This is a genomic window from Corallibacter vietnamensis (genome assembly GCF_039537875.1).
GTDB lineage: Bacteria > Bacteroidota > Bacteroidia > Flavobacteriales > Flavobacteriaceae > Corallibacter > Corallibacter vietnamensis.
On the sequence record NZ_BAABBI010000003.1, the window covers coordinates 1 to 57,671 of the forward strand.

Below are 57,671 nucleotides of genomic sequence, written 5' to 3' on the forward strand. Positions count from 1 at the left end.
TGTAATAAGTTACTAAAACAGGCTTTTGCAATAGCAAAATCAGGATTGATATATGATGATGCTTATAAAAGTACTTTAGCGAAAAATTAATAGATTTTTACTTGTTTTTTACCACAGTACTTTGTTACCACCAGTTTTTATTCTTTTCAGAACCAAATTTGTCGGAATAGAAATGGAAAAAGCCCAATTACAATTCCAATAATAAAATTCAGTTTTTCCGCTTTTAAATTCCATTCAGATTGGTTTATTCGATTCAGATATTCAGTCAGTTTATAAGTTCCGAATCCAATTATTAACCTAACTGATAATTCCGCTAATAATTCCCAATTAAAGATGTAATCCGAAATTCTTAACGACAAGGCGAATACTAAATTCGTAATTATTCCAATCGCTAATATTTTTATTAAAGTCAACCATTTTTTGTTATTTAAAAAAATCAGAATTCCAGAAAACGAAGTTAGAATTCCAAATATAAATTCCGCTATAATGCTTGAATTCGAACGCATTACGATAAACAGAACTGTCGTAAAATTATATTTAAAGAAATCCGTTAAACTGTGATAAATTAGTCCGATTCCAAATATTAGGAATATCAGTCCAAAAATCCTGTTAGTATTTTTCCTTTGTAGTTCAGTTTTCAAATTGGTGGTAACAATTGTATAAACACACTAGTGTGTTTATTTTTATTATATATACACCTACAAATCTAACAGATTTTTTATAAAACAAAGCCACTTTTTGTCATATAAACATAAATTTACACCTCCGTACCTCACACAAAAACAAACAATTGAAAATAACATAGTAAAGTAGGAGCGTGCAATCAATCTCTCACTACTCACTACTCACTACTCAATACTCATATACAGTTATCAACCATGTTCTTTCAGTTATTAACCATGTTCTTTCAGTTATTGACCATGTTCTTTTAGTTATTGACCATGTTCTTTCAGTTATTGACTATGTTCTTTCAGTTATTGACCATGTTCTTTTAGTTATTGACCATGTTCTTTTAGTTATTGACCATGTTCTTTCAGTTATTGACCATGTTCTTTTAGTTATTGACCATGTTCTTTTAGTGATTAAATATCACCAATCGCCAACTGGTAAGTTTCATTCCTACACAGCCATTTCGGCATATTATATACCAAACCAAAAGCACAAAAACACTATTGCGGCATCTTATTCCTAAAAATCTCTTGTAGTAAACCAATCTCTTTTTTGTATTGAGACTTTGCTTGCACGGCAAAATATAAGATGTTTTCAGTATTTGCATTACCATCCCATACATGCAACACGTGTTGCTTGGCAATATCTGTTTGGCATAAAAAATCAGGAACCACAGCAAGCCCTTCATCATCAGCCAAACACCTTATAATAGAAGTAATGCTAGGCAAAATATAATTAGGTTTAAACGAAGGCTTTTTTTGAAAGTTTTCAAACCAAAAACGCCTAAAATGCTCCATCTCATTTGATGCGCTATACCAGTGGTTATCTAGTAGTACCGCTTCCAGTTCCTTTAGGTCGTTTTTAGCAATATACTCCTGTATCTTGCTCACATTGGTTTTTTTGCCCGCAATAAGAATAATTTTCTCTTTTGAAAACGGTATATACCTAACACTTTGCTTTTTATCATGTTGCTTATTTGGAGTAATAACAAGGTCTAATATACCATTATCCAAATCTTTAATTAAATCTGTATGTGCTCCAAATCTGGCTTCCAAATCAAAATTTAGCCTTGGTATTTCAGGTTCTATAATCAACTGAAACATTTCAGAACACATCCCAATGTTTATAGAAGCTTTTTTTTCTTGTGTGGTTTTTTTAAAATGCTGTTCAGCTTTCTCTAGCTTTATCAATCCATCAATAATATAAGCATACAACAACTTACCATCTTCAGTAGGTATCATTCTTCTTGAGGTACGCTCAAACAAGGTTTTACCCACATAAGCCTCTAGGGCGTTTAAGTGCAAACTTACACCTGGTTGCGAGGCGTACAACGCTACAGATGCCTTGGTTAGCGTGCCGTTTTCATATATTGCTTTAAAAGTTCTATACCATTCTAAATTTACCATACCTATCAATATTATGATACAAAGGTATGATTTGTATTATTTTTACAATACATATTACTAGGGTATTTTTGCAGCAATAATTTAAACCCGATGTAAAATGAAAAACATATTTATAATAAACGGTAGCCATCCATTTGCCCATTCTGGTGGCGCATTCAATAAAACACTTTTCAACAGTACAATAGCTTACTTTAACACACTAAAAGATTTTCAAGTAAAAGCAACCTATGTTGGCGAACATTATGATGTAAAAGAAGAAGTAGAAAAGTTTAAATGGGCAGATATCATTATATATCATACACCTATATGGTGGTTTCAAATACCTTTCGGATTCAAAAAATATATAGACGAAGTCTTTACTGAAGGCCATCAAAACGGTATTTATAAAAGTGATGGTAGAAGTAGATTAAACCCTGAAATAAACTACGGTACAGGTGGTTTAATGCACGATAAAAAGTATATTTTAACAACCAGCTGGAACGCTCCAAAAACAGCCTTTACACTAAAGGATGAATTTTTTGATCAAAAAAGTGTAGATGATGGCGTGATGTTTGGCTTTCATAAAATGAATGCCTTTACAGGAATGACATTATTAGCATCTCACCATTTTCATGATATGGAAAAAAATGCCGATGTGCCTTATGAACTTAAGCAATACCAAGCCTTTTTAGATAGAGTAGTAGCTAGCATGTAAGTTGTATACCTACTAAAAACACGATAATAAAAAAAACCTCAAACATACAGTTTGAGGTTTTTTTTTATTTATAAAAATAGATGCAGCCCCTTAATCTTCAGGATGCATAAAACGTTGCTTACCTAAAAGCTCTTCGTCGGTTTCTACATGATCATCATCAGGAACACAACAATCTACAGGGCATACAGCCGCACATTGTGGTTCTTCATGAAATCCTTTACACTCGGTACATTTATCTGGTACAATATAGTATATCTCGTCACTTAAAGGCTCTTGAGCTTCATCTGCATCCACAGCATTTCCGTTAGGAAGCACAATACTACCGTTTAGGCTCGTGCCATCATTGTATCTCCAGTCGTCTGCACCTTCATAAATAGCAGTGTTTGGGCATTCAGGCTCACAAGCACCACAGTTTATACATTCATCTGTTATTATAATTGCCATAGCATTTTTTCTATTTCAGAGTTTTATTTTTCTAACTTTGTACAAAAATAAAGCCAAAACCATTCATAACCAAATTAGAATGAACTTACCGCAAAGAATTGATGCTTTTGTAAAATTAGGAACCTTTTTAAGTCAGTTTTCAGTCACACCTTTTGAAAAAAAGCAAGACATACTTCATAACGATTTGTTTTTTGATGGGTTTAAGCACCAAATAAAATTAGCCGAAGAACACAATGGTTGGTTCACACAAGAGAATATAGTGTATGCTTTAAGTGGTTGGTCTAATTTATTGACAGATAGTAATATTAACCAATGGTTAGATAATTATAACTTTAAGGATGTTTCTCAAAAAAATGTTGCCATTATTATGGCAGGAAACATTCCGCTAGTTGGGTTTCACGACTTTATTTCGGTATTACTTTCAGGGCATAATGTTGTGGTTAAACAATCATCAAACGACAAGCAATTATTACCGTTTTTAGCCAAATATCTAGAATACGTTGCGCCAGAATTTAAAGGACGTATCACATTTACCGAAGAAAAACTATCAAACTTTGATGCGGTAATAGCAACCGGAAGCGATAATACCGCCCGCTATTTTGAATATTATTTCAAAGGAAAACCAGCTGTTATCAGAAAAAACAGAAACTCCGTAGCCATACTTACAGGCAATGAAACAGAAGACGACCTAAAAAACCTTTCAGAAGATATTTTTAGATATTATGGTTTAGGCTGTAGAAATGTTTCTAAACTTTTTGTACCTGAAAACTATAACTTTGATAGCTTTTTTAAAGCTATGTACCACTGGCATCCTATAATAGACAAGGCAAAATATGCCAATAACTATGATTATAACAAAGCCGTTTATTTAATGAGCGAGTTTAATATGCTAGAAAACGGTTTTTTAATGCTAAAAGAAGACGAAAGTTATGCATCTCCTATAGCTACTATTTTTTATGAGCAATACAGTAGTCTAGAAACCCTAAACAAAAAACTTAAAACAGACACTAATAAAATACAGTGTGTTGTTTCAAAAGGTCTTAATGCAAACGATATCGCTTTTGGTCAAACACAAAACCCACAACTTTGGGACTATGCTGATTCGGTAGATATCATTGCCTTTTTGTTAAAAATATAGTTGATAAATTATCAATAATTTAACGGGTTTTTTATTAGAAATTAGGACCTTTGTTACTGTTAAATTGAATTCGCCATAACCATTTTGGTGATAATCTCTGATAAATATTTATATAATAAAATGAAACGACATAACTTTAGTGCAGGACCTTGCATTTTACCTCAAGAAGTGCTTCAAAAAGCATCAGAAGCCATATTAGATTTTGACAACGGCTTATCACTTATAGAGATTTCCCATAGAAGCAAACCATTTGTTGATGTTATGGAAAAAGCACGTGCTTTAGCTCTAGAGCTTTTAGGACTTGAAGGCAAAGGTTATAAAGCCTTATTTTTACAAGGTGGTGCTAGCACACAGTTTTTAATGGTTGCTTTAAACCTATTAGAAAAAAGAGCAGGATACCTAAACACAGGTACTTGGGCAGCAAAAGCAATTAAAGAAGCTCAAATTTATGATGATATTTACGAAGTAGCTTCTTCAAAAGATGCTAACTACAATTACATTCCTAAAGGATACGATATCCCAGAAGATTACGATTATTTTCACTGTACATCAAACAATACCATATTTGGTACGCAAATGAAAGAATTTCCAAACTCGCCAATCCCTATGGTTTGCGATATGAGTAGCGATATTTTTTCACGCCAGTTAGATTTTTCAAAGTTTGATTTAATCTATGCTGGAGCTCAAAAGAATATGGGACCTGCCGGAACAACACTAGTTGTTGTAAAAGAAGATATTTTAGGAAAAGTATCTCGTAAAATCCCTTCTATGATGGATTATAAAGTGCATATTGATAAAAGTAGCATGTTTAATACACCACCAGTTTTTGCTGTTTACACAAGTATGTTAACACTTGAATGGCTTAAAAACCTTGGCGGGATAGAAGCTATTGAAAAAGAAAATGACAAAAAAGCACAACTAATCTATTCTGAAATAGACTTAAACCCACTTTTTAAAGGCTTTGCTACAAAAAGTGACCGTTCTCACATGAATGCTACCTTCAATATTGTCAATGAAAACTTAAAAGAAACATTTGATACTATGGTAAAAGAAGCAGGAATAAATGGCCTTAACGGTCATAGAAGTGTAGGAGGTTATAGAGCGTCTATGTACAACGCAATGTCACTAGATAGCGTAGGTGTTTTAGTTGATGTAATGAGTGAATTAGAAAGAAAAGCCTAAAAGATAACGTTTAATAAAAAATAGCTGTTAAAGCAGTAAACAATTATGAAAGTATTAGCAAACGACGGAATTTCAAATAGCGGAATTGAAGCTTTAGAGCAAGGAGGTTTTGAAGTAAGTACAACAACAGTTGCTCAAGAACAACTCATAAACTATATAAATGATAACGCTATTGATGTATTATTAGTAAGAAGTGCTACAAAAGTACGCAAAGACCTTATTGATGCATGTCCAGACCTTAAAGTTATAGGTCGTGGTGGCGTTGGTATGGATAATATAGATGTAGAATATGCACGTGGAAAAGGTATTCATGTAATAAATACACCTGCGGCATCATCACATTCCGTTGCAGAATTAGTATTTGCTCACCTGTTTGGTGGCGTACGTTTTCTTCATGACTCAAACCGTAACATGCCATTAGATGGTGATACACAATTTAAATCCTTAAAAAAGAACTATGCAAACGGTATGGAGCTTAAAGGAAAAACATTAGGAATTATAGGGTTTGGTCGTATAGGTCGTGAAGTAGCAAAAATAGCATTAGGAGTAGGAATGCGCGTTGTAGCTAGTGATAAATTTGTAGGTAAAGCTGATATTAAAGTTGAGTTTTACAATGGTCAGTTTATAAATGTAGAAATTGAAACAGAACCTATGAAAGATGTTTTAAGACATGCTGATTTTATCTCGCTACATGTACCAGCACAAGACGGTTATATCATTTCTGATAAAGAATTTGAAATAATGAAAGATGGTGTTGGTATTATTAATGCTGCGCGAGGTGGCGTTATAGATGAAGTAGCCTTAATAAAAGCTATAGAATCAGGCAAAGTAGCATTTGCAGGGTTAGATACATTTGAAGAAGAACCTACACCAGCTATTCAGGTATTAATGAACGGTAAAATTTCATTAACACCACACATTGGTGCTGCTACAAACGAAGCACAAGATAGAATAGGTCTAGAATTAGCATCGCAGATAATCAGTCTTTTAAAGACTCAAGAAGCTTAATTAAGCTAACAAAAAAATAACCTAAAAGCTTGTAAATATTTAATATTTATAAGCTTTTTTTTGTAAATTAACATTCAATTTAAAAACAAGAGTAATGTCAGGAATTTTAGACTTATTAAACAGTGACCTTGGAAAAACCATTATTAATGGTGTTTCAGGTCAAACCAACCAACCAGAAGATAAAACAGCAAGCGTATTAACAATGGCAATGCCAGTTCTTATGCAAGCTATGAAGCGTAACGCTTCTACACCACAAGGAGCAGAAGGCTTAATGAGTGCTTTAAACTCAAAACACGACGGAAGTATTTTAGATAACCTAGGAGGTTTATTTAGCGGTGGTGTTGATGATAGTGTTATAAGTGACGGAAGCAAAATTCTTGGTCATGTATTAGGAAATAAGCAACAAAATGTAGAGCAAGCACTAGGAGCCAAGTCTGGTATGGATGCTGGTTCTGTAGCTCAAATACTAAAAGTGGCTGCACCAATTTTAATGGGGATTTTAGGAAAACAAAAACAACAAAGTAATGTAAGCTCTTCATCAGGTCTTGAAGGACTTTTGGGTGGTTTAATACAAGGAAATTCTCCACAACAAGAACAAAGCTTTTTAGAATCTATTCTTGATGCTGATGGAGATGGAAGTGTTGTTGATGATGTTGCTGGAATGGTACTAGGAGGTAGTAAAAAGAAAGGCGGTCTTGGTGGATTGCTAGGTGGTTTATTTGGTAAATAATTGTCTTAAAAGCCTTTAATAATATGTAGCCAAGCAGTTTATGTTTGGCTTTTTTTGTAAGTAAATAAAATGAATTTTGTATATTATAATAAAAGTGTTTCTATGAAAAACCTTATATACATAATGGCTGTTTGTTTTTTGGTATACAACTGTAAGTCTAGTCATAGTACAAAAACAACTCATGAAGATGTTGTTCAAAATCAGGTAGATAATGACACTGTTAGAATAGCAAATGATGATGTTGCATATGAAATAATTATAATAGAACCAGGGTTTAATACATGGCTACAAAGTGTTGCAAAACCTGAAGGATTTTACTCTAAAGCGTTTTTAGAAAGTAGAAACATTCAATATGTCACAGCATGGAATAATAGAGTAATGCAGCCAAGTAGATATAATCCTAACCTTTATGAAATGCAAATAAACTATAATCAAAATATTGATTATGGCTATGAAGTTAATTATAAGTTATATAACTACTTTATTTACTTTCAGCTTACCTACAAACAACAATTAACAGGGTTTGTTCCAAGAATTTAGAATATATTTGCAATAGCATTTATAGTCTATGAAAAAATTTAAACAAACTTGGGAAATACAGCACAATTGGCAGTTGATTTTTCCGTTTTTAGGAGTTTTTGGTTTAGGATACAGTGCTTTTAGGCTATCTTATGCTTTTTTCAAAGATTTATCATTACCTTTTATAATAGCTATCTCTGCGGTTATTTTCTATGTGCTTTTAAAAATTACATTGTTTTGCTTTAAAAAATTAGAAAATAGATGGATTGTTACCTACAAATGGGAAATGATTCGCATTTTTATTGTCTTTGCCTTGACTGGTACATCATCTATGTATGTGAGTAGGCCCATTATAAAACTATTAGGAATTACTAAAGAGAATTTAAACCTTGTTGTTTATTGGGTTTTATACATTATTATTGGTCTTATTTTTTATCAAATATTATTAGTGTCTTTTGGCTGGCTTTTTGGTCAGTTTAAATTCTTTTGGGAATTTGAAAAAAAAATGCTTCGTAATATGGGATTTAAAAGGTTTCTAAAAAAATAGAGCCAAACCCTAAAGTTTGACTCTAATAGTTAGAAATAAAAGACTAATTCCTTATTCTACAATTTTGATATCTATTGATGTTCTGCTTTGCCAACCAGTTTTGTCGGTTACAGAATATGCGCAGTGATAATCTCCTGTGTCAATATCGTTTGGTATTGTAATAGGAATATTAATTTCATAAGTAGTCAAGCCACTATCTACAGTAAAATTCTCCATATAAATCATAGGGTTTACCGCCTGTTTTATAGGGTCTAGATTACAAATAGCTTGTTGGTCATCATGCGTATGATGATCAAAATTATGGTGAATGTTTAAGCTGTACGAAGCCAATTCTACATTGTCTGTAACAAGGGCTCTAAATGTGTAAGTTTCACCTTTTACTAATTCTGCACATGCTTGAGGAAAACCTTCGTCATAATTAACAGTTATGGTTGGTTTTATTTCATCTCTTCCTACGCCATCATCATCACTAGAACACGCAATGATTGTTGTAAGAATGATACCAAAAAGAATGTGTTTTAAAATGTTCTTCATTATAGTTTATTATTCAGTTACATCTATATGAGTTTCGTACTCAAATGTATTACCTTCTTCGTCTTCAATTGTAAATAAGGCATGATACTCACCAGCAGGAGCAGTAGCAGGCACATCAATATGATTGTGGAACTCTACTTCTGTAAGTCCGTGATATCCATCAGTGTATACGTTTTCAAAATCCCACTCAATTTCTCCTGCGCCAACAGTTAAGCCATGTGCGTGAATGTCAACAGTAATGTTATGAATTCCATGTATGGCATTAACCATAAACTCTGCGTGTATTTCAGACCCTCTTTGTACAGTTGCGTCTATTGAAATATCAGTTAGGCTAATAGGTTCTAAAATATCAATATGACCTTCTATTTCAGTACTGTTACCTAATGCATCTACAACAGTTAATGTGATATGATATTCTCCCGCAGGAATATTGTTAGGAATATCAATATGCTCATGAAAATCAGCATTGATTACTTGGTAGTTTGCATCATTAAAAGTTTGCTCAAAGTCCCATTCAGTTTCTCCTGGGCCAGCTTCTAAATCATGTGCATGAATATCAACAGAAATACTACTTATTACGTTTTCTGCATAGATTTCAGCTTCTAAATGAATGTCAGATCCCTTGTAAGCTATTGGGTCTGTTGAATGTGCGCTACCTTCACCATATTCAAAATTTGAAATTTCTGGTGCAGAACTGTTTGGTAAAAATATTGCATTATCATCATCACTGCTACAAGAGAATAAAGCGATTCCTAGAAATGCAAAAATGGCTAAATGTTTAAAGTTTGTTTTCATTTTTTGTTTGTTTAAAGATTAAAAATTTATTGAATTGTTTATTGTTAAAATGGAATTGTTAATGATATGGAGACGTTTCTTCCAGCCTCTGGTACATCAATAAGTCTATAAAAGCTAGTATGATTAAAGTATTTTGTGTTAAAAACATTATTTACTTTAAAGCGTAGCTGTGCAGCTTTTGCAGACGAGAATAAATTAATATTACTTGTCATTGATAGGTTTAATACTTGATAACCATCTGTTTTTTCTTCGGGAGGAACAATGTCATCTTGCTCGGCTGTTATGCGGTAATCTGCAAAAAACTGTAACTCTTTAAAGAATAAAAGCTGTTTTTTAAATCGGTAATTGGCTGATAGTAGGCCAGACAACGGAGGAGAAAAGGGTATGGTAAAATCTTTTTTTGGTCCGCTAGTTTGTCTAGAGTACACATATTCTACCGATGTGTCTAATCTTAAGTTATCTAAAAACGCATATCCTAACCTAAACTCACCACCAAACCTAAATACTTTGCTTTGTGTGTATTCATAAATTTGAAGTGTTTCATAGTAATTTGATGTAGGGTTTAGGTAAATAAAGTTTTCAAAAAAGTTGACAAAAGGACTAAATCCGAAGCTCAATTTTTTTGATGAATAATCCATTTCTAAATCTAATTGATAAGATTCTTCAGGATCTAAATCTAAATTTCCGCGTTCAAACCTATACATATGATAGTTTACACCATCTGATGCAAGCTCATTAGCTAGCGGCATTCTAAAGCTTTTACCAATATTAAACTTATAAGTGGTTTTTTCTCCTATATAACTTAACCCTAATGAGCCGCTAACATTATTAAAATCAAGGGTTTTGTTTTGAGATCTTTGTAAATATATTCTTGAGGTACTTCCGTTTGAGTTATTTATGGTAGATGGAAACCAATCATAATAAGCATTGGTCTTTATGGAACCAAAATCATAACGTAAACCTCCTTGAAAATGTAGCTTATCTGAAAGGTCTATATGACTGAATCCAAAAAAGCCAAGAGTAAATCTGTCATATTCAGGTATTAAAAATCCCCAGCCACCAATGTTGTTGTTTTGATATTCGGTATTAACACCAATAACAATATCATAATTTTCATTAGGCTTAAAAACGTCTCTAGCATTTAAAGAATATGTATTTTTATAAAACACACGCTCTTTGCTATTGTTGGGTTTAGGCATATAACCGTGTGGTACTGGTTCAGAGTGTTCTTCTCTATGGTTGTTTTGAAACCCTAATTCAAGATGTATGGTATGCTTATTTTTGTAAAATGTTGTGTTATTAACTACTTTAAAATGGTTTACCTTATGATATGGTAAGTCTACATCTCTATTATCCCTATCATAATCTATTGAAGATGTTCTTACTTCTAAACCATGTGCGTTAGCAAAAAATCCATTTTTAGCATTTACATTACTAAAAAAGGTTTCTGTTTTAAAACTATCTCCTACATAACCAAAGCTAAAAGCGGCATTAGCCTCGTTTCCAGCTGTGTTTCTTAAGTAGTTATCATGAAGGTCAAACACGTAGCTTTCGTATCTAATTTTATCTGTTGGTACTTTATAGTCTCCGTAATCTCTATAAGTTAATCGCGAACGATAGTACCATTTTTCTTTTCTACCTTGAAGTCCAGCTGAAATACCTAATAAATCATTATTGCTTTCTGCTAATAAATTTACTTCACCACCCAATGAATTTTCAGCAGGCACTTTTGCAGGTTGAATATCAACAACACCAGCAATAGCATCAGATCCATAGAGTAGGGACGCAGCACCTTTTATTATACTTATTTCTTCTATTCCGTTTTGGTCTATTTCTAAACCATGGTCATTTCCCCATTGTTGTGCTTCATGTTTTACACCGTTTTGTACGACACTTACACGATTAAAACCTAACCCTCTAATTACAGGTTTAGATTGTCCAGAACCAATATTTATAGTGCTTACGCCTGGTATTTTACTTAACGTCTGCATTAAACTATTTTCACGGTTAGTAGTTAGAAATTCTTTTGATACTAACTCTGAAACCATTGGAGTTTCATCTGCTAAACGTTGTTTAGTTTTTCCTGTGACGGTAATTTCATCAAGGTTTGTTGTGAGTTCATTTAAAACAATAGCAATGGTTATTGTTTTAGAATTCACGTTTATAACCATAGTTTTGGTTGTATAAGCAACATGAGAAATTGTTAATGTATAATCACCACTAGGTACATTATTTATTACAAATGAACCATCAGAAGATGAAATAGCATATAAATTATCTTTACCAATAATCGTTACGCCTTCAATAGGTTGTAGTGTTTTAGCATCAGTAACTGTTCCTTTAATTTGAAACGTTTCTTGAGCTAATAAAATAGTGTTTAGACTGAAAAACAGCAATAAACACAATGCTTTATTAAACATAGTGTATTAATAATAAGTATGTTAATTGATTTTTTTGATGGAATTGTATTGCCTATAGACAAGAGTATCTATAAGTTAATTCCAGTAAATAAGATGTACGTGTGCTTATATATTGCTTTTAAGAACAATATATAGGTACTCTAAAGAAAATAATAAGCACAGTAACTTATAAAATGTAAGGTGGTGGTCTGGAAAATAGCTGATTAACCTCAAAAGTATTGCTTGTAACCAAACAATAATTAGTTGAGATAGTATTTTCAAAAGGAAACTCTGTAAACTCAATTATAAAATCCTGCGCTTGCGGAGTTGTTGAAGGCTGGATATTTTGAGTTGTTACTACATGACAAATAGCACAATCTTGGTCTGCTGCATCATCACAATCATGAGTTAAGGCATGTAAACCTAAAACTCTTAATGATAAAAACAGAACCATTAAAAAGAGTACTAATCTCTTGTTATGTTTTGTAACTGTAATCACAAAGTTATACGCTAATGTTAATTAAATAAAAACAACGAAATGCTTTTATGAGAACTGCAAATATATATTTATATAGTTTCTGTTACAAAATTTACGAAACCTTTAACAAATTTATTAGTAAAGTTTACTCAATTAGTACGTCTATAATAGTTAATTTTGTATAACAATATTTTAACATTCTGTTTTTTTAATTCTAAAAATTAGAAAGCAAATCTTGTAAAAGTAAATCATAAGCCAAAAAGCAGACTATTCAATAGATTGCTATTTACAATGTTTCTATGGTTATGAAGTGAATATACTTTTCAAAATTTATGAATATAACTTCTTTTAATATAAAATTACTTTATTCACGGTTACCTGTGTATTTCTGCATGCCTATTCTGGTCTTGCTTACATTACCATCAGCCGTTAAGTTATTTCATGCTTTTGAGCATCAATCTCACGATGTAGTTCAGTGTTTAGATAATAAACCTGATGCGCATTTACATGAGTATCATTTTGATTGTGATTTTTATAAGTTTCAATTAAGTAATTTGTTTACGATATCAAGCCCAACGTTTGATTTTATAACAACTACCAATAGAAAAAAAATAGCGAACACTCAATATAATTTTTTGAGTGACTATCAAAGACTACATTTTTCACTTCGTGGTCCGCCGTGTTATAGTTAATTCTCGTTTTTATTTAGCTGAAATCTAATCAGCACAGATTAACTATTAAATTAAAATTTACATGAAATTTATTTTAAGCGTATTGCTGTTTCTTGCAATACCAACAATTTATGCACAAAACACATTAAAAGGTCAATTAACAGATAGCCAAACAAGTGAACCAATAGGTTATGTCAATGTTTACTTACCTCAATTAGAAAAAGGAACATATACAGATGAGAATGGTTTTTTTGAATTAAAAAACATGCCATCTGGAAACTACAAGATTGTGTACTCTATTATTGGTTATGAAACACAGTCTCAAACAGTTTCTATACCGGTTGAAACTGTATTATCAATAAAATTAATGCCCACAGCAATAGAGATGGAAGCTGTTATTATCTCAACACCTTTTCATAAATTACAAAGTGAAAATGTAATGAAAGTAGAGCATGAAACCGTTGCTGATTTACAGCGTAATGGTGCAACAACATTAGCTCAAGGTATAACAAGTATTCCAGGAGTAGAGAGTATTACCACTGGCGCAAGTATTGGTAAACCAGTAATTAGAGGATTAAGCTCTAACAGAGTGCTTGTATATACACAAGGTGTAAGATTAGAAAACCAGCAGTTTGGAAGCGAACACGGATTAGGAATAAGCGATACAGGTATTGAGAGTGTTGAAGTTATAAAAGGACCTGCGTCTTTATTATATGGTAGTGATGCGCTTGGTGGTGTTTTATATTTAAATCCTGAAAAATTTGCTCAACAAAATACAGCAACAGGAGATGTTAATGGAACTTATTTTAGTAACACGCAAGGTTATAAAGCAGGTGCTGGCTATAAATCTTCTGGCGAAAAGTTTAAAATGTTGTTTAGAGGAAGTTTAACTGAACATGCTGATTATAATACCGAAAATTATAGAGTTACAAATACACGCTTTCGTGAACAAGATTTTAAAGCTGGTTTAGGATATCAGTCAACTCAATTTAAAACAGAATTTAGGTATAATGTAAATAATTCAAAACTAGGTATTCCTGAAGAAATAGGTGTCCAAAACACAGAGAAAGCACCTTTACTACCTTATCAAGAAATCACAAATCATGTGTTTAGTTCAAAATCAACAGTGTTTTTTGATAATTCTAGTTTAGAAATAAATTTAGGATATATCTATAATGATAGACGAGAATTTGAAGATGAGCATCATCACCATGAAGATGAAGAACATGAACACGAGCATGAGCATGAGCACGATGATCATGCGGATGAAGACCATGATGAAGAAGAATCTCATGATGAGCATAATGAAGAGGATTTACATCCAGCGTTGCAAATGAAATTAAAAACATTTAACTACGATGTAAAGTATCATTTACCAACTTTAGGGAAGTTTGAAACCATAGTAGGTGTGCAAGGCATGCATCAAACAAATACAAATTATGGAGAAGAACTGTTAATACCAAATGCAACAGTTAATGATTTTGGTGTTTTAGCAACATCTCATATTCACTTTGATAAAGTAGATGTACAATTAGGTGCAAGGTATGATAACCGTAAAATTTCTGTAGAAAATGGCATTGATAGAGATTTTAATAGTTTTAATGGTGCGATTGGCTTTAAAACAGATATAACAAAAAATATCACCGCAAGACTTAATTTAGCTACAGGATTTAGAGCTCCTAATTTAGCAGAATTAACTTCAGATGGTGTGCATCATGGATCTAACAGATATGAAATTGGTAATTCAGAATTAGATAATGAGCAAAATTTCCAAACAGATTTAGCTTTAGAATATAAGAGTGAGCATTTAGAATTGTTTGTAAATGGATTCTATAACGTAGTTAATGATTACATTTATCTATCTCCTAATGGAACAGTGATTGATGGAGCTGCAGCATATGATTATGTTCAAAATGATGCAAAGCTTTATGGTGGAGAAATTGGTTTTCACTTGCATCCACATCCATTAGATTGGCTTCATTTTGAGAGTAGTTTTGAAACTGTTACCGGTAAACAAAACAATGGTTTGTATTTACCATTAATTCCTGCAAATTCTATCAATAACACCATTCGTGTTGAGTATGATACAAATTGGTTTCAAAACGGATATGCATTTGTGAAGTTACAATCTACATTCAAGCAAAGTAATGTTGGTTATTTTGAAACACCAACTGATGGTTATAACTTATTAAGTGCAGGTTTAGGCGGAACAATTCAAGTGTTTAAAAACGACTTGACAATTTCAGTTTCTGGAAATAACTTAACGGATAAAAGTTATATAAATCACCTGTCGAGATTAAAAAATGATGGAATTTTCAATATTGGCAGAAATTTCATTATTGGGTTAAATTATAGCATTTAATTATAAAGAAAAGCGACTCTATAGTGAGTCGCTTTTTTTATTTTTCAATATTAATAATTACATTTTCTTTTCTACTACTTATTACGTATGTGTAGAACCACATAATTGTAAATGTAGGAATAACATCTAGCATTGGTAAAGCCTCTTCTATAAAAGTAATGGCTGCTGCTATTTTTCCTTGTCGTCCTTTATAGAGTTTTGTCATGAGCCATGCTGATGCGGGTGCCCAAACAAAATCAAAAGAAGGAAAGATAAAAGATACATAACCTAAAGCATCAAACAAAATGCTTAAAGCTAGTTTTTTTGTTTTATTACTGTTTTCTAAATTCATTTAAATAATTGTTAATTAATTATTTAAATGCAAATAGTGTTCCAAAAAATAATTAGGATAATTTTTCACTAATAAGTTTCAAAAACTCATTGCGTGTTTCTATTTTTTCAAATTGTCCTCTAAATCCAGAGGTTGTTGTTACAGAGTTTTGTTTTTGAACACCACGCATCATCATGCACATATGAGATGCTTCAATAACAACAGCTACACCTTGTGGTTTTAGCGTGTCATTAATACAATCAAGTATTTGCTTGGTTAACCGTTCTTGTACTTGTAAACGTCTAGCAAAAATGTCAACAATTCTAGGGATTTTACTTAACCCAACAATTTGGCCATTAGGAATATAAGCAATATGCGCTTTGCCAAAAAAAGGTAATATATGGTGTTCGCAAAGCGAGTAAAGCTCAATGTCTTTAACAATAACCATTTCGTTATAAGTTTCCTTAAACATGGCGCTTTTAAGAACTTTGGCAGCATCTTGTTTGTAGCCTTGTGTTAAAAACTGCATGGCTTTTGCAGCTCGTTCTGGTGTTTTTAATAAACCGTCTCTAGAAGTGTCTTCACCTAAATCTTCAATAATACTTTCAAACTTGGCTTTTACATCTTCAGTGACTTGTATATTATATTCTTCAAAATTTTTACTCGACATATTTTATGTATTATGCTTTAAAGGTATTGAAAATGTTATTGTTTTTTCTTTTTGGTAATTCTAAAGTTTAAAAACTCTACAAATAAAGAAAAAGCAATAGCAAAATACAGATAACCCTTTGGAATGGCACCAACAGTTTTTCCAAATAATTCGGTTTCAGATAGGTGAGCGGCTTCGGTAATAAGCATAAAACCGATGAGAATTAAAAACGCCAAACCTAATAATTGTATACTAGGATGCGTGTTTATGAATTTACGTATGGGATTTGCAAACCCAATCATTATAGCTATTGAAATAAACACAGCTATTATCATTAACACCAAGTTTTCATTATGATTTGGAGATAAACCATTTGTCATACCTACAGCGGTAAGTATAGAATCTATTGAGAAAATAAAGTCAATAAGTAAAATTTGTACTATAGCTTGAGAAAGACTGTTTATTTTTTTTCCTTTTACTTCGTTACTGTCATGTTCAGGAGTTTCTACTTTTTCTCTAATTTCAGAAGTACTCTTGTATATAAGAAATAACCCGCCTGAAAAAAGAATAATAGCTTGCCAGCTAATGTGTAATTGAAGCCAACTAGTTGAAATACTATAAAAAGGTTCTTTTAAACTAATTAGTGCAGAAACAAAAAACAATAACACAATACGTTGAACCATAGCAAGAGTAAGCCCAATGTTGGTTGCTTTTCCTCGTTGATGTTCAGGAAGCTTATTGGCAGCTATAGATATAAATACAATATTATCTATACCTAAAATTATCTCAAGAAAAGTGAGAGTAAGTAGCGCCATAATGGCATCGCTAGTAAGTAAAAAATCAAGCATATCACTCTATTTTTTTAGCAATCCCTTTTTGTTTTAATTCTTCGCCAACATACGAATATTCAAAAGTATAAGTTGAGTCTGTTGTCGTGAGTATTTTTAAATGAATGTCTTTGCGTTCGGCTCTACTTTTAGGGTTTATAGTTTTAAAAACAACTTCGCAATCATTAATCCAACGAACAGAAGAAGAATCTACCTTGTTGTTGTAAGTTTCTATTTGCAAACTATCAGTTCTTGTAAAGTGTGATTTGTATAGTTTGTTGTTTATTGTAATTTCACTAGTAAAAGTACCAGTCTTGTAATCTGTACAATTACGCTGTATGTTATCAAAACAACTAGTTAGTATTAGGCAAAGAATAAAAAGGTATAGATATTTCATTTGTGACATTTTAAACAAAATTACTAAAGAATTCCCTTTTTTAGTTACTAGCGTGAGAATTTAATATTTGAAAATTTTCGTAGTCTACTCTGATTTATTAAAATTTTCAAAAGTACCATCACTATAAAAAATAATAATTCGATCGATCTCTTTTTTATTTGAAGAAGTTTTACTGATTGGTTTTTGAATTTTTTGTTCAGGTTGCGATGGAATATTATCAATGGCAATTTTTGTTTGTTTTTCCTCAATACGATTTTCTTGCTGATTAGGAAATTGACCTTTGCCATTTAGTAACCAATATAATTCTACATCCGGAAAGGAGGAAAGTACTTTTAATACAAAATCTAAACTTGGCTTATTTCTACCTGAAAGTATATGAGAAATACTAGAACGTTGAACACCTATTTTTTCTGAAAAAGAAGAGGCTGATTCACCGTAGTATTCTATGACTTTTTGGAGTCTTTTTGAGAATTCTTGATTGTTTATCATTGTAAACAAGGATTGTTGTATTTTACTTGTTACAAATGTAAACATTAAATAGTTTTTAATCTAATTTTTAACATTATAGATCAATATATATGTAAAATATCACTTTAACTAAAGCATTTTAATCGATTGAATTAGAGGTGTTTAGTTGTTTAAAAACAATAGGTGTTAAATATCACATAAAATAAGACTATAGTTGTTTATAAATGTCTCATTATTTTGTTTACAATTCTATATAAATATCAAAATTACTTTGTTTACAAATGTAAAACATCATTTGTTTACCTTTGTAACATCATAACAAACCCTCATGAATAATCAACTACTAAATACGTTATATAACGCACATAAAGAGACGCAACTTTTCCATAGATATATCCATCTAGAGCACATAAAACCTTTGTTAGATAAACTACCTAAAATGTATACCGTAACTTCAATAGGAGAATCGGTTTTAGGTAAACCTATTTATGCAGTTACTTTTGGTTCGGGAGAAAAGCGCGTTTTACTTTGGTCTCAAATGCATGGTAATGAATCTACGACAACCAAAGCGCTTTTTGATATGTTTAATACACTTGCAGAGTCCAATGTGCTAACTTTAATGCTTTCTGCTTGTACGATAACTGTTATACCTATTTTAAACCCTGATGGCGCTGAAGCTTATACAAGACTAAACGCTAATCAAATTGACCTAAACAGAGATTCTAAAGCGCTTACACAGCCTGAAAGTAAAGTGTTGCGAGACTGTTTTAATAGTTTTAAACCGCATTATTGTTTTAACCTTCATGGGCAGCGCACCATATTTAGTGCAGGAAAAACTAATAATATAGCAACGGTATCTTTTTTGTCTCCAGCACAAGATGAGTCTCGTTCTGTAACGCCTAGCAGACAGATAGGTATGGAGATTATTGCTAAACTAAATGAAAATTTACAAAGTCAAATACCTAATCAGGTTGGTATTTATGATGACTCTTTTAATATTAATTGCGTAGGAGATATGTTTCAAAGTTTAAATGTTCCTACAATTTTGTTTGAAGCTGGTCATTATGCTAATGATTATGAGCGTGAAATAACACGGTTTTACATATATCAATCATTGTTAATAGGATTAAACTACATAGCAACAACAAATGTAACAGGAGCTGGCTATAAGGCTTATTTTAATATTCCTGAAAACGATAAGCTTTTTTACGATATAATAATAAGGAATGTTAACATGGGTTCTGAACAAACACCAAATATAAAAGACATTGGTGTTATGTATAAAGAAATATTAATCAATAAAAAAGTAGAATTTTCACCAATTATTCAAAAAATTTCTGATTTATCTAATTTTTTTGGACATAAAGAATATAACGCCAATAAACATAAGGTTTTAGATGCTAATAATGTGTTAATTCAAGAAGGGAACTCAAACGATTTCGTAATTATAGGTAATGTAAAATATTCATTAAAATTAACATAATATTAATTTTTGGTGCATTATGTTCAATAAAAATGTTTTATTTTTGATTTTTATTTAAAAAAAACAGCAAATGGCAAAATTTAAATTAGACGAAATTGATCATCAAATATTAGATATGTTGATTGATAATACAAGAGTTCCCTTTACTGATATCGCAAAAAAGCTAGTGATCTCAGCTGGAACTGTTCATGTAAGGGTGAAAAAAATGGAAGATGCAGGTATTATAAAAGGATCTTCATTAACATTAGATTATAAGCAATTAGGGTATTCTTTTATAGCTTATGTTGGTGTGTTCTTACAAAAAACGTCTCAAACTAAATTTGTTTTAGAGCGTATAAATGAAATCCCTTACGTGACTGTTGCTCACATAACAACAGGAAAATTTAATGTGTTTTGTAAAATACGTGCTAAAAATACTGAACATGCTAAAGATGTTATTTTTATGATTGATGATATAGAAGGCGTTTATAGAACAGAAACGATGATTTCTTTAGAAGAAAGCTTAAATGATAAAAAACGATTAATGCATTCTATATTTAACGAAATGTAATTTGTTTTCTAACTAATTAATAATAAAAAAAGCTCTTTATTTTAAAGAGCTTTTTTTATTTTTAAAACTAAAATTATACAAAATGAAATCTAGTCAGTTATCAACTAATGAGTATGCTGATTTTTATAGCAATTATATAAAATATACGCAGAATTTAAGCTTAATTGAAGGTTTGTTAGATGGGCAAGCATATGTTAGTCAGTATTTTAGAGCCATTCCAGAAAACAAGCTAACTTATAGCTATGCAGAAGGTAAATGGACGCCAAAAGATATTTTGCAACATCTTATTGATGTAGAACGCGTGTTTTCATACAGAGCTTTGCACTTTGCTAGGTTGGACGCTAATATGTTAGCGGGTTTTGATGAAAATTATTATGCTGAAATTGCATTAGGTAACAATAGAACTTTAGATAGTCTTTTGTCTGAGTACGAGCTTTTAAGAGCCTCTACAATGGCAATGTTTCAGAGTTTTGATGAAGATGTTTTGAGGCGAATTGGTAATGCAAATGGTTCTAAAATGTCTGTTAGAGCGGCTGGTTTTGTGCTAATAGGTCACGAAAAGCATCATTGTAATGTAATTACGGAACGATATCTTTAGTGCAAAAAAAAAGCCTTTTATGTAAAAAGGCCTTTTTTGTTGTGTTTATAAGGGGTTACGAATTGTAATAATGAAAAGCTTCAATAATATGCTTGTTGTCTACTGTGCGGTTAACTATAGGAGTTCCTATTTCTTCAAGTAGTACAAAGTTTATGTTTCCATGTTCGTTTTTCTTATCGTATTTAAGAAGTTCTATAATAGGAGCAAAGTCGCTTTCAGAAAAGGAGATTTTATCATAAATATTAAGAATAGTCTCTTTTATATTATCACAATCACTCATTGAGAATCCACTCTCTTTTGTAGATATGTAGGTTTCCATTATCATACCTATCGCAATAGCTTCACCGTGTAACAAATCGTTTTTTTGAGGGTTACTTAAGCAATACGACTCTATGGCATGGCCTAAAGTATGTCCGTAGTTAAGAGTCTTTCTCATACCATTTTCGTTAGGGTCACTTACAACAATATCTTTTTTTATAATGATAGATTCTAAGATTAATGTATCAAAATCTATGTTGTTAAAATCAGATAGGTTGGTAAACTTATTCCAATATGCTTTACTTTTTATTAAACCGTGTTTTAGCATTTCTGCTAAGCCAGAACGTATCTCGTTGTGAGGAAGTGTTTTTAAAAATTCAGTGTCAACTAAAACCATTTCGCCTGAATTTATAACACCAATCTGATTTTTTAAATGTCCTAAATCCACACCTGTTTTACCTCCTATAGATGCATCAACCATAGCTAAAAGCGTTGTTGGTACATTTATGTAGGATATGCCTCGTTTAAAAGTTGAGGCAATAAAGCCTCCAATATCAGTAACAACACCACCGCCAAGATTAATCATTAAGCTTTTTCTGTCACCACCTAATTCAGAGAGAGCATCCCATACGCCAACGCAAGTGTCAATTGTTTTATTGGTTTCGCCTGGTTCAATCTCAATAATTTCAATAACAACGTCGGTTTCTACATTTGATAGAAACATAGGAAGGCAGTAATTATGAGAGTTTGAGTCTACTAAAATAAATATTTTAGAATAATCACTGTTTTTTAAATGTGCATTTAGTTCCTTGTAACCGTTTGATTTAAAATGTATTGAGTAGTCTTCTGTTTGAATAGATGTCATAAAATTTGATGCAAAAATAGAATGCGAAAATTAGGAGTTTTTTTTATAAAAAAGTAGAAGAATGATAATTATATTTGCCTGTTGTAACTATTTTTTCAAATGCGAGAGGATAAAATTTTTAATAATACTGAAATTGCTTTTGAGTTAAAGAGCGATTCTCAATTAGAACGAGCACATTTTTTGTTTAAAATGATATCTATAGAGCCGTTGGTTCGAATAGGAACTGCCGTTACCAATTTTGCTTTAAAAGCTCATTTGCCCGTTGAGGGTTTAATACGATCTACAGTTTTTGATCACTTTTGTGGTGGCGTAAACGAAGATGATTGTTTAGACATCATAGATAAGATGTATACCAAAGGTGTATCATCGGTTTTAGATTTTTCTGTTGAAGGAAAAGAAACTGAAACCTCATTTGATGATGCTATGGAGAAAATATTAAAAATCATTAATTTTTCTGCTGAAAAAGACGCTATGCCAATAGTGGTTTTTAAGCCAACAGGTTTTGGTAGGTTTTATTTATATCAAAAAAAGGGAGAAGGAAAACCTTTTACTAATGCAGAATCTGAAGAATGGAATAGAGTAGTAGCACGTTTTGACGCTGTTTGTAAGCTAGCTAAAGAGCGTGATGTTGAAGTGTTAATTGATGCTGAAGAAAGCTGGATGCAAGATGCTGCTGATGAACTAGTCACACAAATGATGCAGAAATACAATACTGAAAAACCTATTGTTTATAACACTTTGCAAATGTATCGTCATGATAGATTAGATTTTCTAAAGTCGCAACATGCATTAGCAAAACAATCAGGGTTTTATTTAGGCTATAAGGTTGTTCGTGGTGCTTATATGGAAAAAGAACATGATCGAGCTAGAGAAAAAGGTTATGATACACCTATATGTGAAAGTAAAAAAGCTACAGATGATAATTTTAACGCTGCTATTCGCTATATGTTAGATCATCTCGATGATATGTCTCTTTTTGCTGGAACTCACAATGAGGAAAGCACATATTTGGTCATGGACTTGATGAAACAAAAAGAAGTTGCTATCAAAGATAATCGCGTTTGGTTTGGTCAGCTTTTTGGTATGAGTGATAATATTAGTTTTAATTTAGCTCACTTGGGTTACAATGTAGCAAAGTATGTGCCTTTTGGTCCTGTAAAAGACGTGATGCCTTACTTGATTCGTCGTGCAGAAGAAAATACCTCGGTTGCAGGACAAACAGGGCGAGAACTAATGCTTATTAAAAAAGAAAAAGAAAGAAGAAAACAGGTGGCATCTTCTTAAGATAATTTTTTCCACCATTTCTTCTTATTAGGATTATTACCGTAGCCATAGCCGTAGCCAGTACCTTTTTTGTAGTCTACACAATTAAGTAAAATAGCCATATTAGGTAAGCGTTTTTCGCTATACATGCGTTGTGCTAGTTGTAATTGGTGCTTTTCTATGTAATTAGCTCTAACAACATATACAAACATATCAGCGTGTTTACTAATAAGTAAAGTGTCCGTTACAAGACCTACAGCGGCTGTGTCTACAATAATGTAATCATAAGATTTTCTTACCTCTTCAAAAAGCATATCAACACGATTACTCATCAATAATTCTGCAGGGTTTGGTGGTATTATGCCAGAAGGAATTACATCCAAGTTGTCGTTGTTTTTTAAATGCTGAACAATGTCATTTACATGCAGCTTTGGGTTTCCTATGTAGTTAGTGACACCAACGTTATTTTCTATATTTAAATAATTTGTGGCTTTTGGTACACGAATATCAGTTTCTATAAGCAATACTTTTTTACCTGAATACGAAAGAGATAAAGCAAGATTTATTGATGAGTGAGATTTTCCTTCTTTACTGGTTGTAGATGTAGTAAATATTGTTTTTGCACGTCCTTCAATACTTTGAAGCATAAACTCTATATTGGTTCTTACCATTCTAAAGGCTTCGGCTTTAGGTGTGTAATCTACTTTTTCTATAAGTTGCTTGCGTTTTGATGATTTAGGAATATCACCAAGAAAAGGAATGCTAGTGTGTTTCTTTATGTCAGATATAGAGTGGACTTTCGAGTCTAATAAATTTCTTAAATAAATAAATCCAATCGGGAAGCTTAAACCAAGAACAAGCGCGGCTAATATAATTATTGGTTTTTTAGGAGATACAGGTTTTCCTGAAGCATACGCATGATCTACAATTTTTGCATTTGGAGATGATACTCCAAGAGAGACAGCAGATTCTTCTCTTTTTTGTAATAAATATAAGTAAAGTGACTCTTTTATGTCTTGTTGCCTTTTTATGTCTTTAAATTGTTTTTGCTTTTTTGGAACCGAATATATTTGGGAATTAATACGATTGTTTTCTTCAAGTAAGCTATTGTAAGTTATTTCATTTGAGGATTTTACGCTGTTTAAACTTTGGTTTAAATTGTCTTTCAATTCTTTGATTTGATTTGAAAGATTGACAACAGTTGGGTTTTTCTCGCTAGAATGTTTTAGTATTCTATTGCGCTCTGCAACTAGCTGATTGTGTCGTTGAGTTACTTGAGAAATACCATTATCTGCAATACCAATATTGGTAGGTAAAAAATCATTACTTTCTTTGTTTTCTTGAAGATGACTTTGCATGTAATCAACAAGTTGAATTTGGTTTGCTGCGGCAACAATTCTAGCTTCGTTTTCTTTCTCACTTTGTAGATATAAACTAGATTGAGTTTCAAGATCAGTAAGTTTATTTTGTTGCTGAATGGTTTCTGCTGTAAGGTCTACCTTTCCTAATTCTTCAGATACTAATTGAAGTCTATTGTTTATAAAGTCAGAAGTTGCTTTTACAACCATTTGCTTGTCATTAACAACATCATTATTGTACTTCTCTATTAGTTTATCTAAAAATAATTGTGCTTTTCTGCGTACTTCATCTGTAATGGTAAGTTTTATTATACTAGAAGTTTCTTTGGTTGATATTTGTAGTTTTGATTTGTAAAAACTTGCAATTTTATTTATTGGCGATATTTTAATTCGAATGTTTGAGCCAATTTTAGTAGCATATTGTCCAATAACAGGTGTTATAATAATGTCTCCAAAACCAGTTTCTACGCTTTCGCCAAAATCATATAGAATGCCTTCGTCTTCAACTTTTTTATTGCTTTTTATTGAAAATTTACTTTCTTCGGTTATGCCTTTAAAATAAAAGTCTTTAGCGGAATTTATTTGTATGTTAAATGTGGTGTCTATACTGTGAAGTATAGAGTCTGTTGTGCTGAAATTAATGTTTAAAGGTGGGTTTTCATAAACCTCATGTGCTTGAATTCTTCCTTCAACAAAAAATTGAATATTAAACTTTAATTCCTTTACAACCTCGGTTATTAAAGCTCTAGATTTTATAACTTCAACTTCATCAAGTACGTTGTTTTGATCTGTTTTGAATAGGCCATAATTTTGTAAGTTTGAAATTTCAGGGAGCTTTGTGGTTGCTTTGTTGTCCTTGATTTTTATGGTTGCATTTGCAGCATATTGATAATTGGTATATCTCAAATACAAAAAAGCTAAAATAAGCGCAGAAATGGCGCAAAATACAATGAGTTTCCATTGTCTAAAATATGGTTCTATAAGATCTTTAAATTGATCGTTTTGTTTCATGTTTACCGTTATTTGGCTATAAAAATGGCAATAATTGTAGCTAGTGTTCCTACGGCTGATATAATAACGCCGTTGTTTTGGTTGTATGACGCAGAGCGTACTCTTGATTTGTTAGGCTCTACATAAATAACATCATCTTGTTGTAAGTAGTAATTAGGAGAGTTTACAACGTTGATAGAGGTTAAGTCAAATTTTGTAAAGCGCTTTTTTCCGTCTTGTTCTCTAATTAAAAAAACATTATTGCGTTTACCATAAATTGTTAAATCGCCAGCCATTCCTAGTGCTTGTGTAAGTGATATTTTTTCGTCTTCAACAGTAAATGTGCCTGGATTTTCTACTTCGCCAAGTACGGTTATGGTAAAGTTTATAAGGCGTATGTTTACAATAGGGTCTTTTATATAATCTTTAAGCTTGTTTTTTAAGTAGTCTGTGGCTTGAGTTCTTGTTAGTCCAGCTATTTTTAATGTACCTAAAACAGGGTATTCAATGTTTCCATTGGCATCAATTAGGTATGTTGGCATTTTTAAATCACCATTTACAGCAACTGATGAAGTGCTATAAGAAATAGCGGGTAAATTAAAAGGGGCAACCGCATCTTTATCACCGCCAACACTTATAAAAATTAAATCATTTGGTTTGTATATAAGTTCAGAATTTACTGTGATTTCATTATTTTCTGAAATAGGTTCATCTTGAAAATAAACAATTTCTTTGCTAGTAGCACAAGACGTTAAAATGACTGCAATTACAATTACAGAAGCTTTTATAAGTCGTTTAGGTGAAAATATGTTCATTGTATTATTGTTAGTTATGATTTAATACTTCGTAGGTTGAATTGTTTGGGCTGTATTCCTTTACGATGTCTTTAATTTTAGATACAATTGCGATGTTTTGAGTATTTGAGTTAAGTAAACATAGTTCTTTTATTTTACTTTGTACCTCTGAAGTGTTATCTATTAGCTTGCATTTTGCAATCATAATTTTATCATTATAAGTTGGTTTGGTGTTTTCACCATCAACTAATAATTCCTCATATATTTTTTCTCCAGGTCTCAAGCCTACAATTTTAATATCAATATCTTCTGGAAACTTCAAGCCTGATAAGGCAATCATGTTTAAAGCTAGATCATAGATTTTTACAGGTTCTCCCATGTCAAAAACAAAAATTTCATGGCCAAGTCCCATGGCGGCAGCTTCAAGTACAAGTAAGCTTGCTTCTGGTATGGTCATAAAATATCTAATAATATCTTTATGGGTTACTGTGAGTGGTCCGCCAGATTCTATTTGTTTTTTGAATAACGGAATAACAGAGCCATTAGAACCTAGTACGTTACCAAAACGAGTTATTATAAATTTAGTTTTTAAGTTTTTTATATTTCTTTGACACCCAATAAGTATTTCGGCTATTCTTTTTGTTGCACCCATAACATTTGTTGGGTTAACAGCTTTATCTGTTGATATCAAAATAAACTTATTTACACCATATTTTATAGATAAATTTACCATGTTATATGTGCCTCTTACATTAACACTTACAGCTTCATAAGGGTTTTGCTCCATTAAAGGCACGTGTTTATAAGCTGCTGCGTGAAATATGATGTCGGGTTTATAAGTGTCAAAAATGTTTTCGCATCTTATATGGTTTCTAACATCAGCTATTATAGGAGTGATTTTTGCTTCTTTATTGTTTTGAGATAATTCCTGCTGTAGATCGTAAAGAGCAGATTCAGCATTATCTATCAATATTAGTTTTTTGTAGTTGAAATTGGTTAGCTTTCTTACTAATTCGCTACCAATAGATCCTGCTGCGCCAGTAACAAGAATTACTTTATCGTTATATTCGTCAAAAAGCACAGGGTTGTCAATGTTTATAGGCTCTCTACCAAGCAAATCTTCAATTCTAACGTCTTTTATTTGTCCAATACTTAAGTCGCCATCAATCCAGTTTTGAACTGCTGGAACAATTTTCACTTTAAGGTTTAAAGCAAAAAACTCACTGGTAATTTGTAGCAGCCTGTTTGAGTCTATGTTTTGTATGGCGATTATAATCTCATCAATGCCGTGTTTGTCTATGAACTCCTTTGTAATATTTTTAGGGCTGTAAACATTTAGAAGGTTTATTTTTTTTCCAATTTTTCGCTCGTTATCATCAATAAAACCAAATACTTCGATGTTGTTTTTGGCGTCATTGTTTAGCGCATCATATGTAATAGTTCCTGAATCTCCTGCGCCATAGATTAATACGTTGCTTTTTATTTTAACATCAGAAACAATGCTTCTGTACACAGATTTAATAAAAAATTTAGCGCCTATTAGAAAAAAGAAGTTTAATAGTAAGTGTATGTATATAATAGAACCAGGAATATCAAAAACATTATTGAAATTATATTTTCTACTTAAAAATGTGGTAATTATAAGTATGGTAGCTAGTATGTTTACTCCAATAATGAGGTTGACAACATCTTTAAAGCCAGTAAAACGAACAACACCTTTATGCGAACTAACAGAAAGAAAGCTTATTACAGCACCTGCCAAAACAAAAGGGATTTGTTTGACAAGCATTGAGAAATCAAAATCTATTTGAAAATTGAAGCGAATTAAATAAGCTAAAAAGAATGTGAATGCTACAATGCATAAATCAAAAATTAAGACAAGCCATTTAGATGCATATCTGTGGGAAAACCTTCTTAATATGTCATAAAGTTTATCCAAAATAATCTGCTATTATTTTTATAACTCTGTTGAGTTCGTTTTTAGTTAAATTTGATCCGCTAGGTAGGCAAAGTCCTTTATTATATAAATCTTCAGAAACACCGTTTAGGTATTTAGGGTGCGATTTAAAAACAGGTTGTAGATGCATGGGTTTCCATGATGGTCTGGCTTCTATATTGTCTTGATTTAGAAGCGACATAATATCATTTCTTATATTTGATGTTTTAAACACAATACAGGTTAACCATCTGTTTGAAAAAAAACCTTCAGGCTCTTGTAAAAAAGTAATCTCTTTTATGTCGCCTAAATGCTTTTGGTAGTATTCGTAGTTGTATCGTCTTGCTTTAATGCGCTCATCTATAACTTTCATTTGGCCACGACCAATACCAGCTATAATGTTTGACATTCTATAATTATGTCCTATAGCTGTGTGAGAATATTCAATGCCATCGTCTTTTGCTTGGGTAGCAAGATAAATAGCTTTGTCTTTAGTGGTTTTGTTTTTAGTGATTAAAGCGCCACCACCAGAAGTTGTTATTATTTTATTACCGTTAAAGGAGATAATACTTAAGTCACCAAAAGTTCCGCATTTTTTATTAAAGTAGGAGCTACCTAATGCTTCTGCGCTATCTTCTACAACAGGAATATTATACTTTATTGATATGTTTTGTATGTTTTCAACTTTGTATGGCATGCCATATAAATTAATCGCAACAATTGCTTTTGGTTTTTTCCCATTTTTAATACAATCATTTATAGCTTTTTCAAGCATTTCAGGACACATGTTCCAGGTGTCTTTTTCGCTATCTATAAAAATGGGTGTAGCGCCTAAATATATTACAGGGTTTACAGATGCTACAAATGTTTTTGTTTGACAAAGAACAATATCTCCCTGATTTATGTTTAATAGTTTTAATGCTAAATGAATTGCTGCTGTTCCGGAGCTTAATGCGGCTGCGTGAACATTTTCATTGAGGTAATTTTCTATGTCTTTCTCAAATCCGTTTACATTAGGACCTAATGGTGCAATCCAATTAGTATCAAAGGCTTCATTAATGAATTCTTGTTCATGGCCACTCATGTGTGGTGCTGATAACCATATTTTTGAATTCAATTTTGAGGCTTTTTTTGTCATAGTAAATATCTCTGTTTTAATAACATTGGTCAAATAAAAACGATAAAAAACTCTTTTCTACGTTTTGCGATTTTATATAAAATAAAGGTAATGGTTTCATCTTAATTTTTATGCATTTTATCGTGTTGCTTTCTTGTAAACATTTGGTTTGTTTTTGTGAAAACAGTAAAATTATGCAGTTTATATTCTATTTTATTTAATACGTCTAAAATATGATGTGTTCTTGCTTTAAAATTTTATAAAATGCTAATTTAGAGGCGCTGAATATAATTTTAAATAATGGTAAGCAATCCATTTACTTCTGAAACCTTTACCCGTGTTTGGTCTAAACACTTTAATGACTCTGAAAAAGGCTTGTCTTTTAGGTTTATTGAAGGTGTTACTTTTATTAAGCACTCCAAACTTCCTTATTATAGAAATGTTGGTGAAAAGCTAACCAATGGTATTGCTTTTAAAACATCAAGTGTAAATGCTAATGACTTTAAAGGAAAGGTGTTTTTAGTTCGTGATATTCCGTCGTATTTAAATGTTGATGATGATATTGAAAAACTGCCAGGATTGCAGTTGAAAAAAATATTTCAATACGAAGGGTATATTACTAGAGTTTCAGATTTTGATTCATTAGATGTGTATTTGAAAACAATATACAAGTCTAATACACGATCAAAATTACGAAGAAATGTAAATAGGTTAGAAGCCTGTTTTGATGTAGAATATATCATGTATTACGGTTGTATTTCAAAAACAGATTTCGATGTTGTTTTTGATAAATTTTATAAGCTTTTTGAGAAACGTTATACAGATAAAAATGAACCTTGCGGAGAGTTAGAGCCTAAACTTTGGGGATTTTATTCAGAATTAGTATATGAAATGATAAATAAAAAGCAAGCGTCATTGTTTGTTATTTATTGTGATAAACAACCTGTTGGAATCACGTTTAGTTACCATTCTCCAGATAAGCTGGTTGAGGCCTTAACGGTTTTTGATATTGACTATTATAGGTATAATATAGGTCATACAACTATTTTAAAAATGTTAGAATGGAGCTTTAATAACAATGTTGAGATTTTTGACTATACACAAGGCGATTTTGACTACAAAAAACGATGGAGTAACGATACCTACAAAACACATTATTATCTGTTTTATGATTCTAAATCTATTATTAGTCAGATTGTTGCGTTAGGTGTTGTTTCTTATTTTAATTTAAAACGTTATTTGCGAGATAAAAATTTCAATAGTACTTATCATAAACTAAAGCATAGACTTTTTAAGTCATCTGTAATTAAAGAATCTTTTGTAGAGCCTTTTATTGTTGAGATTATAGTTGAAGGTGATGTTGAAATTTCTCATTTGAAAGAGATAGATATCTATAGTTCAGGTTTTATGTCGCCGCGTAGAGCTTTGTTTGATTTTTTATATATGAATCCGCAATCTGTAAAAAATCTAAAAATCTTTAAGTCTAATAAAGATGTTGATACATATTTTGTGTTTGGAGATGCCAATGTTTTAAAAATCAGTAAAGATGTCGCATAATCCGTTTACTTCAAAAATATACCAAGACAATTGGTTGAAGCATTTTGTAGGTGGAAAAACATCTAAATCTTTTTCTTTCATAAAGGGGTTAAGTTTTTATAAGCACGCCTATTTACCTTATTATATAAATGTAGGTAAGAATTCTACTAATGGTATTACGTATCAAATAGACGCTGGTTTTGAAGACTATAAAGGCAAAACATTTCTTATATATGATGTTCCTGAATATTGTATGCCTGATAATTCTATCAATTTAAAAAAGCTAAAAAACTATAAAGTTAGACAGTACAAAGGTTTTTTAGCAGATTTAAAAGGATATGATAATTTAGAAAGTTATATGCTTGATGCATTTAGCTCAAAAAGTAGAAACAAGCACAGAAGCTCTATAAAAAAACTGGAAGCTTGTTTTGATGTTTCATACCATATTTATGATAAAACAATATCAAAAAAAGATTATGATCAAGTAATACAGGGGTTTAGGGATTTAGTTTTAAAACGTTATGATTCGCTACAGTTAGATACAAACTTGGTAGGAGAGTGGTCATTTTATGAAGAAGTTATTTATCCGATGCTAAAAAATGGGCAGGCATTAATGATAAATGTGTGTGTAGAAGGAAAGCCGGAAGCTATGTCTTTAGTTTTTGTTGAAGGCTCAAAAATTACAGGTGCAATTAAAGCATTTAATCCTGATTTTTATAAATTTAATATTGGTCATATTGAGTTAAGTAAACTAATCGAGTGGTGTTTTGAAAATGGTATAAATACATTAGATTTTTCAAAAGGGGAATATGAATATAAAACAAAATGGACAAACTATGAATACCTGTACCATTGTCATGTAGTTTATGATAGTTCAAGTTTTGCTTCAAGTATTACAGCGTTTTTTTTAGCAAAATATTTTCAACTTAAACAGTACTTACGCGATAAACGATTTAACTATTTTGTAGTTAAAATGAAGTATAAATTCAAAAATTTAAGAGGTTCATCAGGTGTGCCAATATTTAAAATTTCTTCGCTGTCAGAAGCTCTTGATTTTGATTCTTTTCAAGTTGTTGATTTAGAAAATGATTCGCAAATAAATCTCAAGCGAATAGTTTATGATATGCTATACAGAAAACAGGAGTCTATTAAAAATATCGTTATCTATAAGCAAGTATCTAACTCTAAAATATATTATATAATAGGGCGTAAAAGTCAGTTAAAAGTAGAAATTATTTAGCTGGTAATTAAATTAGCTAAATTAGACATTGTTATACTTTGATAATTGTGCGTGCTGTTTAGTTTTTTATAGTGTATAAAAATATCTTCTAAAAGCTTAAAATTCTCTTCTGTATTTTCTCCAAAGTTATGTGGGTGCCACCAAATATGATATAGTTCATTGTTTTTAGCAGCTTTAGAAAGTCCCTTTTTTATCCTGTTTACTCTTATTTTTTCAAGAAATTTTAAACTTTTGCTGTATGGTCTTAAAAATTTACTTGATGGTATATTTACCATTCCAAGGCTGTCTTTTAGGTTTTCAATGTTATAAGTGTTGTACCCTGAAATATTTAAGTAGGCGTCCATAAGCCTAAACGCTTTGTAGAATGGTTTTTCTAACTGGTTGGTGTCATAAGTGTTAAACATCCAATGATTTTCTGTGCCTCTATAGCATGTAATACCATGCTTTTTACATATTTTTAAGTAGTTTTTATTGATCTGGTTTCTAGGAAAAACAATACTTTTTATAGGGATGCTTTTTTTGTTAGCAATACGTATTGTTGCTAATAAATCTTCTTCAAAATCTTGAACTGTTTGTCCAGCTTCGTTGCAATAATAGTGGCTAAATGTGTGAGATCCTATTTCGTGTTGTGGATTGTTTTTAATTGTTTCAATTAATGTTGATGCGTAATGATAAGGATCTGTTTTTTCACAATCACCTATATTTTTTATGTATTCGTAAGGATTGAATTTTGAGTTTTTGTAATTTGGTGTTATATCAGGGCAGGACTTTAGTAGTTCTTCTTTTGTTTCGTTAAATAAAAAACCAACAGTGGCAAAAGTTAAAGCAATATTGTAGTTGTTAGCTAGCTCTATAAGTCTAGGAACTACAGCTCTAACGTTATCTATATTAGAACGGTAGTTGTTTAGTTCACGGACGTCAAAAACACCCCAAAACAACTCAAAATCAAGCGATATGACTAAATATCCATTTTTTTTCTGCATTACTTCACAATAGCTTCAATAGTTTTTACTATAATTTTAAAGTCATTAAAAATTGACACATCATTTATATATTTTTTATTTAGTATGATTTTTTGAGGCATTATGGTTTCAAGGTACAATTTTTCTGGATTGTTTGTTGTTTTTAAAAGTTCTGCTTCATCTCTAAACTCAATAGATGCGTAATCAGTTATGCCTGGTTTTACAGATAAAATTTCTTTATCAGAGTTTGAGTAATAATCAACATACTTTCTTACTTCTGGTCTCGGACCAACAAAACTCATATTGCCAATAAAAACATTAATTAGTTGCGGGAGCTCGTCAAGCTTGTATTTTCTTAAAAAATAACCAACATTAGTAACTCTAGGATCTTTGTCTCCAACAGTTAAAAGCCCTTTTTTATCAGATCCGACATACATGGTTCTAAATTTAAAAATCTTAAAATCGGTATTGTTTTTACCAACTCTAGATTGTAGGTAAAAAACAGGTCCTTTAGACTCTATTTTAAGAACAAGCGCTATTATGAGTAATAAAGGTAGGAATAAAATTAATCCTATTAAAGAAAAAATAATATCAAACAAACGTTTTATCATAAGTTTTCTTCTACGGCTTTAGCTATGGTGTTTACAATGTAATGTAGTTCGTTATCATTGAGTTGTGGGTAAATAGGTAGTGATATTTCAGCTTTGTAATTATTGTAAGCAACAGGGTAATTATTGATGTTATAACCCATTTCTTTAAATAGTGTTAATAGAGGTAGTGGCTGAAAATGAACATTCACCGCAACGCCTTCTTTAGATATAGCGTCAATTATTTTGTCTCTTTTTTCTTCAGAGATATCATGGACTCTTAAAGCATATAAATGGCAAGAAGAAAGCTTTTTGTTATCTTTGTATGGAGGTAAAACAGCCCAAGGTTTATCTTTAAAAAATGATTGATAAAACTCATAAATAGTTCTACGTTTACTTAATACAGAAGAAAAATAATCTGGTAATTGAGCAACGCCAATTGCGGCCAAAACATCAGGCATGTTAATTTTTAAACCAGGATAAATAATGTCATAACGCCAACCTCCAGCTTTAGATTTTGTAAAAGCATCTTTGGTTTGCCCGTTTAAAGAAAAACAGCGTAAGTAGTTGTACTCGTTGTCATTATTAAATGGAGAAGGCAAGTTCAAGCAAATAGCGCCGCCTTCAGCGGTTGTAACATTTTTTACAGCATGAAAAGAAAATACAGCTATATCTGTAACGCTACCTAAAAACTGATTGTTATAAGTGGCACCTATAGAATGCGCTGAATCTGAAATAATTAAAAGTCTTCCTAGTTTCCTTTGATTGTCATTTTGAGCATTAAACAATGCTTTTTTGTTATTTGCTATTTCTAAAATCTCATCATAATCACAAGGCCACCCTGCAATATCAACAGGGATTATTGCTTTTGTGTTTTTTGTAATGGCTTTTTCAATGGCTGGAAGTGCTATGTTAAAATCTGACTCCACATCAACCATAATAGGTGTCGCACCAATATGCATTACAGCTAGTGCAGTTGCGCTATATGTGTAAGCAGGAATAATAACTTCATCTCCGCTGCCAACTCCAAACCACTTTAAAGCTAGCATTAATCCTGAAGTGGCTGAATTTACACAGAGTGTATTGGGTGCTTTTGTGTGTTCTGATACTAAACTTTCAAGGCGTTTTACTTTTGGTCCAGTAGTTATCCATCCAGATTCTAAAGCATCTGTAACTTCCTGTATAACAGTATTGTTTATAAAAGGTGGAGAAAATGGAATTTTCATTTTATATAGATCGATTAATAGCTGCGTTAAAGATAGTTATATATTGTTTAGCAACATTTTGTAAACTAAACTTTTCAACGTGTTTTAAGGCGTTTTTAGCTAATTTATCAGCGAGCTCTTTGTTGGTTGCAATTTTTATCATCATATCAGCAAGCTCTTGAGAGTTTTTTGGTTCAACAAGAAGTCCTTCTTTGTCGTGCCTTGCAAACTCTCTTACACCTGTAACATTTGTTGATACGATAGGTAAACCTACGGCGCCAGCTTCTAATAAAACTCTAGAAAAACCTTCGCGGAAAGTAGGTAGGACAAAGCAATCAGATTCTAGTAATAATTCAGGTATATCATGTCTTGGTCCTAAAATATCTACAATGTCTCTGTAGGATTCTAAAATGCTTTTATTTAGTCTTTTAGAGTTTTCTTCTAGCGGACCTACAAGCAGGTATTTAAATTGGTAGCCTTTATCATGGCATATTCGTGCAGCTTCAAGTAAGTTAACAATGCCTTTTTCATATACCAATCGTGCTACGCAAATAAACGTAAAAGGGTTGCTGTTGCGTTTAGCAATTGATTTATAATAATCTAGTTCTATACCGCTGCTATAAATTAAAGCGTGATTTTCTTTATTTATAAGGTTGTTTTTTAGGTATAAATTTTTGTCATCTTCATTTTGAAAAACAGTTTTTACAACACGATTTTTCACACGTTTATGTAGCATTATATAAACATTACGTAGAAGTACACTTTTTAAAGAATTTGACATAAAAATAGTGCCTAAACCTGTGATTGTTCTTGAGATAGGTGTTTTTGTTTTAAGTAATGCTATAGGAACTAAAAACGCGGGTTTTGTATCAAAAGTGTGTATGATATCAAAGTGATTGTTTTTAAAAAAATCTCGTAGCCAGGTTATTGTTTTGTAATCTGCAGAAAAAGAAAAGTGACGTTTTAGGTTATAATGTACATATGTGACATTATCTGGAAATTGTTTAGGGCTTGTGCCTACTATGGTGACATCAAAATTTGCAGATATTAGATATTTTGACAAAGGAATTCTTTTGTCTACATCTTCGCCGCCAACTAAACAAATCTTTTTTTTCATTAATAAATTTTGCACTAAAATAACATAAGTTTTGCGTTTAAGTTACATACTGATAGTAATTTAGTTTGATTATTCAACTGGAATTTATGTTTTTTTAAAATGAAACAGTTTCTATCTAAACTTTATTACAATTCTTCATTTATTCATCATGTGATGCAACCTTTTGCTCATGGTTTTGAGTATATGCGTTATGGTTTTACTCCAGACAGAGTAAAGATAAAACGAGAATTTAAAAAAAACCTAGGTTATAAGTTAAATTTAAGTGAACCAGAAACACTTAATGAAAAAATACAGTGGCTTAAATTGCATGATCGAACAGCGTTGCATACTAAATGTGCTGATAAATTTTCTGTAAGGGCTTATGTTTTTGATAAAGTAGGAAATAGATACTTGATACCGTTAGTTTATCAAACCAAAAAAGTAAGAAATATTATTTCAGAAAACATTCCTGATTACCCTATAATTATTAAAACAAATCACGATAGTTCCGGAGGTATTATAGTTCGTGATAAATCACATGTAAACTGGGATCTTGTCCAGAAGAAACTCAATAAAAATTTAAGTGTTAACTATTATTATAGATTTAAAGAATGGCAATACAAACACATTGAAAAACGCATTATAGTAGAAAAACTACTAGCTGATAATCAAGGAGCTGTGCCATTTGACTATAAATTTCATTGTTTCCACGGAAAAGTTGTGTTTATTCAAGTAGATATTGATAGATTTACAAGTCACAAGCGCAATATGTATGACAGAAACTGGAAATTACTGCCGTTTAATTGGTGTAATTTTGTTGATGGAAAGCCAAAATTAGAAAATGGTAAATTGCTGAAAAAGCCTGAAAGTCTAGACGAAATGATTGCTGTTTCAGAAAAACTTTCAGAACCATTTAAGTATGTTCGTATTGATCTTTATGATTTAGAAGGCGATATTTATTTTGGCGAAGTGACTTTTCATCCGTGTAGCGGCGCAAAAGTGATACATCCAGTTGAATGGGATTACAAATTGGGTGCTATGATTGATTTACAAAAAGAATGATTTTTACACAATGACAAGCCTACTTTCAAAACTTTATTTTGATACGGTTTTGGGACATAAAATGATACAACCATTTGCTAAATGGTATGAATACTTAAGATTTGGATTAATACCTGATAAGGTGAAAATGAAACGAGAATTCGTTAAAAACCTTGGTTATGAACCTAATTTTGAAGACCCAAAAACGTTTAATGAAAAAATTCAATGGTTAAAACTAAATGATAGAACTCCATTGCATACACAATGTGCTGATAAATATGCTGTTAGAGCTTATGTAAAAGAGCGTATTGGAGAAGAGTATTTGGTTCCATTGGCATTTGAAACTCAAAATGTAAGAGACATTATCCCTGAAAATTTACCAGATTATCCATTTATAATAAAAACCAATCATGATAGTTCTGGTGGTATTATTGTAAAAGATAAAAATGCGGTTAATTGGGTTCAGGTTCAAAATACACTTGATAAAAACAGAACAGTAAATTACTACTACAGGTTCAAAGAATGGCAATATAAGAATATTGAAACACGAGTTATTGTAGAGAAACTATTACAGGATAGTGATGGCAATATTCCTATGGATTATAAAATGTATTTTTTCAATGGAAAACTAAAATTTACTCAAGTAGATATGGGAAGGTTTGATGGTGAGCGCGGAAGAAACTTGTATTCAAAAAAATGGAAACCATTAAAGTTTATTATAAAGCGCCCTAACGGTAAGCCTATACAAAAGCCAGAGCGATATAAAGATATGATTAAGCTAGGAGAGAAGCTGTCTAAACCCTTTTGTTTTGTAAGAGTAGATTTTTATTGCTTTGATGGTAAAATATATTTCGGAGAATTAACATTTCATCCATCGTCTGGACATTGTAAATTCAATCCGAAAAAATACGATAAAAAACTAGGAAAGAAGCTTAAGCTTCATGTAGCAAAAGTTTAATCTGTATAAATGTTGCAGTACCATTTTTGAAAGGTGTAATACGTCCAGACTTTATAGCTATTATCTTCTTTTCCAGACAAGTGGTTGTTGACTAATGTTTTTATGAAGTCTATATTAAAAATATCTTGCTTTTCTAGAAACTTTGTTTCTATATAGCTTTCTAGTTCCTTTTTTAGTCCAGCTCGTAGCCAATCGCCAACAGGAACAACAAATCCTTTTTTTGACTTATCTAAAAAGCCTTCAGGAAACTCGTGTTTAAAAGCTTCTTTTAAAATATGTTTTTTGTCCCAGCCTTTAAGTAAATAGCTTTCAGGTAAGCTGTTAGAAAACTCCCAAAGTGTTTTGTTTAAAAAAGGTGCTCTGCACTCTAAAGAGTTAAGCATGCTTGTTCTGTCTACCTTTACAAGCATATCGCCTTCAAGACTCATGTGTCTGTCAATCTCTCGATAGTCAGTTAGTGAATTGGGTTTTTCAACAAATGTTTTATAGTAACTGAAGGTGTTTGTGTTGGTGTATTCAGGCTTTAACAGGTTGTTGGTTTTATTTTCAAAGCCTAAAGAGATAATATTCCAATAGTTGTCACCTTGATAATTTACTGCGTTTATAAGTTTTTTCAGCTTAAAACGTTTTCCTCTATTATCATCTTTTGTAGCTAGTAGCGATGTTAGAATGTCTTTGGTGTTTTTATGTATAAACTCCGGAATAATACGCGTGTACTTTGTGTTTAGTTTTCCCATGTAGTACTTGTTGTAACCACCAAAAACCTCATCGCCGCCATCTCCAGTTAACGCTACTTTTACAAAGTCTCGGGTTTTTTTAGAAACTAAATACGTTGGTAATGCAGAAGAGTCTGCAAATGGTTCGTCAAAATTTAAAAGAATTTCATCAATATGAGATTTAATATCGTTTTCAGATAAAATAAACTCATGATGATTGCTGTTTATTAATTTTGCAACTAATTTTGATTTATCAGTTTCGTTAAACGAGGCTTTTTCAAATCCAATAGAAAAGGTGTCTATTTTATTTGAAACAATTTTAGAAAGTCCTAAACTCACTATAGAAGAATCTACGCCTCCTGAAAGGAATGTGCCTAAAGGTACATCACTAACAGAGCGACTTTCTATGCTTTCCATAACCAGACTATTAAGTGTAGATTTAGCTTCGTTAAATGGTAAAGAGCTTTTTTCTTTACTTAATGTGTTGTTTATTTTGTGAGTGCTGTAAGTGTGAGTTGCTAAATCAAAATCTATGTAATGATTAGCTTCAAGCTTAAAAACAGAATCATAAATAGTAAAAGGCGCTGGAATGTAAGTGAGTTTAAAAAACAAGTTTAAACCGTTTTTTGAAATATGAGGTTTGTTAGGAAGGCATTTTATAATTGACTTTAACTCTGAAGCCCAATAAAATTCAGAATTTGTTTGGGTGAAATAAAGTGGTTTCTCTCCAAAAAAATCACGTGCAATAAATACTTTATTTTTGTTTTTATCATGAATGCTAAACGCAAACATACCGTCAAGCAGCTTGAAACTATTTTCGCCTTTTGTCTCGTAAAGTTTTAAGATTACTTCTGTGTCACTTTGGGTTTTAAAAGTGATGCCTTCAGCTTCTAGTTTTTTTCGTAGTTTTTGGTAATTATAAATTTCTCCGTTGAAAACAATAGTAATTGTATTATTTTGATTTGAAATAGGTTGCTTTCCCGTGCTTAAATCAATAATAGAAAGGCGTCTCATAGCCATTCCAATACTATGAGTTTCGGAAATATCTGTATAAAAACCGTCTTCGTCTGGACCGCGATGATAAATCATCTGATTCATTTTTGACAATGTATCAGTGAGATTATTGGTGTTGCTTTTTGATATCAATCCGTTTATTCCACACATATTATAAACTATCAATTAAATTTTTAACATGTATTCCAATATTAGATACATCATAAGTTTTAGCGCGCTCAAAGCTTAATTGGCTGTACATATTTCTAACATCGGCATTTTTCTGAAGATATTTTATTGCTTGAGATAGTCCAACAGCATCATCAACATTTACTAATAGTCCGTATTTAGCTTTTACAAACGAACCAGAAAGAATTTTTACTTTTTCGTTATCATTTAGTAACTCTAAAGGTCCAGACATACAATTTGTGCTTATCACTGGTAAGCCAACAGACATAGCTTCAAGTAACACGTTTGGAAAACCTTCTGTTAGTGAGCTTAAAATAAAGCAATGATTATTGATAATATGTGTTTTTATACCTGTAACATTACCGTGAAACGTAATGCGTTTTTCAACATTTAATGTTTTTGATTGGTTTTTTAGAATCTCATCAAGCGGACCATCTCCGTAAATATCTAAATAAAAGTTGCTTGATAATAGACTGATACTTTCTATAATACTTTTTTGGTTTTTTACTTCAATAAGTCTTCCTACTGTTACAACTTTAAAAATATCATCTAAATCTGTATACGGTTTAAGGTTAGGTTTTTTGCTTTCGGTTAAAATGGGATTATAAATTACTGATGTATCTATTTTAACGTTGTAATTGGTAATTAAGTCATTATTGATATAAATTGAATTTGAAAAAAGCTTATCATTCTTATTGTAAAAATATGGTATTAAAAGTTTTGTAAGAATAGAAGTGGCACCATGATTGTACATGATAGAAGGGAAGCATCGCTCACTAATAATTGTTTTTATACTTGGGTTTATCATTTTGGCAATGCCGTTCATAATATTTTGGCGCACTAAAAACGAAACGGACACTTCTATACCTTCTTTTTTAAGCACTCTAGGATATTTAAATAGAAATTTAAAATTATCTAAAAGTCTTAAGAAACGAGAGGTTTTGAAAGTTTCTCCATCTTTAGAAAGGATAATAATTTTAGCATTTTTATTTATAGGAAGTTTAATCTCATTATACAGCAAAATAAGAGTTACATCAAAGTATTTTGTAAGCTCATCAAGTAATAAACTAACAACTTTTTCTGCACCGCCAAAGCCAATAGCAGAAACAAAAAGGGCTATTTTTCTTTTTTCTTTCATGGCTTTTTATGTATTAAACTTTTGAACAAAAGTTCATATTCTGTTATTATTTTAGACTTATTGAATCTAAATTTTACTATGTCACTTACAGTTTCTGGTGTAAATGTAAAATCTGTATTTAAAGCATTTAGCTTTTCAATGTAAGCATCTAGGGTATTCGCAATGTAACCATTTTTTCCGTTTTCAATGATTTCATCTAGACCTCCAGGCGCATTAAAAGCCAGAATAGGTGTTCCTACAACGCAACTCTCAATAAGTACATTAGGGAATCCTTCAACATAAGAACCTTGTAAAAACAAATCACTTTCTGCTAGGTAGGTTTCTACGTGCTTTGTGAATGGCACATAGTTTACTTTGCTTGTTAGTCCTTTATTTTCAATATTGTTAAAAATAGTTTCTTTCTCTACGCCATTTCCTATAATGGTGTATTTAAATGGGAAATCAACTTGAGATAAAGCTTCAAGAATCCTGTCATGTCCTTTTTCTTTACTCAACCTACCAATGGTTATAAAATGTATAGGTTTTGTAAAATCTCTTGCAATTGGTTTTGTTTGAAATGTATTGGTAATAGGATTATTTATAAGGGTTGTTTTTTCTTTTTTAACACCATAATTTGTTGTCATATCGTTTTGCATGTCTTTAGATTGACAAATGATTTTATCAACAAGTTTATAGCCGGTTGTTACCATCCATTTAGGGAAAATAGATTTAGTATACGGATTATGCTTTGCTAGCACAGACAACACATTGGCTTCTCTAGAAACAAATTTAGTGCGTCTGAAAAAGGGAGACATAAACGCTATAAGTGTGTTGAGATGCACAATAGAGCTTACAACAATATCAGGTTTGTTTTTCCTGAAATAGTGAAATAGACTAAAGAATGATTTTAAAACACGTGGTTTATTTAAATAAATAACATGAAGATCTTTTGTGTCGTAAACAGTGTCTTTTTCGTAGCCAACAACTAGCAGCGTAGCATTAAATTTTGACCTATCTAGATGAAGCGCAACAAAAGACAAAATACGTTCTGCACCACCAGGAATAAGTGATGGAAGCACAAAAGTTATATTTATTTTTTTCTCCATAATTAAACGATGTTATAGCTTTTATTGGCGTTTAACCATTGTTTTAAAACCAATAGTTTCCAAATTAGCGGGTATCTGTTCCAGCTGCCATTCATGTGCTGTTTTATGCGAATAGAAACTTCCTTGTGATTAATATTTGGAATTTTTTTAAGCTCATCATCATTAAGTTCACTTAAAACATAATCTTTTAAATCATTTTTAAACCATTCTGAAAAAGGCATTGTAAACCCAGCTTTTGGTCTATCAAAAATATGTTTAGGCACGTGTTTGTAAAGAACATCTTTTAGTATACGCTTTTGATTAGTTCCTTGATACTTAAAATCTGTAGGTAATGATCTAGCAAACTCTACAATGCGGTAATCCATTAAAGGAGCACGTGCTTCAAGTGAATAGGCCATTGTTGCGCGATCTACTTTGGTGTTTATATCCCAGTTTAAATATGTTTTTAAATCAAAATCTGAAATGCGTTCTAATAAGTTTTTACTATGATGTTTTAGATATTCCTTTTCTGAAATATTTAAAAAATTATCTTGAGTGTTTAGCCAAGAAAAATCAACATCTGTAGCGGTTGCAACATATAAGTCTTCTAATGATGCATGTTTGAGTCCGTTGGCAATCATTTTTAATCGGTAATGAGGCATGGCTCCAGCAATATTGGAAGATAATTTTCTAATAGTATTAGGTAGCTTGTAAATTGATGAAACTTGTTTCATCCATTTATAGCGATGATACCCAATAAAGCTTTCGTCGCCACCATCTCCAGAAAGTGCTACGGTAACTTTTTCTCTTGTGTACTTTGCTAAAAGCATAGATGGTATGGCAGAAGCATCAGCAAACGGTTCATCGTAATATGTGTTGAAGTTTTCAATTAAATCTAAACCTTCACTATAGTTACACTGAATAACATGATGATCTGTATTTAAATGGTTGGCTACTTGTTGCGCGTATGTACTTTCGTCAAATCCTTTTTCATTAAACTTAACAGAGAAAGTCTTTACTTTGCTTGTTGTCGTTTGTGTTGCAAGTGCCGAAATTACTGAAGAATCTATACCGCCAGATAAAAATACACCTACAGGAACATCGGCAAATAATCGAAGGGACACAGCGTCTTTTATCAAGTTGTTTAAAGTCTCTTTAGCATCATTATAGTTTCCGGTAAATTTGCTAGGCTCTTTATTAATATCCCAATACGGCTCTTGTTTTAAGGTTTTGGTTTGTAAATCAAACTCTATAGTATGTCCTGCTTTTAGTTTATTTACTTCATTAAAAATTGAAAACGGATCAGGAATAAATCCCCATGCTAAATAATAACTAATAGATTTGCTAGAAATGGTTAGGTGTTTGTTAAATAACTGAATAGACGATATTTGACTAGCAAACTCAAAATCATGACCATTAAAATAGTAGTAAAATGGTTTTTGGCCCATTCGATCTCTGGCTCCAAAAAGTTTTTGCTTATGCTCGTCATATATAACAAACGAAAACATACCGTTAAGTTTGCTTACAAAGCTATTTCCATATTCTAGATATGCTGCACAAATTACTTCGGTATCGCTCGTTGTTTTAAATTGATAGCCATTTTTAACTAATTCTTTTTTGATACTTTGGAAATTATAAATTTCACCATTAAAAACAATATGAATTTTTTCTTGATATGTAAATGGCTGATTAGACCTTGCATCTAAATCTATTATGGCAAGTCGGTTGTGACCAAAAATCACGTTTTTGTCATTACCAAAATACTCAAAACCTAATTTGTCTGGTCCTCGAAAACTGGTGCGTTCAAGCTTTTGTTTTACTTGATTTTCGTTATATTTTATGGTTGTTCCGTAAATTCCGCACATACTTAATACGCTAATATTTGAGAAACATCTTCTTTATGTTGGTCACGAACTTTATTATATAACCATAACGACACAAAAAGGACATCATATTTATCAAAATAATTATGAGCTACCATAAGATATCCTATGAGTGCCATAGATAAATAGGTAAACTCTTGATTTGTTGAAAATAATTTCAAGCTTCTTACAAATAGGGCTAAATATATTATCACAATTAATAGAAATGCTAATATACCTGCTTCACCTAAAACCATTAAAAAAGTGTTGTGAACACCATATTCAACACCTGCTAATCCAGAATCACCTCGCATGGCCTTATAGCCAGCTCCAATAATGGCATTATTGAATATAACGTTTGAATACATAGCCCAAGTTTCGTCTCTGGAGCCTTCAGTGATGGTTTGTGTATCTACTTCTTCATTACTACTAAAAATGCTGTTTAATGCAGAAAAGCGTTCTTTATTAAGCTGAAGTGTAGATGCTGTTAAAATCACTATCATAGCAGCACTTCCAACCACAAATGTTTGTATGTTTCTTTTGTCAGCAAAAAGTGATGCTAGATTAATTAGTACTAGCATTAATATAAATGATCTTGATAACGTGAAAATTCCGCAAATAATGAATGCAAATTGAATCACTAATCTCAATTTGTATGAATTAATAATATAGGATATGGCAAAGCCAAACAAGCATATAAATCCAGCTTTATTCGGGTTTATATAAAAACCACTATATCTACCAAATACGTTAGAAAAGAACAAAGCATTTACGGTGATGCTTAAAGCGCCTATAAGCAGAAATATTAATAATTCTTTGTCAGTTGTGTCTTTAGAAACTTGATTAAAACAAATAATAAAAATAAAAAACCTAATTACATCTTTAAAAAATTCATCAGTGATTCCCGAGTAGTTCAGGCCAGCAAAGGTGAAAAAGCAAAGTCCTAATATGATAAACGGAAACGCTGGTTTTGATTTTTTTGAAATGAAAAAATATAATAATGATCCAGCTAATAAAAACATGCTTGTTAGTGCTCCCAATGAGGGACTAACATACTCCAAACTAAATGTGGGTACATTTAGAAGAGCAATAGCTAACAATATGTATTTCATTATTTTCATTGTTAGCTTGTTAGTAAATGTTTTTGCTTATTAGTGTATCCATAAAAAACAAATATCTTAATTACTTGAATAATAGTTGTGCAAAGTGCAATACCAATTAGTCCTAGCCAATTCATAAAAGCAAAATCTAATATGATATTTAGCAACATAGCTCCAAAAGATACGTAAGCCATAAAAGCGTTTTTGTTAATGCTGGTTAAAAACTTCACAAATAAATTTCCGCAAATAGCAAAAGGAACACCTATTAAATAAATCACCTGAATTTTAGAAACAATACTTGTGTCTTCAGATGTAAAGTTATCTCTTTCAAATAACATTGTTACAATTTCGGTAGAGAAGAAGCTGGCTATTAATACAATTCCTAGAATGCCTAAAAAAGTCCATTTTATTACCCAGTATAAAGTTTTGAATGCCTTTTTAGGTTCATCAAGAGTCATTTTTGAAAAGTAAGGTAATAGCACATTGCCTAAAGCAAGTATGAGAATTGTTGTGAAAAAAGCTGGGATTTTCATACCGTAATTAAGTGCCGCAATAGAGCCAACAAGAAGTTGTGCTGCAAAATACTGATCGGTTACAGGGATTAAACCTGTTAAAAAACCAGAAGACACTTTAGCTGGTACTTGCCTAAACATAGTTATAGCATTCGTGCTTTTAAAATCCGGTTTTGCGAATTTTAAAATATGCTTTTTTAATGCTACCAAAGCAAGAAACACTAACTGTATTGTGCTTCCTATTAGCATGCCTATTGCCAGTACAGCTTCCCCAAAAACATCTTTGTAAAAAACAATGCAGATAATCATTACAACCGATGTAATTATTGGATAAATAGAAGAATAAGCAAACTCATCATATACATTGAGTAGGCCACTTACTAAAGATGTTAACCCCCAAAGTAGGATACATGGCAACAAATAATAAAACTGAAGTTTGATTAAGCGATAATAGTTATCAGTATGCCCAGAATAAAAAAGCTCTAAAAAAACATCAGTAAACAAGTAAGCAATAAGCATAAATACCACCGATGTGATTAAGGTTATTGTAAAACTTGTTGATTGAAAAGCAGCAATATTACTACTATTGGCCTTTTTTTCAGCAATATAATTAGGAATAAAAACAGATTTAAAAGCACTTAAAAATACTTGATTAACAAATCCAGGAATTAAAAGTGCTATAAAAAAGGTGTCTAAAATTTCAGATAAGCCAAATTCCCCAGCAATAACAACTTCTTTGTAAAAACCAAAAACCTTAACGATAACAGATACAACACCAACGATTATAATGTTTGTTGCTGTTGAGTTGTTTTTTATTCTATTGAATAAGTTTTTTATGTATGCAGTAATTTTCAAATGTTGTTATGTGTTTTTAAGTAAACTTTTAAACGGCCATCCTAATAAAAAAAGCGTTTTAAGTCGTTTAGAATCTATAGCTTTCCAATAGTCGCTAAAATTAAAATCTAAAAAATGAGCAGCTCTCAATAAGGTAAATACGCGTTTTAAAAATAATTTCGGGTATTTACTTATGTAGTCTTTATAAAACCAATTCATAATACTTAACGAGTAAATAGCCATTCCGTAGGCGTCTTTTTCATGGTTTTGAATAGAAATAGCATTTTCACTATCTAAATAGTATATGCGTAAAACATCATTAATATATTTTGTTTCAAAACCTTGTTTAGCAATTAGTTCCCAGATAATCCCTTCTGGAATGTATCCTTTTGAGAATATATCATCATTAACACAAATACGTTTTAAAACACTTGTTTTTGTAAATCCCCATTTTTCGGTAGCTTCAAGATGTTCTAATTGTTTTATAAATGTATTGCTGTAATATGGTTGTGTTTTAAACGGTTTGCCAACCAGATTTCCATTTTGATCCTTACATAAACAAGTAACGCCACTAATTTTTTCTTTTTTGTTTTCAGGAATGCTTTTGTATGCATTGTAAAATGTTTCCAAAGCATCAGGTGTACATGCGTCGTCAGAATCAAAAGGAAGTATAAACTGACCTCTTGCTTCTTGTATGGCTTGAATAAAACAGGCCATTTTATGACGGTTTTTTGTGTTGTTTATATAATTTACTGGAAAGTCAGCTGTTTTAATAAGGTCAGACGCTACTTGGTGTGAATTGTCTTTAGAGCCATCATTAATCAAAACAAGCTCAAAGTTTTTAAAGGTTTGAGCTTTTAATGAGTCAAAAACACGATGTAGAGTTTCTGCACGATTATAAACAGGAGTGAAGATGGTGAAAACATAGTCGTAATCTGTTTCTTCCTTATTGCTGTATGTTGGTAATAGTGCTTTTAGTGACATATTTATTTAGATAATAAAGAAGTTATTAGTTTTTTCCATTGATTAGTTATGTAATCTACTTCAAAACTCGAAGTGCTTTTTTTAGCTTCATCACCAATAGTCACGCGTTTTTCAGGGTTTTCTATAAGTAACCTTAATGTATTTTCTAACGCATTATCATCATCAACAGGAATTAAAAAACCATTTATATTATTTTCAATTAATTCTGATGGTCCTGAAGGACAATCTGCAGAAATGCAAGGTAAACCAAAAGCCATAGCTTCAGTAAGTGCATTGGGAAACCCTTCATATCTAGAAGGAAAAGCAAAAATACTAGCTTTATTGTAATGGTCGAAAACGTTATTTATGTTTCCTAGCAACGTAACGCTGTTCTGTAAATTTAGTTCGGTAATTAATGCTTTATATTTTTCTTTATTTTTACCAGATCCTATTAGCTGAAGTTTCCACTCTTTTGGCTGTATTTTATGAAAAGCTTTAATAAGAGCTTCTTGATTTTTTTGATTTGTTAATCGGCCAACATTTAAAATGATTTTTTCTTTTTCAACAGAAGAATCTCTGTTTTTTAAAAGCTCTGGCGCTAACGGATTTCTAATAATTGTAATTTTTTTAGGTTTAAGAAAACTTTCAAAATATACTTTTATATCATGAGTTTGAACCACTAGATTATTTGAGAGCGGATAAATAAACCGTCTTACTTTACGCCAAAAATTATTAAGACTACTATATTCAGGATGAATACGTTCGCTAACAATGCATGGAATATTTAAAAGATTTGAGCTAATTATAGTGTAGATATTTGTAGTAGACATAAACCCAATGGCAATATCAATTTTATGTCTTTTTAGGAGTTTGAAAATTGTGTATATAAAACCAAAAAGATTTTTAACAGACAGAAAAACGCTAGCATTACCGCTATAAGAATTTTTACAAGAAACAACGTTTACAGAGTTGTTTAAAGGGTAAAAGGGCTTGCACTTATATAGCGTAATTATAGTAATATCAAATTGCTCTGAAAGGCTGTTTGCTAGGGTTGATACAACACGTTCAGCTCCTCCAGAGGTTAAGCTTGAAATAATGAATGCAACTTTTTTTCTTTCCAAATTTTAGAAATTATCTTAATGTGATGATGGTTAAACAGTTGTCTTAAACAAAAGCAATTTATATTTAGTCTAAAAGTATATATTTTCCCATGACAACTATAATTAATTAGATTAAGTTACTAAATACCATTATGAAGTGCATTTATAAAATTTGTAGGTATTTACTTAAATAGTTTACAGTGTTTTTAAGTTGTTGATAACGTGTTGATTATTTTTTTGTGATACATAAAATCCAAAACGTAAATTTGCAACGTATATAGATAGCTTTCCATTTTTCAATTACAAGTTCTCTTACAAAGATTTTATCGATTAAAAGTGTAAAAAATACTACAAATTACATTTTTTGTAGGTAATTTTTTGCAAAAACAATGCATTTCATCGAAAAGTATTATTCAGAATAATAAAATAAATGTTTGATTCAATAGTTTAGCATTGATTAATAGCAATTTAACCCAAATATGAACGATATATGTAATGGTAAATTTCTTGAAAAAAGAAATTTAATGAAAATTGTATTTTTTATAACTATTGTATTTTATATTAATGTAAACGGACAAAACTATCCGCCACAAGAGCAAATTTCTGATGTTGATTATCGAGACTACAATCCGCCAAGTGGTGATTTTCCAGAATACCTTGAGCCATTTACTGAATCTCTTTCAGGTAGTACAGTAACGCGAATAAGTGATAGAAACGAATTTGGCGTTTCTGGTCAGCGATTACGTCACAATTACAGTAAAGACCAAACTTGGAATAGTGATGGTACCCTTATAAAGTTAGCAGGTTATCCTTCAGCAATTTTAGATGGAGAAACTTATGAATTCCTTTATTGGAGTGATATACCTAGTTATGGTCGTTGGAGTAACACACAGCCTAATATTATTTATGGAACTTCAGGTAGAAGTTTTGTAAGTCATAATGTAAATACAAATCAGCGTACAACACTGCGTACTTTTAATGAATATAATAGTGTTGATTTTGGTTATGGTGAAGGTAACCAAGATAAATATGATAGATACGTAGGATTAATTGGAAAACGTGGTGGATCAGACATCACGTTAATAGTTTATGATATACAAAATGATGTTATCACAGGAACGAAAGATATTGATAATGCTGGTGATTTAGATTGGTTTTCGGTATCACAATTAGGTGGTTTTGCAGTTGCGCAATGGCATGCTAACGGACTTGGAGATAAACAGGGTATTAAATCTTACAATATTAATCTTGAAAATGAAATTGATGTTTACGCCACAACACAACATGGTGATTTGGGTGTAGACGCGTTTGGTAATGAGGTTATTGTTGAGTATGGAAATGAACCTGAATGGGATGAAGATCATAGCTTATATATGGCGCGATTAGATGGAGGTGGTTCTACATTACTTTTTCCTTACATCAATGGTAGAGGAATTTGGGGAGGACACATATCAACAAGAAATTTAGATAGACCAGGTTGGGCTTATATAAGTGAGCAATGTTGTCCTAATAATCCAGTAGCGCCAGCCGAAATGTTTGCTATTAAGCTAGATGGTTCTGGAACAATAGAACGTTATGGAAAACACAATTCTGAACCATCTACATATTTACATGAAACTCAAAATGTACCTAATAGAAACGGAACAAAAATATTGTTTGCGAGTAACTGGTTTAACGATTCTGTCTCTAATCAAGATGCGCCGCCAGCTTTTGTTTTAGAATATCCTCAAAATGCTGTTGGTTTAAGTGTAAATGCCGGCGATGATGTTGTTATTTGTCAGGGTGAAAGTATTACATTAACAGCTACAGGAGCAGGAGGAAACATGTATTCTTGGAGTAATGGAGGCAGTTCTCAAAGCATTAATGTGTCTCCAAATGAGACTACAACATTTACAGTTACATTAACTAGTTCTTCAGGAATTCAAGTAACAGATGATGTAACAGTTACTGTAAATCCATTGCCAAATGCTAACGCTGGAGATGATATAACAATAAATGCAGGTGAGAGCGTTCAACTTACAGCTTCTGGTGGTGATACGTATGAATGGAGTACAGGAGAAACAACGCAAAGTATAGAAGTTTCTCCTAGTGAGACTACATCGTATTCTGTGTTAGTTACTAGAAATGGTTGTTCTAGTTCAGATGCTGTAACTATTACAGTTGATCAAAATGTAATTCCAGTTGTAGCTAACGCTGGAGAAGATACAGTTATATGTCAAGGTGAGTCTGTTGTTTTATCAGCATCTGGAGGAGATTCTTATGTGTGGAGTACAGGAGAAACTTCGCAGAGTATTTCTGTAAACCCTAACGGTACTACAACTTATACAGTGACAGTTTCTAATGGAGAAACTTCAGATTCAGATGATGTAACGGTTACTGTAAATCCATTACCAAATGCAAATGCAGGAGACAATGTAACTATATCTTCAGGAGAATCAACAACGTTGACTGCTTCTGGAGGAAATGCTTATGAATGGAGTACTGGAGCAACAACTCAAAGTATTGAGGTTAGTCCAGAAAGTACAACATCATATTCAGTTATTGTTTATCAAAATGATTGCTCAAGTTCTGATGAAGTTACTGTTTTTGTTGAAGAATCTGTTGTTGTTAATGCAAATGCCGGTGATGATGTTGCTATTTGTCAAGGTGATATGGTAACTCTTACAGCTTCAGGTGGAGAGACTTATTTATGGAGTACAGGAGAAACAACACAAAGTATTGATGTTTATCCTAGTAGCACATCAACTTATTCGGTTACAGCTTATATTGGAGAATCATCTGATACAGATGATGTTTTGGTGACTGTAAATCCATTACCCGTTGCAACTGTTAGTAATGATGTAACTATTGAAGAAGGACAAAGTGTTACGCTTTCTGTATCTGGAGGGAATGATTATTCTTGGAATACAGGAAGTACAAATCAATCTATCACTGTGAGTCCTTCTCAAACAACGATATATAGCGCAACTGTTTATTTAAATGGTTGTTATGATACTGAAACTGTTACAGTAACTGTCGTTCCATTAGTTAATGCAAATGCCGGTGAAGATGTCGAAATATGTTCTGAAGTAGAAACAGGTGAATCTTCTGCTACGCTTGTGGCTACTGGAGGCCTATATTATGAGTGGAGCACAGGAGAAACAACACAAAGTATCGTGGTTAGCCCAAGTGTTACAACCGAGTATCAAGTTATGGTTTCTAACGGATTTTCTCAAGAAATGGATGCTGTAAATGTTCTTGTAACAGACTGTTTATCAGTTGAAGAAAATGAAGCTCAAGTAGTAAGACTATTTGTTTATCCAAACCCGGCAAGTGATATGATAAATATTAAACTATCTGGTGTTGTTTTAACTCAAACTACATTTAGTATTTATGATTTAGTGGGTAGACAAGTATTATCAGGAGGAATAGGAAATATAACCAATAATGCAGCAGAACAAATAAAAACACTCAATGTTTCTAGTTTACCAAGAGGCGTTTATTTGATGAATATAAACTTTAATGGTCGTACTGAAACAAAGCGAATTATTCTGAACTAATTAAACAGTTTAATTAAAAAAGAAAGTCAGCTATTCAAATTTAGAATAACTGACTTTTTTTATTCCCAAGTTATTTTTTGAATTGTAACAATGCTATCACAGTTTTCAACTGTTATAGACACATTTTTATTCTCAATATCCTTTTCAATAGCATATAGACCGCAAGGTTCATGTCTGGTATCACTATTAGAAAAATTCACATCACCTTTCTTTAATATGGTGTGTAAAGTTGTTGAGTCTATTTTTTTGTTAAGGATATCTTGTTGAACGATTTCGCTGTAAACAAAACGTTTAGAGTTTATGTTTTTAATTACACGAGCTTCAGGGCCATAATCGCATGACACATCTTTGCCATTAAGAAAGAAGGCTAAAATAACCAAGCCTATTGAAAAACCTCCAAGATAAAAACCTATACGGTGTATTAATTTCATGAATTAGAAAATAAGTAAATTGATATCACTATGCTTTAAATCGAACCATTCACCAACAGATTTATTGGTTAAAATTCCGTGATAAAAATACAACCCATTTTTTAAACCTTTGTCAAAACGTAGAGAATTTTCTAATCCACCATCATCAGCAATTTTTAATAAATAAGGCGTAAATATATTACTTATTGATATAGAGGCAGATCTAGAGTATCTAGCAGGGATATTAGGTACGCAATAATGTGTAACGCCATGCTTTATAAATGTAGGATGCTTGTGAGTTGTTACTTCACTGGTTTCAAAGCAACCTCCCATATCAATACTGACATCTATAACAACAGCACCTTTTTTCATGTTGCTCACCATACTGTCGTTTACTAAAATAGGAGCTCTGTTTTTGCCTCGAACAGCGCCTATAGCAACATCACAGCGCTTTAATGCTTTTGATAAATTTTTAGGTTGTAATGTTGACGTAAAAATTGTGCGTCCTAAATTGGTTTGTATACAACGTAATTTTGTTATAGAGTTATCAAAAACTTTGACATTAGCACCAAGCCCAATAGCACTTCTGGCTGCAAATTCTCCAACAGTACCAGCCCCTAAAATAACAACTTCAACAGGAGGTACACCACTGATGTTTCCAAACATTAACCCGTTGCCATTATTTACGTTGCTTAACAACTCCGAAGCAATCAGAACAGAGGCTGTTCCTGCTATTTCACTTAATGATCTAACTGCTGGATATGTACCATCTTCATCTCTAATAAACTCAAAAGCCAGTGCTGTAATACGTTTAGCCGCAAGTGTTTCAAAGTATTTTTTACTTTGAGTTTTAAGTTGTAATGCAGAAATAAGAATGGCTTGCGGATTAATAAGTTGAATTTGATCTAGAGTAGGAGGTTCTACCTTTAGAATCATGGGACAAGCATAAACTTTTGCAGTATCTTTTGTTATTTCAGCTCCAGCTTCACTATAATCTTTATCACTAAAATTAGCGCCCTTTCCTGCTTCAGACTCCATAAGTACGCGATGCCCGTTACCTACTAATGCCGAAACGGCATCGGGAGTTAGGCAAACTCGCTTTTCTTGAAAAGCAGTTTCTTTAGGAATTCCTATAAATAACGAACTTTTATGTTTTAAAATTTCAAGTGTTTCCTCTTGTGGAATAAGCTGTTGCTTGGTGAAAGGAGATAAAGGTTTAGACATTTTTTTGACTGGTTAATTCAATAAGTCAAATTACGAATAAATTTTTGAATGATTTGTAAACCTTTTTAAAAATACTGCTTGATTTTTCCCCATAATGACGTGGGTTTAATTTTGAACTCATCTTCAAGCTCTTCCATAGACTTATCAACTGTGTTTATTTTATTAAACATTTGTGCTCGTATTAGATAAATGGAAGGAATAACTATTGCCATTATAGGAAGTAGATATAACAGTTCGTTTTGATCTGCAAAAGACAAATCATCATTAAGAATAATGACTATTTGGTAAATAAACATAGCAATTGGAACCAGTAAAGAGTGGTACCACCAATGACGACAGGTAAAGAACCATATAATCATTAAAAATAATGGGATTGTCTTACTGGCAAGTGTCCAAGCTAAAACAAATACACTTTCGTAATATTCGCTAGTATATGTAAATAGAAAAGTGTTCCAGACTTTTGTGTCTGGAACACTTTCGTAAATGTTAAATAAAAAGGGAGTTGCAGATATTAATGTTGCTATTATACTCCCAAAGATTAAAGACTTAACCTCTGCCTTGTCCTGGAACTTTAATCCTTCTTTTTTCGATTTCTGTTGTTTGTTGTCCATCTAGGTCAATTAGGTTTGTTGCTTGAGCTGTGAACAACATTCCACCAAATATTGCTATTGCAATTACATACTTTTTAGTTTTCATAATTATAAGGGATTAATTAATTAATACCCCAAAAGTATATGAGAAGTATGTATGTTAAAAGACCGAAATGTTAAAAAAATGTTAAAACAGGATGTTTTCGGTTTTTTAGTTACGGTTTTTCCGTAATCAGGTGTTTTTTTTGTTCTTATTTTCTATAATTAGCTCTTAATTAATTGTTTATTAATGGTTCAATCTAATGTTTCTATAATTATTTTTAGAAGCTGATATACTTATTTTTTCAGAATCATCAGGAATTATACTTTCTATAATTTCAGGCCATTCTATAATAACCCAGCTTCCGGAATATAAATATTCTTCTATTCCAAAATTATATGCCTCTTCAAGACTTTCAATGCGATACAAATCAAAATGATAAATTTTATCATTCTTTAAAACATATTCATTTACAATAGAATAGGTTGGGCTTTGTACTTCATCTTCACAACCTAGTTGTTTTGCCAGCGATCTAATAAGCGTTGTTTTTCCAACACCCATTTCTCCATAAAGCAAAATAACCTTGCTTTTAAAATTAGCTAATAATGCTTGAGCTATAGCTTCTATATCTTGAAGGTTGTAATCTCTTTGCATCTTGTTCATTAATATCATGCAATTATAATGATTTATATTTAAAATTACTAACTAAAAATGTATTTCATCGGATTTATTTGCATTACATGGAATTATTTGGGACTCAATACTATAAAAGGAATAATCATCTCTTCTAGAGATACGCCTCCATGCTGATATGTGTTTCTGTAATAGCTAACATAGTGATTGTAGTTATTTGGGTAAGCAAAAAACAAATCGTTTTTAGCAAAAATGAATGAACTACTCATAGTTAATGCTGGTAAATGAATACTTTTTGGGTTTTTAGCAACTAAAACATCTTTGTTTTCATATGTTAAGCTTCTACCTGTTTTATAGCGCAGGTTTAGGCTTGTGTCTTTATCTCCTATAACTTTTGAAGGGTTCTTTACATTAATGGTTCCGTGATCTGTTGTAAGAATGAGTTTAAAGCCAAGTTGTTGTGCTTGCTGTATCATTTCTAAAAGTGGCGAGTTTTTAAACCAACTTAAAGTGAGAGATCGATAAGCTTTGTCGTTTGATGCTAACTCTTTTACAACATCCATTTCTGTTTTGGAGTGTGAGAGCATATCTACAAAGTTGTAAACAACTACGGTAAGATCGTTTTCTTTTAATCCTTTAAAATTATCTACGAGTTTTTTTCCGTTTTTTAAGTTTGTTACTTTGTAGTATTCATGCTTTAAATGTGATAAACCTAAACGTTTCATTTGCGCTTCAAGAAACTCTGCTTCATGCAAATTTTTACCACCTTCATCAGTGTCATTTTTCCACAAGTCTGGATGCATTTGCTCCATATCGCTTGGCATTAAACCAGAGAATATAGCGTTTCTAGCGTATTGAGTAGCAGTTGGTAAAATGCTAAAAAAAGGTTCTTCAAGGTCTTTTTTATAATAATTATTTACAATGGGTTCAAAAGCTTTCCATTGGTCATAACGTAAATTATCAATAACAACTAAAAGTGTTGGCTGCTCTTTGCTTAATTCAGGAACAATTTTATCCTTAAAAAGCGTATGTGACATTATTGGAGCTGTTGTGTGAGGCTCAAACCAAGTAGGGTAGTTTTTGTCTATAAATTTACCAAACTGGGTGTTTGCTTCGGTTTTTTGAGATTCTAAAATTTCAAACATTCCAGAGTCTTCTATGTCTTCTAATTGCATTTCCCAATAAATAAGTTTTTGGTATAATGATGCCCACTCTTCAAAAGAATTTACCATAGATAAATCCATAGCTATTTTTCTAAATTCTTGTTGATAATTTGAGGTTGTTTTCTCTGATACTAAACGTGAATTGTCTAAATTCTTTTTTAAACTTAAAAGAATTTGATTCGGATTTACAGGCTTTATAAGGTAATCGGCTATTTTATTACCGATAGCTTCCTCCATAATATATTCTTCTTCACTTTTGGTAATCATTACAACAGGAAGTGTGTCTCGCTTTGCTTTTATTTCATTAAGTGTTTCTAAACCTGTAAGTCCAGGCATGTTTTCATCAAGAAACACAATATCAAACGTTTTCTCATCAAGTGCTTCAATAGCTTCAGTACCGCTTTTGCAGGTTGTTACTTGGTAGTTTTTTTTCTCTAGAAAGAGTATATGGGGTTTTAATAAATCAATTTCATCGTCAACCCAAAGAATATTTATATTGTTCATGTATATTTGTTTATAATTAATGTAATATAATTAAGCTTGCAGACAAAAAACAAACTTAAAATATTTAACGACCCAATTTACGGATTTATTACCATTCCTAATTCGTTAATTTTTGATTTAATAGAGCACAAATACTTTCAGCGTTTAAGGCGAATTTCTCAAATGGGAATGTCTTATTTAGTTTATCCAGGAGCTCATCACACTAGATTTCATCATGCTATAGGTTGTATGCATCTTATGCAAAAGGCAGTTCAAGTACTTCGTTTTAAGGGTGTTGATGTGTCTTCTGAAGAAGAAAACGCTTTGTATGTTGCTATTCTTTTACATGATATAGGGCATGGACCTTTTTCTCATGCTATGGAACACAGTATTGTAAGTGGTGTTTCACATGAGGAAATTTCAATGCTTTTTATGGAGGCTTTAAATAAAGAATTTAACGGAAGTTTAACGCTTGCTATCAATATATTTAAAGGTGAATATCACAGACCTTTTTTATGTTCGTTGATTTCTAGCCAGTTTGACATGGATCGAGCAGATTATTTAAAACGCGATAGTTTTTATACAGGAGTAGCAGAAGGAAACATTAACAGTGAGCGTTTAATAACTATGCTAAATGTGGTAAATGATGAGCTGGTTGTTGAAGAAAAAGGTATTTATAGTGTAGAAAAGTTTTTGCTTGCTAGGCGCTTAATGTACTGGCAAGTATACTTGCATAAAACAAGTTTGGTTGCAGAACAGTTACTTACAAGAGTCCTGCAAAGAGCTAAAGAATTAACCAGTCAAGGATATACATTAGAAGCTAGTAAACCGCTTCAGTTCTTTTTAGAAAACGATATTTCTATTTCAAATTTTGATGAGTCTGTTTTAAAAACATTTTCTATGCTTGATGATTATGATATTGTATCAGCAATGAAATCTTGGCAAACTCATGAAGATTTTGTGCTTCGCAATTTATGTGATATGATAATTAATAGGCAGCTTTTAAAAATTAAAATCAAAAACAAACCTATTAAAGAAAAGCTGAAGGAGAAAC

At 31.7% G+C, this 57,671-nt stretch carries 53 protein-coding genes (1 of these 53 running past the window's edge); 20 read left to right on the plus strand and 33 right to left on the minus strand.

Annotation, left to right across the window (positions count from 1 at the left end; genetic code table 11):
* Nucleotides 1-817 precede the first annotated feature (817 nt).
* Nucleotides 818-1,192, plus strand: coding sequence for a hypothetical protein (locus ABD690_RS10480; protein WP_344730290.1), 375 nt, complete (start codon nucleotides 818-820; stop codon nucleotides 1,190-1,192).
* On the opposite strand, the gene ABD690_RS10485 is transcribed toward ABD690_RS10480, so the two are convergent.
* Nucleotides 1,170-2,075 (minus strand): LysR family transcriptional regulator, encoded by a 906-nt coding sequence (locus ABD690_RS10485; protein ID WP_344730293.1) that lies wholly within the window; start codon nucleotides 2,073-2,075, stop codon nucleotides 1,170-1,172. The two genes, ABD690_RS10480 and ABD690_RS10485, sit on opposite strands and share 23 nt — an antisense overlap.
* Before the next feature lie 97 nt (nucleotides 2,076-2,172).
* Here ABD690_RS10485 and ABD690_RS10490 point away from each other — a divergent pair, with 97 nt between their 5' ends.
* Nucleotides 2,173-2,769 (plus strand): NAD(P)H-dependent oxidoreductase, encoded by a 597-nt coding sequence (locus ABD690_RS10490; RefSeq protein WP_344730295.1) that lies wholly within the window; start codon nucleotides 2,173-2,175, stop codon nucleotides 2,767-2,769.
* A gap of 90 nt (nucleotides 2,770-2,859) precedes the next feature.
* On the opposite strand, the gene ABD690_RS10495 is transcribed toward ABD690_RS10490, so the two are convergent.
* A complete protein-coding gene (locus tag ABD690_RS10495) occupies nucleotides 2,860-3,213 on the minus strand; it encodes a 4Fe-4S dicluster domain-containing protein (RefSeq protein WP_344730299.1) in 354 nt (117 codons plus the stop codon).
* Between the two features lie 79 nt (nucleotides 3,214-3,292).
* Here ABD690_RS10495 and ABD690_RS10500 point away from each other — a divergent pair, with 79 nt between their 5' ends.
* The 6 genes from ABD690_RS10500 to ABD690_RS10525 all read left to right on the plus strand — a co-directional run bounded on the left by ABD690_RS10500 (nucleotide 3,293) and on the right by ABD690_RS10525 (nucleotide 8,337).
* Nucleotides 3,293-4,351 carry an acyl-CoA reductase gene (locus ABD690_RS10500; RefSeq protein ID WP_344730301.1) on the plus strand — a complete coding sequence of 353 codons (1,059 nt, stop codon included), beginning with the start codon at nucleotides 3,293-3,295 and terminating at the stop codon, nucleotides 4,349-4,351.
* 120 nt (nucleotides 4,352-4,471) lie between these two features.
* On the plus strand, nucleotides 4,472-5,533 hold the full coding sequence (gene serC / locus ABD690_RS10505; protein ID WP_344730305.1) for a 3-phosphoserine/phosphohydroxythreonine transaminase: 1,062 nt from the start codon (nucleotides 4,472-4,474) through the stop codon (nucleotides 5,531-5,533).
* A 45-nt stretch (nucleotides 5,534-5,578) separates the two neighbouring features.
* Nucleotides 5,579-6,541, plus strand: a complete 963-nt coding sequence (locus tag ABD690_RS10510; RefSeq protein ID WP_344730308.1) for a D-2-hydroxyacid dehydrogenase — start codon at nucleotides 5,579-5,581, stop codon at nucleotides 6,539-6,541.
* A gap of 94 nt (nucleotides 6,542-6,635) precedes the next feature.
* Complete coding sequence (locus ABD690_RS10515; protein WP_344730313.1) at nucleotides 6,636-7,271, plus strand: DUF937 domain-containing protein; 636 nt, start codon at nucleotides 6,636-6,638, stop codon at nucleotides 7,269-7,271.
* A gap of 102 nt (nucleotides 7,272-7,373) precedes the next feature.
* On the plus strand, nucleotides 7,374-7,811 hold the full coding sequence (locus tag ABD690_RS10520) for a DUF6146 family protein (RefSeq protein ID WP_344730316.1): 438 nt from the start codon (nucleotides 7,374-7,376) through the stop codon (nucleotides 7,809-7,811).
* A gap of 28 nt (nucleotides 7,812-7,839) precedes the next feature.
* A complete protein-coding gene (locus tag ABD690_RS10525) occupies nucleotides 7,840-8,337 on the plus strand; it encodes a DUF6787 family protein (RefSeq protein ID WP_344730318.1) in 498 nt (165 codons plus the stop codon).
* A 51-nt stretch (nucleotides 8,338-8,388) separates the two neighbouring features.
* On the opposite strand, the gene ABD690_RS10530 is transcribed toward ABD690_RS10525, so the two are convergent.
* The 4 genes from ABD690_RS10530 to ABD690_RS10545 form a co-directional block, all read right to left on the minus strand.
* Nucleotides 8,389-8,871, minus strand: a complete 483-nt coding sequence (locus tag ABD690_RS10530) for a DUF4625 domain-containing protein (RefSeq protein ID WP_344730320.1) — start codon at nucleotides 8,869-8,871, stop codon at nucleotides 8,389-8,391.
* 9 nt (nucleotides 8,872-8,880) lie between these two features.
* Nucleotides 8,881-9,666 (minus strand): DUF4625 domain-containing protein, encoded by a 786-nt coding sequence (locus ABD690_RS10535; RefSeq protein WP_344730322.1) that lies wholly within the window; start codon nucleotides 9,664-9,666, stop codon nucleotides 8,881-8,883.
* Between the two features lie 44 nt (nucleotides 9,667-9,710).
* Nucleotides 9,711-12,086 (minus strand): TonB-dependent receptor, encoded by a 2,376-nt coding sequence (locus ABD690_RS10540; protein WP_344730324.1) that lies wholly within the window; start codon nucleotides 12,084-12,086, stop codon nucleotides 9,711-9,713.
* A 166-nt stretch (nucleotides 12,087-12,252) separates the two neighbouring features.
* Nucleotides 12,253-12,519 (minus strand): hypothetical protein, encoded by a 267-nt coding sequence (locus tag ABD690_RS10545; RefSeq protein WP_344730326.1) that lies wholly within the window; start codon nucleotides 12,517-12,519, stop codon nucleotides 12,253-12,255.
* 416 nt (nucleotides 12,520-12,935) lie between these two features.
* Here ABD690_RS10545 and ABD690_RS10550 point away from each other — a divergent pair, with 416 nt between their 5' ends.
* Both ABD690_RS10550 and ABD690_RS10555 read left to right on the plus strand, forming a co-directional pair.
* Nucleotides 12,936-13,235, plus strand: coding sequence for a hypothetical protein (locus tag ABD690_RS10550; RefSeq protein ID WP_344730328.1), 300 nt, complete (start codon nucleotides 12,936-12,938; stop codon nucleotides 13,233-13,235).
* A gap of 61 nt (nucleotides 13,236-13,296) precedes the next feature.
* Nucleotides 13,297-15,576, plus strand: a complete 2,280-nt coding sequence (locus ABD690_RS10555; RefSeq protein ID WP_344730330.1) for a TonB-dependent receptor — start codon at nucleotides 13,297-13,299, stop codon at nucleotides 15,574-15,576.
* Nucleotides 15,577-15,613: 37 nt separating this feature from the next.
* Here the strand turns inward: ABD690_RS10555 and ABD690_RS10560 are convergent, their stop codons facing one another.
* From ABD690_RS10560 to ABD690_RS10580, 5 genes are all read right to left on the minus strand, one after another.
* Complete coding sequence (locus ABD690_RS10560) at nucleotides 15,614-15,907, minus strand: hypothetical protein (RefSeq protein WP_344730332.1); 294 nt, start codon at nucleotides 15,905-15,907, stop codon at nucleotides 15,614-15,616.
* Between the two features lie 52 nt (nucleotides 15,908-15,959).
* Nucleotides 15,960-16,556: a GTP cyclohydrolase I FolE gene (gene folE / locus ABD690_RS10565; RefSeq protein WP_344730334.1), complete on the minus strand. Its 597-nt coding sequence runs from the start codon at nucleotides 16,554-16,556 to the stop codon at nucleotides 15,960-15,962.
* 35 nt (nucleotides 16,557-16,591) lie between these two features.
* The gene (locus tag ABD690_RS10570; protein ID WP_344730336.1) at nucleotides 16,592-17,383 is read right to left on the minus strand and encodes a TerC family protein; all 792 of its coding nucleotides are present in this window, start codon (nucleotides 17,381-17,383) and stop codon (nucleotides 16,592-16,594) included.
* A gap of 1 nt (nucleotide 17,384) precedes the next feature.
* Nucleotides 17,385-17,759, minus strand: coding sequence for a DNA topoisomerase IV (locus ABD690_RS10575; protein ID WP_344730338.1), 375 nt, complete (start codon nucleotides 17,757-17,759; stop codon nucleotides 17,385-17,387).
* Nucleotides 17,760-17,843: 84 nt separating this feature from the next.
* Nucleotides 17,844-18,248, minus strand: coding sequence for a helix-turn-helix domain-containing protein (locus tag ABD690_RS10580; protein WP_344730710.1), 405 nt, complete (start codon nucleotides 18,246-18,248; stop codon nucleotides 17,844-17,846).
* Nucleotides 18,249-18,555: 307 nt separating this feature from the next.
* On the opposite strand from ABD690_RS10580, the gene ABD690_RS10585 reads away from it, so the two are divergent.
* The 3 genes from ABD690_RS10585 (at nucleotide 18,556) to ABD690_RS10595 (ending at nucleotide 20,858) form a co-directional block, all read left to right on the plus strand.
* The gene (locus ABD690_RS10585) at nucleotides 18,556-19,710 is read left to right on the plus strand and encodes a M14 family zinc carboxypeptidase (protein ID WP_344730340.1); all 1,155 of its coding nucleotides are present in this window, start codon (nucleotides 18,556-18,558) and stop codon (nucleotides 19,708-19,710) included.
* A gap of 70 nt (nucleotides 19,711-19,780) precedes the next feature.
* A complete protein-coding gene (locus ABD690_RS10590; protein WP_344730342.1) occupies nucleotides 19,781-20,260 on the plus strand; it encodes an Lrp/AsnC family transcriptional regulator in 480 nt (159 codons plus the stop codon).
* 82 nt (nucleotides 20,261-20,342) lie between these two features.
* Nucleotides 20,343-20,858: a DinB family protein gene (locus tag ABD690_RS10595; protein ID WP_344730345.1), complete on the plus strand. Its 516-nt coding sequence runs from the start codon at nucleotides 20,343-20,345 to the stop codon at nucleotides 20,856-20,858.
* A 55-nt stretch (nucleotides 20,859-20,913) separates the two neighbouring features.
* On the opposite strand, the gene aroB is transcribed toward ABD690_RS10595, so the two are convergent.
* A complete protein-coding gene (aroB, locus tag ABD690_RS10600) occupies nucleotides 20,914-21,981 on the minus strand; it encodes a 3-dehydroquinate synthase (RefSeq protein WP_344730347.1) in 1,068 nt (355 codons plus the stop codon).
* A gap of 99 nt (nucleotides 21,982-22,080) precedes the next feature.
* On the opposite strand from aroB, the gene ABD690_RS10605 reads away from it, so the two are divergent.
* Nucleotides 22,081-23,265 (plus strand): proline dehydrogenase family protein, encoded by a 1,185-nt coding sequence (locus tag ABD690_RS10605; RefSeq protein ID WP_344730349.1) that lies wholly within the window; start codon nucleotides 22,081-22,083, stop codon nucleotides 23,263-23,265.
* On the opposite strand, the gene ABD690_RS10610 is transcribed toward ABD690_RS10605, so the two are convergent.
* The 4 genes from ABD690_RS10610 to ABD690_RS10625 are packed head-to-tail and all read right to left on the minus strand — an operon-like array spanning nucleotide 23,262 to nucleotide 29,460.
* On the minus strand, nucleotides 23,262-25,613 hold the full coding sequence (locus ABD690_RS10610) for a GumC family protein (protein WP_344730351.1): 2,352 nt from the start codon (nucleotides 25,611-25,613) through the stop codon (nucleotides 23,262-23,264). The genes ABD690_RS10605 and ABD690_RS10610 overlap by 4 nt on opposite strands.
* 8 nt (nucleotides 25,614-25,621) lie before the next feature.
* A complete protein-coding gene (locus ABD690_RS10615) occupies nucleotides 25,622-26,407 on the minus strand; it encodes a polysaccharide biosynthesis/export family protein (RefSeq protein WP_344730354.1) in 786 nt (261 codons plus the stop codon).
* Nucleotides 26,408-26,417: 10 nt separating this feature from the next.
* On the minus strand, nucleotides 26,418-28,325 hold the full coding sequence (locus ABD690_RS10620; RefSeq protein ID WP_344730356.1) for a polysaccharide biosynthesis protein: 1,908 nt from the start codon (nucleotides 28,323-28,325) through the stop codon (nucleotides 26,418-26,420).
* Nucleotides 28,318-29,460 carry a DegT/DnrJ/EryC1/StrS family aminotransferase gene (locus tag ABD690_RS10625; protein WP_344730358.1) on the minus strand — a complete coding sequence of 381 codons (1,143 nt, stop codon included), beginning with the start codon at nucleotides 29,458-29,460 and terminating at the stop codon, nucleotides 28,318-28,320. The genes ABD690_RS10620 and ABD690_RS10625 overlap by 8 nt, the downstream gene beginning before the upstream one ends.
* 279 nt (nucleotides 29,461-29,739) lie before the next feature.
* On the opposite strand from ABD690_RS10625, the gene ABD690_RS10630 reads away from it, so the two are divergent.
* Both ABD690_RS10630 and ABD690_RS10635 read left to right on the plus strand, forming a co-directional pair.
* Nucleotides 29,740-30,996, plus strand: a complete 1,257-nt coding sequence (locus ABD690_RS10630; protein ID WP_344730360.1) for a GNAT family N-acetyltransferase — start codon at nucleotides 29,740-29,742, stop codon at nucleotides 30,994-30,996.
* Nucleotides 30,986-32,215 (plus strand): GNAT family N-acetyltransferase, encoded by a 1,230-nt coding sequence (locus tag ABD690_RS10635; protein WP_344730364.1) that lies wholly within the window; start codon nucleotides 30,986-30,988, stop codon nucleotides 32,213-32,215. The genes ABD690_RS10630 and ABD690_RS10635 overlap by 11 nt, the downstream gene beginning before the upstream one ends.
* On the opposite strand, the gene ABD690_RS10640 is transcribed toward ABD690_RS10635, so the two are convergent.
* The 4 genes from ABD690_RS10640 to ABD690_RS10655 are packed head-to-tail and all read right to left on the minus strand — an operon-like array spanning nucleotide 32,212 to nucleotide 36,086.
* Entirely contained in the window at nucleotides 32,212-33,198 is a 987-nt protein-coding gene (locus ABD690_RS10640) for a polysaccharide deacetylase family protein (RefSeq protein ID WP_344730367.1), read from the minus strand. The two genes, ABD690_RS10635 and ABD690_RS10640, sit on opposite strands and share 4 nt — an antisense overlap.
* Nucleotides 33,198-33,788 carry a sugar transferase gene (locus tag ABD690_RS10645; RefSeq protein WP_344730369.1) on the minus strand — a complete coding sequence of 197 codons (591 nt, stop codon included), beginning with the start codon at nucleotides 33,786-33,788 and terminating at the stop codon, nucleotides 33,198-33,200. Before ABD690_RS10645 ends, ABD690_RS10640 begins: the two co-directional genes overlap by 1 nt.
* Nucleotides 33,785-34,990: a DegT/DnrJ/EryC1/StrS family aminotransferase gene (locus ABD690_RS10650; RefSeq protein WP_344730371.1), complete on the minus strand. Its 1,206-nt coding sequence runs from the start codon at nucleotides 34,988-34,990 to the stop codon at nucleotides 33,785-33,787. Before ABD690_RS10650 ends, ABD690_RS10645 begins: the two co-directional genes overlap by 4 nt.
* 1 nt (nucleotide 34,991) lies before the next feature.
* Nucleotides 34,992-36,086 (minus strand): glycosyltransferase family 4 protein, encoded by a 1,095-nt coding sequence (locus ABD690_RS10655; protein WP_344730373.1) that lies wholly within the window; start codon nucleotides 36,084-36,086, stop codon nucleotides 34,992-34,994.
* Between the two features lie 99 nt (nucleotides 36,087-36,185).
* On the opposite strand from ABD690_RS10655, the gene ABD690_RS10660 reads away from it, so the two are divergent.
* A complete protein-coding gene (locus ABD690_RS10660; RefSeq protein ID WP_344730375.1) occupies nucleotides 36,186-37,127 on the plus strand; it encodes an ATP-grasp fold amidoligase family protein in 942 nt (313 codons plus the stop codon).
* Nucleotides 37,128-37,137: 10 nt separating this feature from the next.
* Complete coding sequence (locus ABD690_RS10665) at nucleotides 37,138-38,064, plus strand: ATP-grasp fold amidoligase family protein (protein WP_344730377.1); 927 nt, start codon at nucleotides 37,138-37,140, stop codon at nucleotides 38,062-38,064.
* On the opposite strand, the gene asnB (ABD690_RS10670) is transcribed toward ABD690_RS10665, so the two are convergent.
* Genes asnB (ABD690_RS10670) through ABD690_RS10705 form a run of 8 tightly spaced genes read right to left on the minus strand, consistent with a single transcriptional unit; the run spans nucleotide 38,061 to nucleotide 48,556 of the window.
* Nucleotides 38,061-39,944 (minus strand): asparagine synthase (glutamine-hydrolyzing), encoded by a 1,884-nt coding sequence (gene asnB, locus ABD690_RS10670; protein ID WP_344730379.1) that lies wholly within the window; start codon nucleotides 39,942-39,944, stop codon nucleotides 38,061-38,063. The two genes, ABD690_RS10665 and asnB (ABD690_RS10670), sit on opposite strands and share 4 nt — an antisense overlap.
* Nucleotide 39,945: 1 nt before the next feature.
* Nucleotides 39,946-41,100 carry a glycosyltransferase gene (locus ABD690_RS10675; protein ID WP_344730381.1) on the minus strand — a complete coding sequence of 385 codons (1,155 nt, stop codon included), beginning with the start codon at nucleotides 41,098-41,100 and terminating at the stop codon, nucleotides 39,946-39,948.
* On the minus strand, nucleotides 41,097-42,185 hold the full coding sequence (locus ABD690_RS10680) for a glycosyltransferase (protein WP_344730383.1): 1,089 nt from the start codon (nucleotides 42,183-42,185) through the stop codon (nucleotides 41,097-41,099). Before ABD690_RS10680 ends, ABD690_RS10675 begins: the two co-directional genes overlap by 4 nt.
* Nucleotides 42,186-42,187: 2 nt before the next feature.
* Nucleotides 42,188-44,029 carry an asparagine synthase (glutamine-hydrolyzing) gene (gene asnB, locus ABD690_RS10685; RefSeq protein WP_344730386.1) on the minus strand — a complete coding sequence of 614 codons (1,842 nt, stop codon included), beginning with the start codon at nucleotides 44,027-44,029 and terminating at the stop codon, nucleotides 42,188-42,190.
* Nucleotides 44,030-44,031: 2 nt separating this feature from the next.
* Nucleotides 44,032-45,138, minus strand: a complete 1,107-nt coding sequence (locus ABD690_RS10690) for an O-antigen ligase family protein (protein ID WP_344730388.1) — start codon at nucleotides 45,136-45,138, stop codon at nucleotides 44,032-44,034.
* Between the two features lie 11 nt (nucleotides 45,139-45,149).
* Nucleotides 45,150-46,493, minus strand: a complete 1,344-nt coding sequence (gene murJ / locus ABD690_RS10695; protein WP_344730390.1) for a murein biosynthesis integral membrane protein MurJ — start codon at nucleotides 46,491-46,493, stop codon at nucleotides 45,150-45,152.
* Between the two features lie 6 nt (nucleotides 46,494-46,499).
* Entirely contained in the window at nucleotides 46,500-47,456 is a 957-nt protein-coding gene (locus tag ABD690_RS10700) for a glycosyltransferase family 2 protein (RefSeq protein ID WP_344730392.1), read from the minus strand.
* Between the two features lie 2 nt (nucleotides 47,457-47,458).
* Complete coding sequence (locus tag ABD690_RS10705) at nucleotides 47,459-48,556, minus strand: glycosyltransferase family 4 protein (protein ID WP_344730394.1); 1,098 nt, start codon at nucleotides 48,554-48,556, stop codon at nucleotides 47,459-47,461.
* Between the two features lie 503 nt (nucleotides 48,557-49,059).
* Here ABD690_RS10705 and ABD690_RS10710 point away from each other — a divergent pair.
* Nucleotides 49,060-52,074, plus strand: coding sequence for a T9SS type A sorting domain-containing protein (locus ABD690_RS10710; RefSeq protein WP_344730396.1), 3,015 nt, complete (start codon nucleotides 49,060-49,062; stop codon nucleotides 52,072-52,074).
* A 59-nt stretch (nucleotides 52,075-52,133) separates the two neighbouring features.
* Here the strand turns inward: ABD690_RS10710 and ABD690_RS10715 are convergent, their stop codons facing one another.
* The 5 genes from ABD690_RS10715 to porX form a co-directional block, all read right to left on the minus strand.
* On the minus strand, nucleotides 52,134-52,505 hold the full coding sequence (locus ABD690_RS10715) for a hypothetical protein (RefSeq protein WP_344730398.1): 372 nt from the start codon (nucleotides 52,503-52,505) through the stop codon (nucleotides 52,134-52,136).
* Nucleotides 52,506-52,508: 3 nt separating this feature from the next.
* Nucleotides 52,509-53,708, minus strand: coding sequence for an alanine dehydrogenase (locus ABD690_RS10720; protein ID WP_344730400.1), 1,200 nt, complete (start codon nucleotides 53,706-53,708; stop codon nucleotides 52,509-52,511).
* A gap of 65 nt (nucleotides 53,709-53,773) precedes the next feature.
* Nucleotides 53,774-54,319, minus strand: a complete 546-nt coding sequence (locus ABD690_RS10725) for a hypothetical protein (RefSeq protein WP_344730402.1) — start codon at nucleotides 54,317-54,319, stop codon at nucleotides 53,774-53,776.
* Nucleotides 54,320-54,584: 265 nt separating this feature from the next.
* Nucleotides 54,585-54,992, minus strand: coding sequence for a tRNA (adenosine(37)-N6)-threonylcarbamoyltransferase complex ATPase subunit type 1 TsaE (tsaE, locus tag ABD690_RS10730; protein WP_344730404.1), 408 nt, complete (start codon nucleotides 54,990-54,992; stop codon nucleotides 54,585-54,587).
* Nucleotides 54,993-55,084: 92 nt separating this feature from the next.
* Nucleotides 55,085-56,638 carry a T9SS response regulator signal transducer PorX gene (gene porX / locus ABD690_RS10735; RefSeq protein ID WP_344730406.1) on the minus strand — a complete coding sequence of 518 codons (1,554 nt, stop codon included), beginning with the start codon at nucleotides 56,636-56,638 and terminating at the stop codon, nucleotides 55,085-55,087.
* Nucleotides 56,639-56,674: 36 nt separating this feature from the next.
* Here porX and ABD690_RS10740 point away from each other — a divergent pair, with 36 nt between their 5' ends.
* A protein-coding gene (locus ABD690_RS10740) for an HD domain-containing protein (RefSeq protein ID WP_344730408.1) crosses the window boundary here: on the plus strand, nucleotides 56,675-57,671 show its 5' portion. It continues 233 nt past the right edge of the window; 997 of the gene's 1,230 nt are visible here — the first part of the coding sequence; it begins with the start codon at nucleotides 56,675-56,677; its stop codon lies beyond the right edge, outside the window.

What these genes read in the sequence shown, in the direction of transcription:
- ABD690_RS10485 (WP_344730293.1), bottom strand. Translation starts at nt 2,075, where the DNA reads ATGGTAAATTTAGAATGGTATAGAACTTTTAAAGCAATATATGAAAAC.
- ABD690_RS10490 (WP_344730295.1), top strand. Translation starts at nt 2,173, where the DNA reads ATGAAAAACATATTTATAATAAACGGTAGCCATCCATTTGCCCATTCT.
- ABD690_RS10495 (WP_344730299.1), bottom strand. Translation starts at nt 3,213, where the DNA reads ATGGCAATTATAATAACAGATGAATGTATAAACTGTGGTGCTTGTGAG.
- ABD690_RS10500 (WP_344730301.1), top strand. Translation starts at nt 3,293, where the DNA reads ATGAACTTACCGCAAAGAATTGATGCTTTTGTAAAATTAGGAACCTTT.
- serC (WP_344730305.1), top strand. Translation starts at nt 4,472, where the DNA reads ATGAAACGACATAACTTTAGTGCAGGACCTTGCATTTTACCTCAAGAA.
- ABD690_RS10510 (WP_344730308.1), top strand. Translation starts at nt 5,579, where the DNA reads ATGAAAGTATTAGCAAACGACGGAATTTCAAATAGCGGAATTGAAGCT.
- ABD690_RS10515 (WP_344730313.1), top strand. Translation starts at nt 6,636, where the DNA reads ATGTCAGGAATTTTAGACTTATTAAACAGTGACCTTGGAAAAACCATT.
- ABD690_RS10520 (WP_344730316.1), top strand. Translation starts at nt 7,374, where the DNA reads ATGAAAAACCTTATATACATAATGGCTGTTTGTTTTTTGGTATACAAC.
- ABD690_RS10525 (WP_344730318.1), top strand. Translation starts at nt 7,840, where the DNA reads ATGAAAAAATTTAAACAAACTTGGGAAATACAGCACAATTGGCAGTTG.
- ABD690_RS10530 (WP_344730320.1), bottom strand. Translation starts at nt 8,871, where the DNA reads ATGAAGAACATTTTAAAACACATTCTTTTTGGTATCATTCTTACAACA.
- ABD690_RS10535 (WP_344730322.1), bottom strand. Translation starts at nt 9,666, where the DNA reads ATGAAAACAAACTTTAAACATTTAGCCATTTTTGCATTTCTAGGAATC.
- ABD690_RS10540 (WP_344730324.1), bottom strand. Translation starts at nt 12,086, where the DNA reads ATGTTTAATAAAGCATTGTGTTTATTGCTGTTTTTCAGTCTAAACACT.
- ABD690_RS10545 (WP_344730326.1), bottom strand. Translation starts at nt 12,519, where the DNA reads ATGGTTCTGTTTTTATCATTAAGAGTTTTAGGTTTACATGCCTTAACT.
- ABD690_RS10550 (WP_344730328.1), top strand. Translation starts at nt 12,936, where the DNA reads ATGCCTATTCTGGTCTTGCTTACATTACCATCAGCCGTTAAGTTATTT.
- ABD690_RS10555 (WP_344730330.1), top strand. Translation starts at nt 13,297, where the DNA reads ATGAAATTTATTTTAAGCGTATTGCTGTTTCTTGCAATACCAACAATT.
- ABD690_RS10560 (WP_344730332.1), bottom strand. Translation starts at nt 15,907, where the DNA reads ATGAATTTAGAAAACAGTAATAAAACAAAAAAACTAGCTTTAAGCATT.
- folE (WP_344730334.1), bottom strand. Translation starts at nt 16,556, where the DNA reads ATGTCGAGTAAAAATTTTGAAGAATATAATATACAAGTCACTGAAGAT.
- ABD690_RS10570 (WP_344730336.1), bottom strand. Translation starts at nt 17,383, where the DNA reads ATGCTTGATTTTTTACTTACTAGCGATGCCATTATGGCGCTACTTACT.
- ABD690_RS10575 (WP_344730338.1), bottom strand. Translation starts at nt 17,759, where the DNA reads ATGAAATATCTATACCTTTTTATTCTTTGCCTAATACTAACTAGTTGT.
- ABD690_RS10580 (WP_344730710.1), bottom strand. Translation starts at nt 18,248, where the DNA reads ATGATAAACAATCAAGAATTCTCAAAAAGACTCCAAAAAGTCATAGAA.
- ABD690_RS10585 (WP_344730340.1), top strand. Translation starts at nt 18,556, where the DNA reads ATGAATAATCAACTACTAAATACGTTATATAACGCACATAAAGAGACG.
- ABD690_RS10590 (WP_344730342.1), top strand. Translation starts at nt 19,781, where the DNA reads ATGGCAAAATTTAAATTAGACGAAATTGATCATCAAATATTAGATATG.
- ABD690_RS10595 (WP_344730345.1), top strand. Translation starts at nt 20,343, where the DNA reads ATGAAATCTAGTCAGTTATCAACTAATGAGTATGCTGATTTTTATAGC.
- aroB (WP_344730347.1), bottom strand. Translation starts at nt 21,981, where the DNA reads ATGACATCTATTCAAACAGAAGACTACTCAATACATTTTAAATCAAAC.
- ABD690_RS10605 (WP_344730349.1), top strand. Translation starts at nt 22,081, where the DNA reads ATGCGAGAGGATAAAATTTTTAATAATACTGAAATTGCTTTTGAGTTA.
- ABD690_RS10610 (WP_344730351.1), bottom strand. Translation starts at nt 25,613, where the DNA reads ATGAAACAAAACGATCAATTTAAAGATCTTATAGAACCATATTTTAGA.
- ABD690_RS10615 (WP_344730354.1), bottom strand. Translation starts at nt 26,407, where the DNA reads ATGAACATATTTTCACCTAAACGACTTATAAAAGCTTCTGTAATTGTA.
- ABD690_RS10625 (WP_344730358.1), bottom strand. Translation starts at nt 29,460, where the DNA reads ATGACAAAAAAAGCCTCAAAATTGAATTCAAAAATATGGTTATCAGCA.
- ABD690_RS10630 (WP_344730360.1), top strand. Translation starts at nt 29,740, where the DNA reads ATGGTAAGCAATCCATTTACTTCTGAAACCTTTACCCGTGTTTGGTCT.
- ABD690_RS10635 (WP_344730364.1), top strand. Translation starts at nt 30,986, where the DNA reads ATGTCGCATAATCCGTTTACTTCAAAAATATACCAAGACAATTGGTTG.
- ABD690_RS10640 (WP_344730367.1), bottom strand. Translation starts at nt 33,198, where the DNA reads ATGCAGAAAAAAAATGGATATTTAGTCATATCGCTTGATTTTGAGTTG.
- ABD690_RS10645 (WP_344730369.1), bottom strand. Translation starts at nt 33,788, where the DNA reads ATGATAAAACGTTTGTTTGATATTATTTTTTCTTTAATAGGATTAATT.
- ABD690_RS10650 (WP_344730371.1), bottom strand. Translation starts at nt 34,990, where the DNA reads ATGAAAATTCCATTTTCTCCACCTTTTATAAACAATACTGTTATACAG.
- ABD690_RS10655 (WP_344730373.1), bottom strand. Translation starts at nt 36,086, where the DNA reads ATGAAAAAAAAGATTTGTTTAGTTGGCGGCGAAGATGTAGACAAAAGA.
- ABD690_RS10660 (WP_344730375.1), top strand. Translation starts at nt 36,186, where the DNA reads ATGAAACAGTTTCTATCTAAACTTTATTACAATTCTTCATTTATTCAT.
- ABD690_RS10665 (WP_344730377.1), top strand. Translation starts at nt 37,138, where the DNA reads ATGACAAGCCTACTTTCAAAACTTTATTTTGATACGGTTTTGGGACAT.
- asnB (WP_344730379.1), bottom strand. Translation starts at nt 39,944, where the DNA reads ATGTGTGGAATAAACGGATTGATATCAAAAAGCAACACCAATAATCTC.
- ABD690_RS10675 (WP_344730381.1), bottom strand. Translation starts at nt 41,100, where the DNA reads ATGAAAGAAAAAAGAAAAATAGCCCTTTTTGTTTCTGCTATTGGCTTT.
- ABD690_RS10680 (WP_344730383.1), bottom strand. Translation starts at nt 42,185, where the DNA reads ATGGAGAAAAAAATAAATATAACTTTTGTGCTTCCATCACTTATTCCT.
- asnB (WP_344730386.1), bottom strand. Translation starts at nt 44,029, where the DNA reads ATGTGCGGAATTTACGGAACAACCATAAAATATAACGAAAATCAAGTA.
- ABD690_RS10690 (WP_344730388.1), bottom strand. Translation starts at nt 45,138, where the DNA reads ATGAAATACATATTGTTAGCTATTGCTCTTCTAAATGTACCCACATTT.
- ABD690_RS10700 (WP_344730392.1), bottom strand. Translation starts at nt 47,456, where the DNA reads ATGTCACTAAAAGCACTATTACCAACATACAGCAATAAGGAAGAAACA.
- ABD690_RS10710 (WP_344730396.1), top strand. Translation starts at nt 49,060, where the DNA reads ATGAAAATTGTATTTTTTATAACTATTGTATTTTATATTAATGTAAAC.
- ABD690_RS10715 (WP_344730398.1), bottom strand. Translation starts at nt 52,505, where the DNA reads ATGAAATTAATACACCGTATAGGTTTTTATCTTGGAGGTTTTTCAATA.
- ABD690_RS10720 (WP_344730400.1), bottom strand. Translation starts at nt 53,708, where the DNA reads ATGTCTAAACCTTTATCTCCTTTCACCAAGCAACAGCTTATTCCACAA.
- ABD690_RS10725 (WP_344730402.1), bottom strand. Translation starts at nt 54,319, where the DNA reads ATGGACAACAAACAACAGAAATCGAAAAAAGAAGGATTAAAGTTCCAG.
- tsaE (WP_344730404.1), bottom strand. Translation starts at nt 54,992, where the DNA reads ATGCAAAGAGATTACAACCTTCAAGATATAGAAGCTATAGCTCAAGCA.
- porX (WP_344730406.1), bottom strand. Translation starts at nt 56,638, where the DNA reads ATGAACAATATAAATATTCTTTGGGTTGACGATGAAATTGATTTATTA.